The organism is Paenibacillus sp. FSL F4-0125 (assembly GCF_038008565.1).
Lineage (GTDB): Bacteria > Bacillota > Bacilli > Paenibacillales > Paenibacillaceae > Paenibacillus_AQ.
On sequence record NZ_JBBOZJ010000001.1, the window covers coordinates 5709478 to 5767148 of the forward strand.

A 57671-nucleotide genomic window follows, 5' to 3' on the forward strand; every position below is an offset into this window, starting at 1 on the left:
GTTGGAGAACAAATTCGCCAATGCGTCCTGCTACAGCATACTAAACTTACGAAAAAGCATATTTCCTTCAAAGCCAACGTGCAGGATTATGAGGTACCCGGGAATAAAGAGATGTTGAGCCAGGTCTGGCTAAATTTATTAGACAATGCGATCAAATTCACGCCCGAGCACGGTGAAATCGAAGTTACCATGAGGCGGTTGAAGGATCAGGTCGAAATTACGTTCCGTGATAATGGAGTAGGCATTAGTCCAAATGCACTCCCCAAGGTCTTCGACAAGTTCTATCAACAGGATACCTCTCACTCTACTGCCGGTAATGGCTTGGGGCTTACGATTGTCCAAAAAATCATTGAGCTGCATGATGGAATCATCACCTGCGACAGTGTTCCAATGCAAGGAACCACTTTCACTGTACTGCTCCCCGATTTTAAAAAGGTAAGAAAAGAAATGGGGGCTACCAATAAATGAGTGTAAAATTCAAAAAACTGAGCAGCTTTAATCGGGGAATTCTCTTTGAATTATTGATAGATGCGTATTCATTTGATCGAAGATATGAACTAAGCTCTATTTCTGATTGGCAGGATTGTGACAATTTTTTCTTTGACCATTTACAAATTGCTGATAAATATGCTTTTATCACAACTGTAAATGATGAACCCATCGGATTTGTGGTGTGGGACCCGAGAAACATGCCTGAGTATGCAGAAATCGGGCATAATTGCATTGCTTCGAAACATAAAGGCAATGGCTATGGTAAAATCCAGCTTCAAGAGGCGGTTAATAGAATCAGCCAGAATGATGTAAAAAAAATTATTGTGACCACAAATGATGATCTAAACCCTGCTCAACGGATGTATGAAAGTGTTGGATTCACAATGTATCAAAAAAGGAGAAATGAGAACGGCGCAGATTTTATTGAAGAATTCATAGATTATGTATATTTTTTATAAAATGTTAAGGTGTTCACGTATATCCTGCTCAAACATAAGAGGCTATCCCAAGCAGTCATTCTATGGCTTAAGGGGTGGTCTCTTCTTTCATTTCATAGCAAAAGTTAATTTTCAGTTTATCATTCTCCGTTACGATCATAGCAATGATAATGCAAAGGAGTCATTCTTATGTTGAAATTACTCAAGAATCTGGAACCCAAAGAATGGTTCTTATTCGGTATCAGCCTCATGTTCATTATCGCTCAAGTTTGGCTGGATTTAGAACTGCCTGACTACATGAGTGATATTACCCGGCTGATCCAGACACCAGGAAGCGAAATGAATGAGATCCTTGTGGCAGGAGGCTGGATGCTGCTCTGTGCTCTTGGCAGTCTGGCGACCTCGGTGGTTGTAGCAGGCATTGCTGCGAGAATAGCGGCCGACTTGTCTGCAAGATTGCGTTCCAATTTGTTCGATAAGGTGCAGTCCTTCTCCATGGAGGAGATCAGCAACTTCTCAACAGCAAGTCTAATTACCCGTTCCACGAATGACATCACGCAAGTACAAATGCTGATTGTGATCGGCTTACAACTGCTTGTGAAAGCTCCAATCCTTGCAGTGTGGGCGTTACTCAAGATTTCCGGCAAAAGCTGGCAGTGGACCCTTTCTACAGGTGTCGCGGTCGCACTGCTCGTAATTATTGTCGCGATCTGCATCGTGCTTGTCCTGCCTAAATTTAAGAAGCTGCAGCTGCTTACAGATAATCTGAATCGTGTATCCAGAGAGAATCTTAACGGTCTTCGTGTCATCCGGGCTTACAATGCCGAGCAATATCAGGAAAAGAAGTTCGCTGTAGCCAACAACGAGCTTACCAGTACCAATCTATTTGCCAACAATGTTATGACCATGTTGATGCCAAGTATTACTTTGATTATGAGCGGGTTAAGCCTCTCCATCTATTGGATCGGTGCCGTGCTCATTCAAGCAGCCGAGGGGACAGCCAAGATGGGCTTGTTCTCAGATATGATCGTATTCTCATCTTATGCCATGCAAGTGGTTATGGCCTTTATGATGCTGATTATGATCTTTATTCTACTGCCCCGTGCTCAAGTATCGGCTAAGCGTATCAATGAAGTGCTAGAAACAGTACCTAGCTTGAAGAATGGATCAGTAACTCAATTCCCTGTGAAGCGAGAAGATGAAATTGAATTCAGAGGGGTTAGCTTCAAATATCCAGATGCAGAGGAATATGTGTTGGAGAACATCAGCTTCACGGCGAAGCAGGGGGAGACGGTTGCTTTTATCGGATCTACAGGCTGCGGGAAAAGTACACTTGTTAACCTCATCCCCCGTTTCTATGATGCTACAGAAGGCGAAGTGCTGGTAAATGGCATCAATGTCAAAGAATACGACCAGCAAGCGCTGCGGAATAAAATGGGCTACGTCTCCCAGAAGGCTGTTTTGTTTGGAGGAACAGTGTCCTCCAATATTGCATTTGGTGAGAACGGCTCCGGTCAGGTCCTCAGTTCAGATATTGTAGATGCGGTGTACACTTCCCAATCCTCTGAATTTGTAGAAAAGCTAGAGGGGAACTATGAGGCCCATATCGCCCAAGGCGGATCAAATCTCTCTGGCGGACAGAAACAACGGCTGTCGATTGCCAGGGCGATTGCACGACGTCCAGAAATATTAATCTTTGACGATTCTTTCTCGGCGCTTGACTATAAGACCGACCGCAAATTACGCAGTGAGCTAAAAAAAGACGCGAATGACTCAACAATGCTGATCGTAGCTCAGCGTATCGGTACAATCAAAGACGCCGATAAAATCATTGTTCTGGAAGCCGGACAAATCGCCGGTATCGGAACTCATGACCAATTAATGCAAACCTGCAGCGTATATCAGGAAATTGCCTACTCACAGCTGACCAAGGAGGAGCTTGCCTAATGAAGATTAAGAATAAGAGTCAGAATACATGGAGCAAGCTGCTCCGTTACTGCCGCAAGTATGTTCCTGTGATCGTAATTGCGCTAATCTGCGCGGCGGCTGGAACGGTACTCACGTTATTCGGTCCGGATAAGCTCTCCGAGATCACCGACAAGATTACAGCCGGCCTCGTCAGCGGCATCGATATGGACGGCATTACTGCCATTGGCATTACCCTCGTCGTGATCTACGGCGTCGGTGCGTTGTTGTCACTCTCGCAAGGGTTGATCATGTCGAATATTACCCAAAAAGTCTCCAAGAAATTAAGAACCGACCTCGCTCATAAAATGAACAGACTTCCGATCTCTTACTACAACAAGTCGGCAACCGGGGACATTCTCTCCCGGGTTACCAACGATGTGGATACCATCGGTCAGGCCCTCAATCAGAGTATCGGTACTGTAGTGACCGCTGTCGCAATGTTCATCGGTTCCATTATCATGATGCTCCGGACCAATGTGATCATGACCATCACCGCTGTCGTTGCAACTATCATCGGCTTCGGTCTTATGGCGATCATCATGAAGAAATCGCAAAAGTATTTTGCCAGTCAGCAGGAATATTTGGGCAAAATCAACGGTCATGTTGAAGAAGTGTACACAGGGCATAACGTGGTAAAAGCATATAACGGGGAAGCGCAGATGCGCACTACCTTCCAGGAATTGAATCAAGGGCTGAAGAACAGCGCCTTCAAAGCGCAATTCCTCTCTGGACTGATGCCACCGCTTATGGGCTTCATTGGTAATCTAGGCTTTGTCGCCGTCTGTGTCGTGGGTGCTGTATTAGCCATGAATGGTACGATTTCATTCGGGGTCATTGTCGCCTTCATCATGTATGTACGGTACTTCACCCAGCCGTTGTCTCAGATCGCCCAAGCCGCACAGAATTTGCAATCGGCATCCGCCGCTGGAGGGCGTGTATTTGAATTCCTAGAGGCTGAAGAAATGGAAGACGAGAGTTTGAAAGAACGCACGCTGGCAACTGCTGAAGGCAAAGTACGTTTTGATCAAGTACAATTTGCATATGAGACTTCAGAGAAGCTGATTATCAAAAACTTCTCGGCAGACGTAAAGCCCGGGCAAAAAGTTGCCATAGTAGGACCTACCGGTGCAGGGAAGACCACTCTCGTTAATCTGCTCATCCGCTTCAACGAATTAACAGGCGGAGAAATTTACATTGATGATACGCCGATCAGCAGCCTTACGAGAGAGAACATTCATGATCTATTCTGTATGGTCCTGCAGGATACCTGGCTGTTTGAGGGTACCATCAAAGAGAACCTGATTTACAATCAGCAGAATATAACAGACGAGAAGCTTGAAGAAGCCTGCAAGGCTGTTGGCCTGCACCGCTTCATTCAAACCTTAAGTGATGGTTACAATACTATCCTTAATGATAAGGTCAATTTATCCGCCGGCCAAAAGCAGCAGCTGACCATCGCTCGCGCGATGCTAAAGGATGCGCCGATGCTCATTCTTGATGAAGCTACAAGCTCGGTGGATACCCGTACAGAGCTGCTGATTCAGCAGGCGATGGATAAGCTTATGGAAGGCAGAACCTCTTTCGTTATCGCACACCGACTCTCAACGATCAAGAATGCCGATGTGATTCTGGTCCTGAAGGACGGCGATATCTTGGAAAGCGGCAGCCACGCAGAATTGCTGGCTCAGAACGGATTCTATGCAGAGCTCTACAATAGCCAATTTGAACAGGCTTCTTAAAAACGACAAAAAACTGCAACTCAATCATGAGCTTGCAGTTTTTTATCGTCCGTTCCTTTTTTAGAAGCAGCTTATGCCTCCCGCTGCCGCATCCCCTCAAACAGCAAAATCGTTGCTGCCATCGCCGCATTTAGTGATTCAGCGCGGCCTGCCATCGGGATGATGATACTCTTGTCCACGAGTCGCGCAGTTTCCGGCGAAATGCCTTTGCCCTCACTGCCAATCAACAGCCACTGACTGCCGTGAAAATCATGCTGATAGCACGATTCTTCTCCCTGCAGCGAAGTACTTACCAGCAGTGCCCCGCGTTCCCGGGCCTGTGGCAAGATCTCACTTAGATCTCCCTCCACCACCGGGAGATGGAACATTGAGCCCATCGTGGAACGGATGGTCTTCGGATTGTACAGGTCGGCACAGCCTTGGCCGAGGATCACTCCGTCTGCTCCCGCAGCATCCGCACTACGGATGATGGTGCCGACATTGCCGGGGTCCTGGACACCGTCCAGGACAACCACCAGACTATCCTTCTTCGCTAGGATAGCCTCTACCGCCTGCTGTTCCTTCCGCACGATGGCGAACACCGGCTGCGGTGTATTAGTGCTGCTGCATTTCGAGATAATGGCCGCTGACACGCCAATCACATCCATGCCCTGAACGGACTGAAGAAGCCCCTTGAGTTCAGCGGGCATTCCTTTGTCGAGGTCATAGGCCAAACATTCCACATCTGCTTCAGCCAGCAGTGCTTCCTGTACCAGATGAACGCCTTCTACGATATATTTACGAGCCTTGTCACGGTGCTTTTTCTCCTGCAGCCCGGCCCACTCTTTAACCCGCGTATTTTGCGGAGACATGATTTCCATAAAGTCTTCCTTTCTTATGCCTTGCCATTTATTCTTGTTCTTATATCTTTGTTCTTTATCTTTATCTTTGTTCTTCTTCTCTTCTACTCCCCTATAAACCTGATGATTACGTTATGGAGAGGAAATTTGGAACTGTAGGAGCGTAAGCGTTCGCCCGAAAGCTTTACGTAGTAAAGCTCACTTCGAAAGCATAAGCAGTCTCGGGATTTTATCCGCAGCAAGCGGTTCAAATCAAAAAAATCTGGAGACAACAGCGACCGGAACTCCGACTTTCCTCGGAATAACGCTTATCATCAGAATCGCCTCACCTACTGATACGCGATTTCAAGCTTTGTCAGATTATCCTTATGCCCAACGATTACAAGAATATCCCCGTCGATCAAGCGATCCTCTGCGCGAGGGGAGATGTTCATCTCTTCACCTTGGCGAATAGCCATTACGTTACAGCCATATTTTGCGCGGATATCGAGCTCTTGTAGATTTTTTCCGATCATCGATCCGGATACCTTCATGTCCAAAATACTATAATCAGGCGACAGCTCGATATAATCCAATATATTAGGCGAAGCCAAATGATGCGCAACCCGCATTCCCATATCCCGTTCAGGATAAATCACCTTGTCCGCACCAATTTTACCTAATACTTTGCCGTGCAGTTCACTTTTGGCTTTTGCAATAATTGCTGGCACTCCAAGATCCTTCAGGATTAAAGTTGTCAGAATGCTAGCTTGGATGTCCTCACCAATGGCCACAACGACTACATCAAAATTGCGAATACCAAGTGCGCGTAACGCTTCCTCATCCGTAGAATCTGCAGATACAGCGTGCGTAACTATATTTGAAATCTCCTGTGTTCGCTGCTCGTCCGCATCAATCGCAAGTACATCAAACCCCATACCGCTGAGCGCTCTAGCAACACTGGATCCGAAACGTCCCATGCCAATGATGGCATATTGTTTTTTGGCCATGTCTATATGTACCTCCCGTAGCATTCTATATCTCAAATAGTATAGCATAAGCCAAGAAGAAACGTCATTGTCGTCCTTTATGGATGACAACCGTTTCTCGTAGCAAAAACTTGAATTTCCAACACCCATACAGGGTACATTAAAACGAAGTGAATATCACTACATTCCAAAAAGGAGGTACTTTTTCATGCCAGTTACCATTGACTTACGTCAGGCGATTATTCATAAAGTGCATGGTCAATCTGAAGAGGATTTGCGGCATATGATTGAAGGCTCGGTAGACGGACCGGAAGCAGCACTCCCGGGACTTGGCGCCGTGTTTGAAATGATATGGAAAGACTTGGACACCGCTAAACAAGATAATTTGGTCTCTATGCTGCATGATCACTTGGAGACAATTACCCCTGGCAATATCACTTCATAACTAGACGTAATTAGCCAAAAACCTCCGCCTTACCATAGTGAAACTCACCTATGGAGGCGGAGGTTTTTATTAACAATCAGGAAGTTATAGCTTCCTTACTATAGCAATGTTTTTGGAGCCATCTCCAGGAACGTAGCTGTCGGGTTCTTATCAATCGCTGTCCGCATAGCATATTCATTCTCGAACAACACTACAAAATTGCCCTTCTTATCTGTAACGAGCGTAGAGTTAATACGGAACTTACTCGCATCCGGTTTAGCATCATCTACGATCCAACGCGCGAACTGGTATGGCATACGCTGTAACTGAACATCTACACCATATTCACCCTTCATGCGGTACTCGAACACCTCAAACTGCAGCTGTCCAACTACGCCGAGCAGAATATCGTCAAAGTTAACCGTACGGAATACTTGAATCATACCCTCTTCAGTCAGCTGATCGACACCCTTTTGGAATTGCTTCGATTTCAAAGCATTTTTAATACTCACTTTAGCAAAAATCTCTGGTGAGAATGTTGGCAGCTCATCGAATTCCAAATCACCGGCCTGACTCAGTGTATCTCCAATTCTAAAAATACCTGGATCAAACAGCCCGATAATATCTCCCGGAAAAGCTTCCTCTACGATATCACGGTCTTGCGCCAAGAATTGTTGCGGCTGGGCCAGCTTAATGTCCTTACCTGCACGCACATGTTTTACGCTCATCCCACGTTCGAACTTCCCGGATACAATACGCAGGAAAGCAATCCGGTCACGGTGAGCCGGGTTCATATTGGCTTGGATTTTGAATACATAACCAGTGAATTTCTCATTCATTGGTTCTACCAAACCTGTAGTACTACGGCGTGGTTCAGGCTTCGGTGCCAGATCCAAGAAATTATCGAGGAAAGTCTGTACGCCGAAATTGTTGATCGCACTACCAAAGAACACAGGTGTGAGTTCACCACTTAGTACTTTTTCATAGTCAAAAGCGTCACCTGCTACATCCAGCAACTCCAGATCCTGACACAATTGATCATGCAGATATTCTCCAGCCATTTCACGAATGATTGGATCACGATATCCATCAACCTTCTGAACCTTGATTACGGAATGATCATCACCTTGGAACAGTTCTACCTGATTCTTCATCCGGTCATATACACCACATAATTCACGGCCACTGCCGATCGGCCAGTTCATTGGCACAGAGCGAATACCCAGTACCTGCTCCAGCTCTTCCATCAGATCAAACGGGCTGCGTCCTTCACGGTCTAGCTTATTAATAAAGGTAAAGATCGGAATCCCACGTTTCGCACAGACCTGAAACAGTTTCGTCGTTTGGGTTTCCACACCTTTTGCCACGTCGATAAGCATGACCGCACTATCCGCTGCAGTTAGTGTACGGTAGGTGTCCTCACTAAAGTCTTGGTGACCCGGAGTATCCAAAATATTCACACGGTGATTCAAGTAATCAAACTGCATAACAGAGGAAGTAACAGAGATCCCCCGCTGCTTCTCAATTTCCATCCAGTCACTCGTTGCATGCTTGTTCGCTTTACGGGCCTTAACGGTTCCCGCCAGACGGATAGCGCCACCGAATAACAGTAGTTTTTCCGTTAAAGTTGTTTTACCCGCATCCGGGTGGGAAATGATCGCAAAGGTTCTGCGTCTGTCCACTTCCTTTTGCAGCTTCTGATCTATCGCTTTGTTCATTACACATATCCCTTCATATATAAAATTCCTGCTTCTGCTTCGATTACACTGGGGTTATCTTCAAATCGGTGCTCTGCTCATTGTTCATACCCCTTCATTTCTAAATGAATAGCTATCTTAGGTCTAGCTCCAGTCCGCTTCAAGTGAAAGCATCCTCTAAAGTATATCAAAACAAGGCAGACATTATCTACTAAAAAGCTATTACAGCAAAATATCTCCCAAATCAGGTCTGTATCCTGTTCACCAGTTCCCATAGCTCAATAAGAAAAACGCCTGTCGGCGTCCTTGGAGGTAGCGTTACAAGCTGAGTACATCCGTTCCATACTCGTATCCATATGCACCTTCGTAAGGTTAAGCTTACGGACGGTACGGATCTTTATTTCACGATGAAATGAGCACATATATTAGGGATGAATCGTATTGCACTTATTCCCTAATAACAACCCCATTCCTGGGTGATTCAGGGCGGATAACAGCGCTAGCTCGTTTATGCTACCCGAGGCACATTTTATTCGGTTTTTCGCATACATTTGGCTCATTTACGTTACCGGCGGCACATTGTATTCGATTTTTCGCATACATATGGCTCATTTACGTTACTGGGAGCACATTTTATTCGGTTTTTCGCATACATTTGGCTCATTTACGTTACTGGGAGCACATTGTATTAGGTTTTTCGCATACAATCGGCTCGTTTATGTTACTGGAGGCACATTGTATTCGGTTTTTCGCATACAATCGACTCGTTTACATTACTGGCGGCACATTGTATTCGATTTTTCGCATACATTTGGCTCGTTTATGTTACCGGAGGCACATTGTATTCGATTTTTCGCATACATTTGTCCGTAAGCTCGACTAAAACATGCATTTCGGAGGATAAGGTCCGCTCGTTCCGTCCCAAAGAGGTGTGTATTAATTGGAAACAGGGTTCCCCATGGTCACACGTTGAATACAGACCCCTCCCTTGAATTCGTTTCACATTTCTCCGCAGTCTCTTATAGTAAATAGTTGTATTTCCTACACTTATTTGAAGTATTAGCATTTCCAATCGCCTTTAGTTGTATTTGATGCAATTAAAAAATCAATGTGCTAGCTTTTCAGCCTTATACGGAGAAAATAGTTGCAGAAAATACACCTAAAACACTAATCTCCACCCACAATGCGATTTTAATTGTACATAGTGCAGTTATTTATAAAAGTAGCTCATATCCCCAAGCACCGTCTGAAGTCAGATCTATTGGATCTCAGCATTACAAAAAATCTCCCTGCATCCTCTGCAGGGAGATAGCATTAACTCAAAGTTTAGTTATTCTTCAACCATACTACATTATCTTCTTCCTGACCGTTTACCGGCCACCAATGGAAGCCATCCTCAGCAAGCAGTTGATCCGCTTCAACCGGACCCCAAGTGCCAGCAGGATAAGACGATAGATCACTCGACTCTTCCTTCCAAGCCTTCGCAATACGATCCACGAACGACCATGCCGATGATACCTCATCCCAACGCGTGAAATAAGTTGAATCTCCGCGTGCCGCATCATGAAGCAAGCGCTCGTAAGCTTCCGGGGAATTGATTCCAACCAAGCAGCTTTGACAGAAGTCCATAGCGAGCGGTTGAATTTCAGACTCAGAACCCGGCTTCTTGGCATTAATCTTCACATAAATGCCTTCCATAGGGTTCACACGGATAACAAGCAGGTTAGGCTCCAGCGTATGCTTTTGGCCCAAATAAACATTGGTTGGCATGCCCTTGAACTCAACTACCACTTCCGTTGTCTTCACCGGTAGACGTTTACCTGTACGAATATAGAAAGGAACTCCAGCCCAGCGGAAGTTATCTACAAACACACGGGCAGCAAAATACGTCTCGGTACTCGATTCAGGATCAACCTTATCTTCCTGACGATAAGCAGGAAGGGTCTTTCCATTATGCAAGCCTTGAATATACTGTGCTCTCACGACGTTCTCACGAACCTCGTCAGATGTACCATAAGGACGAAGGGAACGAAGTACCTTCACCTTCTCGTCTCGAATATCTTCTGCAAGCAGACGGCTTGGTGGTTCCATTGCGATCATAGTCAGCAGTTGCAATATATGATTCTGGCCCATATCCCGTAACGCTCCAGCATGGTCATAATAACCACCACGCTCTTCAACACCTACGGTTTCGCCAAGTGTAATTTGAATATTGGCAATATGCTTATTATTCCAAAGCGGCTCGAAAAAAGCATTGGCAAAACGAATGACTTCAATATTTTGAACCATTTCTTTACCAAGATAATGATCGATCCGGTAGATCTCCTCTTCCTTGAACACCTCACGGATCTGCTCGTTCAGCTGCTCAGCTGACTCCAGATTATATCCAAAAGGCTTCTCGATGACGAGGCGATTCCAACCTGTGCTATCCAGCATGCCGCCAGCTTTAAGGTTGAACGAGACACTGCCGAACAATTCAGGTGCCAGCGCAAGATAGAACATCCGATTGCCCGGAATTCTAAACTTCTCTTCAAGCGCTTCTGTTTGAGTTCTTAATTCACGGAAGCCATCAATATCGTTGATGTCCAGAGATTTGTATTCAAAATGCTGTACAAACTCGTTCCATTCGTTCTCTTCTCCCGCTTTATAACGGCAGAATTCAAGGATGGATTCCTTCACATCACTTCTAAATTCTTCCTGAGTACGCGGGCGCCGCGCCACGCCAATTACCGCAAAATCATGTGCCAGCTTACCTTCACGGTACAAGCTGTAAATCGCCGGGAAAAGCTTACGCCGGGCTAAATCTCCGGTTGCCCCAAAGATAAAAAAGACAGCACCGGGTGTGTGCAGTGCATCAAGGGTTTGATTTTCAGCCATGGCTCCTCATCTTTCTGTATGTAATATAGTTTATTGACATTCTCAGCGTCGAGAAAACGACGTTATGTCATTTTAGCATATTCCTAAAAAGGATGCTATCAGATTCCTGACAAATACTCTCGGGATTTCGCAAATTTCAATTAAAATTTCTTATTACTAATTATATCTTCGCTTATAATAGAGGAATTTGTCAGTATTCAATGGTGATTAAAGGAAAACCAATCGTTAGGCGATTCGTCCCATTTTGATCTTCCTGATGCACTGCGATTTGCGCTGAAACCGAATGGTTACCGCTAACAACGGAGCGTTTCAAATCAGGAATCGAATATGTACGGCTGACTGTTGCTACATCCGTATAGCTCTCTTTCTCATCCACGGCTTTAAACTGCTCTTTAAGTAACCCTTCTGTTTGCGACAGTACGCCTTCTGGTCCTCCCTGTTGTTCAGCAACGCCTTGAAGGGATGCATTCCATTCTGCCTTGATATTACTCTGTTCTAGGATTGTACTAACTTCATCGGCAGCCCCCTGAAAGCTAGCTTTATCCTTTAAATCAGCTGTATCTAGCGTCACAATAACATAGCTATTTCCTTCACCAAGCTCGCTCCAAAATAAGGAAAGACGTGATTTATCTTGTTGTACCGCTGTTGAACGATAAGTCGTATGCCCTTCTTCATCACTTCCTGATGGCACATTCAATCCAAGATGCGTGCTAAGCTTAGCCACTTCTGCAGCAGGATCATCGTAACCGCTGATTGCCCCTTGCCATTTTAAAACGACACGTAGGGATGAACCGTAAACTGTTGTCTTTGTTCCAAGATCTATTAGACTCATCAGAGAAGAATTCAGTTCTGATGTTACTGATACATGTGAAATTACTTCGTCAGGATCGACTGAGTTCGCTTTAGCACTTTGAAGGTTTACCAGTAAAGCTACAGTGCAGCACAGGAATAATAATATACAAAGAGTCCCTTTTTTTGTTCTGTTGTTCAGCATAGCCTTCAGCATGATTCATTCTCCTTTTCGAACCTTTCTAGCAATCTACTAGACAGTATGTACGTATTAGGAGATTCTATACCTGATTTATCCCCACTAAGAAGGGCTTTGTTTCGATTTGTACTATGGTACTTCGCTGGGACCCCAAATATATACTTTCTTATCCTGTAAAAAAGGACTGAAGCAAATGGCTTCAGTCCTTTGGTTTCTATTCAGCTAGTCCATTTTTATATGCATAAATTGCTGCTTGGGTTCGATCTTCCACACCCAGCTTCGCGAGAATATTCGTTACATGAAATTTCACTGTTTTGATCCCAATAATTAGTTGATCAGCGATATCCTGATTCGATTTACCTTGCGCCAGCAGACGTAATACTTCCATCTCGCGCTCGGTAAGCTCTTTATAAGCAGGGGATTCACCCTTGGCATTGTTTCGAAACCGATTCATCATTTTTGAGGCGACTTGTGACTCGAGTACAGACTGCCCTCTTGCCGCAGCGCGTATGGCATCCGCAACTTCACTAGCTCGCGAGGTCTTTAATAGATAACTGAACGCACCCGCCTCAATCACCGGATACATTTTTTCATCATCCAGATAGCTTGTTAACACAATCACTTTGATTTCGGGATATTGCTTCATTAATTGTTTTGTCGTTTCAATCCCATCCATCCCGTCCATTACGAGATCCATCAGGACTACATCCGGATTGTACTCTTGTGCCAGGCGGATACCTTCTTCTCCGCTTCCAGCTTCACCTACGACTTCAATCCCGTCTTCAGTCCCAAGTACAGCAGCTAGTCCGATCCGTACCATTTCATGATCATCTACAAGTAATACCTTAATGGCTTCCTCCATCTCCATGGTCACTCTTTCCTCCTATTATTCATTGACTAACGGAACGGTTATTTCAATCCGCATTCCTTTACCCGGAGCGGTAATAAACTGAATGGAACCCCCGATTTCATTCATCCGCTCCTGCATGTTCGACAAACCGTAGGAAGTTTGTTTACTCTCATCCAATTCAAAACCAATCCCATCATCACGGAGCGTCAAACGAACCGTATCTCCTCGCCGATGCAGTCTGATTTCCATCTTCTCTGCTTTCGCATGACGAAGCGTATTGGAGATTGCCTCCTGCACAATTCGGAATAAGTGATTCTCTACCCCTTTTAACAATTGTACATCAGGATCCATCTCGAACACGATTTCAATCGGAACCTTAACCTTAAGCTCCTTGATCAACTCCTGCAGCCCCTGTGCTAATCCCTTACCTTCCAAATAAACAGGTCGCAAATGCAGCAATAGTGCTCTCATCTCTGATTGCGCTACAGCAGACATTTCTTCAATAAGTGCAATTTGCCTTTGCGCCTTGTCAAAATCCTTCTCCAGCGTCCGGCCTACAGCCGTGGCGGTCATAGAAATTGCGAACAGCTGCTGGGAGACAGCATCATGCAGTTCACGCGCAAGCCGCTGACGCTCCTCCATAATAGCAGATACTCTGGCCTGTTCCGCGAGCTTTGCGTTATTTGTAGACAAACGCTGTAGCGTTGTCACTTGGTTTTCCCATTTTCCGCTGATTCGGCCCAATTGTTCTCCGAGCCTTCCCAGCTCATCGTCACCCAAGTCAGGCATAGATAGCGTTAGGTTGCCCTTCTCCCACAATACGAGGGTTTCTCTCAAGCGTTCCAACTTTCGCTTTACACGAAAGCTCTGATAGAACCCAAAGCCAACTCCGAACCCCATGGGTAACAGAATTAGTGTGAATGCCGTGCGTAATCCAATCATCCAGCTTTCAAAGGGCTTCAAATAGCCATATGTATACATGGTGTACAATATCACAAGCAGCATGACAAAAGAGAACAGAGCCCCCTCACCCATACTGCGTGACATCATGTTTTTGTTCTTTTTTTCCATATGGGGACCCTCCCTTCTGTATCAAACTAATCAGGATAATCGCACATCCAAATCTCCCATCAAATAAGACACACTAAACTTCACCTTATATTCACTGCTATCATAGTTAGGGGATTTCCAATTCAGACGGTTCAGCATACCTGTATCGCGCCCATTACCGAATTCAATCGATCCAAAAAGCACAAAGGCTTCAATTTCCACACCATAATCATCCGACAATTGAATGTCCATATCACCAAAGATTCCTTGAAACAGCATAACTGTTTCTTTTTGCTCCGCCATAGCCAGCGAAAGATCAAGATCGGCTTCCCCGAGGATATGCCATGAGCTAAGACTGTGCATCACCCAAGGTGAGCGATCCCAGTCAAATCTAGACGAGAAGTTCTGCTTCTGCATAAACCCTTCCTTGCGCTGAACTCTTTTGGATTTAGTAAAAAACATTCCCAGAGAGATCAAACAAATCCCCAGTACGAGCACCAAATGATCCAGCAAAAGCAGTATAGCGCCAATTCCGAGCAGCTTATAACCCTGCTTCACCTTGCCTGACGTTGTACGGTAGACCCCTAGAAGCAGGAATAGAAGCGCGACAATGGAGAAAAAGCCGAGCCATCTACCAAAAATCATCATGCAGCCAACACCGATCAGTCCGATGGCAATCAAACGGTTTCGTTTATCCATTTCGCACCTCCCAAAAGTTTTGCTTAGCAAAACTTTCTTCTATAGTATCCGTGAATTAATAGTCACTCCGAGGAAAGTTTGGACTTTCGCTCGCTGTTGCTCCTGCAGTTCCAAACTTCCTCTCCCTGACTATTCACCGGATTAAAGTTTAAGTTTTGCTTCGAAAAACATACTCAGCAATATATTATAGCCAGCCGCTATAAAAGCCATATCGGTATGGAGATCCATACCGTATGGCTTCTTCTTGTCCAGCATATCATATCTACTTAAGTTTTAGGAACAGGATTTATTCTTCTTTTTTGTTTAAAGAAGGAGCCGCTGGTGTATCATTCAGCTTGCTTTTCAATGCAGCCAGTTGCTCATCCACTTTCAGTTGCTTCTCAACATCCACTGGTTTAGTGTAAGCCGCGGATGGGCTGTAAGGTGCACGCAGTACATCTGCTTCTGCTTCAAGCTGCATAATTTTTTCTTCCATCCGGTGGAATCCGAGTGACGCACTGCCACTTTCGATGGAATGTACACTGCTGATTTGCGACATTTGTTTCTTCGCTTTAGCCATTTGAGCACGGGATACGAGCTCGTTACGCTTGTTGCGCAGCTTGTAGAATTCATCCTTCATATCGTGCAGCTGTCCTACCAATTCCTTCGCTTGTACTTCAGCTTGAGCGTGAAGATCGCTGTATTCCGCTTGTTTTTGATCGAAGTAAATTTTTTCCTCCAACAGCTTGCGAGTCACTTCTTCTTGGCCATTTTTCAATGCCAGTTCAGCTTGTGCTCCACGTTGTGCGGACATTTTTGCTGCTTCTTCCACGCGTTGCTTCATGCGGCGTTCATTCGCCATTTGTTTAGCAACTGTAACTTCAGCTTCGTGAATTTCAGCCTCCATATCGCGCAGATATTGGTTAAGCATTACGATTGGGTCCTCTACCTTATCCAACAAGTCATTTACCGACGCCTTAGTCATATCTTTAATTCTTTGAAATACTCCCATGATTACAATTCCCCTTTCTCATATTTAGACAGTTTTTGTTTGAGTTCTTCTACTTCTTTTTGCAGAGCCTTCTTCTCGATATCCTTCATCATCGCATCCAAACCGGAATCCGGAGCGGAATATGCGTTATTCTTCTCAAAATTAGGATTGTAGTTAGGTTGGCGTCCATAAGATCCATGTCCGCCATGCGGTCCGTGTCCATGTTCGGGTCTACCGGAGTAAGGACCATCGAATGGACCACCAGGTGCACCAGGGCCTGGTCCGAAAGGATTATAATGCGTAGGCTCCTTCGGAATAACCAATGCTGCAATGAAATACACTGGAATCACGGCGCCTCCTGTAAACGGAATGCTGACCAGTAACAGAATCCGGAATAGCGTGGAATCAATACCGAGTGACTCAGATAATCCACCTGCAAGACCCGTCATCACTTTATCTCTAGTTGAACGATACAATCGACTCATAGCGCTACTCCTTTCCACCATTGTTCAGTTTCTCCTTTAAGCGAGCCATTTCTCTTTCGAGTACGGTTGCTACAGTCTCACCTGCTTGCACCGCATATTCCTGTCCCATGCGCCGCACATCGCGGAGGCTCTTCGCTTCTAATTCCCAATCTGACATCCGATCTTCCAGACGTCCGAACATTTTGGGAACATCACCACCGTTGCCATAAGCACTTGCTCTTTGATTCATGCGTTGCTGTAGTCTCAGCGACTCCATCCGTGCTGCATAATACTGACGTTTGCTGTACACCGTCTGATACTCTATTTTCAGCTCATTCAGTTGTCCTTCAAGTTCAAACAAGGATTGCTTACTTTGTTCAAGTAGCCCGCTGTACTGCTCCAACTTTTCCTCGTGGATAATTTTTTCTTGTAAAGCCAGCTTTGCCAGATGATCTTCGCCCGCTTTTAGTGCGAGTAGCGCCTGTTCCTCACGTTTGTTTCGCATGGCAGTCGCTTGATTCACTTGCTGCTGCAGTTGCTTCGTATGGGAAGCGTATTGCTGATACAATCTTTCAGCTTCACTGATTTCCTCACGAGTTGAATGTAGAAATTGATCAATCAGCTTCACAGGATCTTGGCTTTGCTCCAGACGTTCATTTAAATTAGCTACGGTAATATCCCTCATGCGACGAAAAACACTCATAATCTCCTGCTCCCTCCCTGCTTCTTATTTAAGTACAATCCTTCTTAATAAGTACCATTTCTTCTACCCTTTAAGGCATACACGCCCCATACGATCAACGCCACACCTAGCAGTGGTCCGATGATCCAGGAAAGCTTCGCGATCAAGGTCATGACACCAATGAACATTAATACCCAACCGATAATCTTGCGTCCGCTCTTAATCCCATAGTACCCGAGAACAACCAGCAATACTGGGAACAGTAGTCTGAAAATACCGTGAATCAGAGGAAGCGCTAAACCGAGCAGCATTACCGCACCAATCACAATCAGTACAACCGCCAATCCGTTTCCTTGTCTTCTTTGCATTATTTTCTCACCGCCTTTCGTTGTCCTTAACCTTATAGCCTTATTCTAGAGCAATTCGCAGACTTTCAAAACAGACCAACGACGGTTTTTGGTACTGGACCTTAGTCGAGGTAGCTGTGCGACTGCAGACCACTACAGGGCTAGCAAAGCACTTTTCCTCAATGAAATCGCGACTTTAATGAGAAAAAGCCCCAATTTCGGGGGCTAAGCTTCGAGTACATTCAGAATCAACGTATCGGCAAAAATATAGAAAAAACACTTCCTTTACTTAGCTCTGATTTCACCTTTATATATCCACCCTGCTCAGCAACAATTTTGCGGGCTAAATAAAGCCCAATGCCAACACCTTCAGTTCCATTGGAACCCGCTCCTCGATAAAACCGTTTAAAAATGTCATTGATCTCAGCGGAAGGAATTCCGATTCCACCATCGGCAACATCAATCCTTGCAAAAAGATCATACCGCTGAAGTGTAATCCTAATACTGCCGGGCCCAAGTGTATATTTCAGAGCATTATCGATGATGTTATAGATAGCCTCCCCCATCCATTTGGGGTCATGTTGCAACGCAATCCCCTGATCCGCTTCCAGTAAGATCTCTATATTCTTTTGTTCGGCTGCTGGAAATGCCTGTTTGATGGCTGACAGCACGGTATTCTCAAGATTAAGCTTCTCCGCATGAAGCTCTATAATACCGGATTCGAGCCGTGATAACTTGATCAGATTCTCCATGAGCCAAGATAACTTCTCAATCTGGCTTCCCATATGGCGAGTAAATTCACTGCGTTTTTCGGTAGGGAGCCCTTCATCCATCAGAAGACTGTTATACATCCCTAAATTAGCTAAAGGGGTCTTGAGTTGATGAGAAATATCAGAGATTAATGTTTTGACCTCCTGACTCTCTTCACGGTAACGCTGCTTCTGCGAAGACAACAGCTCAGATAGTTGAATGACATGATGCTGTAATTTGGAGAGTAGTGTATCCTCCTGCACCGGGAACATTTGAGTCATTTGTCCATTGATAAGCTCTTGAATCAATCCAGACAATGATGATAGCGTGTTTAGCATTTCTTTACGAAGTGCGAACACAAAACTTATAAACAGCAAAGCCATCACGCCAACAAACACCACGGATCCTATAACTACAGATCGCTCAGGCTTATAATAGATAAGCAAAGAGCCGAACAAAGCCACAATAACAGCAAAAAGGACGAAAGAGCTCCAAATAATTTTTGTAAAAGGGTTCTTCATCCTTAATCTCCCCATGTATAGCCAATGCCGAATACGGTTTTAATGTATTGACAATCTTTAGGATCATCCTCAATTTTGGCACGCAGCCTACGAATGTTTACGCTTAGCGTATTCTCATCCACGAAATTACCTTCTATATCCCATAGCTTCTCCAGCATTAACCTCCGGGTAAGAACCTGACCGCTATTCTCGGTTAAGATGGCAAGTAGGCGATACTCATTGGTGGTTAGTTTGATTTCCTGCCCATATTTGTAAACCTTCATTTTGGCTGAGTTAATTGTAATATCCTTATATTGAAACAGCTCCGAGCTTCCATCAGTACCTGTTCGTCGAAGTACAGCTTTCACACGTTGTAAAAGAACTACCATACTAAATGGCTTAGCGATATAATCGTCTGCACCTAGCCCAAATCCAGTGACCATATCCTGCTCAGTATCATTGGCTGTTAGAAAGATTACCGGAATAGAACTCGTTCGCCGAATTTCCTGGCACAGTGCAAGACCACTCCCATCTGGCAGATTAATGTCCAAAAGGACCAGACCGAGGGTCTGATCCTGAATTTTAGAAGCTGCTTGTTGATAAGAGTAGGCTTGAATAATATTAAAATTTTCTTTTTCAAGCATGAACTTTAGCCCCTCGTTTAAGAGACGGTCATCCTCTACAATTAGAATGGTTGTCATTGAAACTCACCTCTATACCTATCATTGTAACAAGCAGAGGAAGGCTACGCTGTAAATTAATTAGCTTAGCTCTATTCCATTTGCCGCAGACGTTCCACAATGCTGTCCTTTTTAATTTGCTTGTAAGCAATTAGCGGAACACTCAGGCAAACCGCAAAAACGAGTACAATTGCAATAGAAAGCGGGAGGGTTGGGAAGCTAAACACAGCATAAGTAGCTTCTTGGCTAAACAGGCTATAAGCACCGTAACTGATTAATGTGCCTATTGTTGAGATTAGCAACGTCGATAGGATCGCATAACCTGCCCCTTCATACAGCAACAGCTTTCTCATCTGCTTAGAGGTCATCCCGATACTCTCCATCACTGCGAATTCCAGCTTCCGAGCTACAACACCTGTATACATAATATTTACGTAATTCAAAATTCCAATCAGCGCTAGAATGAGCGCAATTCCGCCACCCATAATGTAAAAGGTTAGCTTAGCCGATTCCATGAACTTTTCCATATACAGCTTCGACTCCAGCTTCAGCTCACCATCTCCGCCGATGAGTCCTTCCAATTGATCGGTAATCTGCTTCCAGTCTTTTGGATCAGCATTAATATACACTTTACTTATAAGCGGGTTACTCATGAATTTCTTTATAGCAGTGTGGCTGATATAGACATTCGGAGCCACAAAATGTGAAGATCCCAGTGAGCTGAAATCACCAAGCCCTCCAATTTCGAAAGATTGTGTGGCCTCGCTTTTTATAGGACTGATTTGAAATGGATCTCCAACCTTAAGACCACCGAGACTAAAATTGTCCAGCAAGGCAATCTCACCTTTTTCAAAACGTTCCATATCTACAGTAAACCCTATTTTCTCCTCCAACTTTCTGACCTGATCTGAGTCTAACCCGGTAACACGGGTCGTTGAGAACATCCCTTGCCCCTTAGCCAATTGTTCATCAGCAGGGCGTTCTGTGTGATATGATTTCGCAAATTCATCTACATACTTTCCGAACACCTTAGGGTCATATTTCATCTCAGCCATTCCAATATAAGCCTTGAAGACCTCTTTTACTCCCTTCATATCCTGAATTTCCTTGATCATATCCTCTGAGATCTTGGCCTTCTCTTCCCCCTCAAATCCAAAGGACATCGTCTGATTCGACAGCGTGAAGTCATTATCCATATATTCCGATATAAAATGATCTGTACTCATACTAAGCACAAGTGTATTGATTACCAGAAAAGTCGTCAGCCCGAGAAATAAAGAGAGAAATACAACCATTGCCCGTTTCTTCACTCTGAAAATATTTCGCCAGGCCAGTCGATGCAGCTTAGAACCGCCAGTTCCACGCTTCTTCTTAGCTTTAACCATCGTCCCTGTATATCTTACTGCTTCTATTGGAGAGACTTTACCAGCGATGGAGGCAGGTTTAATAGCACTGAACATGGTGGTCAGCCAAGCAAACAACGCAGCTCCAATAAAGATTAATGGGTGAAATGAAATCTCCACACCCGTATCCAATTCAGCGGTACTCATAGCCAGTGGAACAAGTACGAAAGAAGTTACAGCTCCTGCAGCAAGTCCCAGTGGAATTGCTATAAGCGCTAACCTTGAGGCTTGAGCTCTGACTATTTTTTTAATCTGCCGCTGTGTTGTTCCTAGCGTTCTAAGCAGACCGTAGAACCTTGTATCCCGTGAGACAGAAATGTAAAGCACATTATAAATCAATAAATAACCGCTCAGCATAACAAATAGTATTATTCCGGCGTATCCAATCAAAGTCGCTGTTCTGTCCGAAGAGGTAGTAGACCTGTAAGAGACTGGTTCAAGCTTCTGACTTTCTCCCAAAGTGATATCCTGTTGCAAACGTGAGAGGAGTTCATCCGTATTTTTCTCATGAAAAAGAATAGTGGCATTTTTGGGATTCTTAAGATCTACACCATGAGCTGTAGCAAAAGACCCCGATACCAGTAGCGCTCCAGTATTTCCGGTACGGACATGACTGTAATCGGTAAACCATCCACTTAGTATGAAGGTGTTGCTCTCTTGCGATTTCACCCCATCGCGGGTAACGGAGTAAGTTAACGGCAAGCTCATACCAATCTTTGGAGCATCTATCCCCATCGACTGTAAAATCCATAAAGGAACAGCGATTTCATTTTCCTTCTCTGGATATGTCCCCTTTAGACCATCGATTACAGGCTTACGCATGTCCGTCCATTCAGTAGGGTCATACCAGAGGAGAGCTAAATTAAGATCTCCTATTTCTGGCGTATTGATCACATTACCTACTCTGGACTGAAGTCCGATGGTCTTAATATAGGAAAGTTCCTTTAACTTGTTTATTTGTTGTTCTGACGGGGAGGTTAAGTAGGCATTGGCCATCGTCCCGGTTATTTTTAATTCCTGCATTTCGAAGGTTTTGTAGTTGCTCAGCCCAATACTAAAAAAAGAAGTAATGAGCCAAGTGGTGAGAATTATCGCCAGAATCACAAAACGATTTCGGGTCCGATTGGCTTTCAGACTTCTACTCGTCAGCTTCTTAACAATTGGTTTATTGCTGTTTGGAAACATCATCACAATGCCCCTCCAGTAATTTTACCGTCCTCTATCCGGATGGTCCGGTCTGCAAGCTGAGCAATCTCTTCATTATGAGTAATCATTAGAATCGTCTGATTAAACTGTCTGCTCGTTACTTTGAGTAATCCAATGACCTCCTGGCTGGTGATGCTGTCCAAGTTCCCTGTAGGTTCATCGGCTAGGATAATGGAAGGTTTTGCAGCCAAGGCCCGTGCTATAGCTACTCTTTGCTGCTGACCCCCTGAAAGCTGACCGGGGAGGTTGTCCAACTTTTGCGAGAGTCCTAACGTATTCACAATATGATCCACGAATTCCTTATCTATCTTGTTTCCATCCAGCTCAATAGGCAACACAATATTCTCGTATACATTCAGAATCGGCACCAGATTATAGTTCTGAAATACAAATCCGATCTTTCTTCTTCTAAATACCGTCAACTCGTCATCCTTCATTCCGAAAATATTTTTACCATCTATGATCACCTGTCCATCAGTTGCTCGATCAAGTCCGCCAAGCATATGTAAGAGCGTTGATTTGCCACTTCCTGAAGTCCCGACAATCGCTATAAATTCACCGTTATTTACTTCCACGTTAATTCCATCCAATGCCTTAACCAAGTTAGTTCCCTTACCATAATGTTTCGTGAGATCAATCGCGCTAAGTACTGCCATATTCACATCTCCATTCCGCTTTGTTATTCTACAACCCATTATATCTAGCAGTTCTTACATTCTAGTGACACACTATAATATCCCCACAAAGTGGGGCTTTGCTTCGATGCAACCTCAGGTACTTTGTGAGGACCCCCAATATATGCTTTCTGAATGCAAAAAAAGACTTGCCCATAATGGACAAGTCTCGTTGAATTACTAATCTAACAATTTAAGCTTATTTAAAAGCAGGCAATGCGATATCCGCATAATTATCTTCAAGGAATTTCTTCACTTCAGGGCCGCTAATCCGTTTAGCTAGCTTCTGAATCGCATCAGAGTCCTTGTTGTCTTCACGCGCAACCAAGGTGATTGTGAATTCAGAATCGGCACCTTCAGTAATCAGTGCATCTTTCTTCGGTGTCAATCCAAGCGGGCTAGCATAAGCCGGAGTCATTGCCACTAGATCGCCATCATCCAGCATACGAGCCAACATCAATAAATCTACTTCTTCAAACTTAAAGTTTTTTGGATTTTCTGTAATGTCTGCTTGTGTAGCTTGAATACCTACGCCTTCTTTTAGCTTAATAAGATCAGCTGCAGCGAACATTTGTAAAGAACGACCAATATTCGATGGATCATTAGCCATTACTAGCGTTGCACCTTCAGGAAGATCAGCTACATTCTTGTAACGCTTGGAGTAACCACCGTAAATAGCGTCATATACAGGCTGTACCTCTACCAGATTTGAGCCTTTGCTCTCATTAAATTGCTTCATATAAGGAACGTGTTGAAAAAAGTTAGCATCTACCTCTTTATTCGCCAAAGCCTCATTAGGCTGTACATTGTCAGATAGCACAACGATTTCAAGATCAATGCCATCTTCCTTCAGAAGCGGCTTCACAATATCCAGAATTTCCGTCATTGGTGGAATCAAAGTAGCAATCTTTAATTTCGTTAGCTCATCGCTACCTTTTGCAGAATTGTTCTCTGCTGCTTTATTAGAGCCACAACCCGCTACGACCAATACCATTAACATAAGCACAACTATCATTGATTTTTTCATTACTACAACTAACCCCCAGTTTATATATTCAATCATTTTGTATTACAAAATTTGATGTACGGGTTGAACGATTAACGCTTATCTAACAGCCGTGAGATCGTACCTCCTGTGAATTGAACCAACTGAACCAATATAATCATCACGATAATCGCATAGACCATCACTTCAGTCTCAAAACGCTGATATCCATACCGGATCGCAAAATCACCAACCCCGCCCCCTCCGACAACCCCCATTACGGTTGAGTATGAGATAAAACTAATCGTAGAGGTAGTGAGTCCGAGTACTAGCCCCGAACGTGCCTCAACATACAGGAATTTAAAGATCAACCCTAGCTTCGAAGCTCCCATAGACAAGGCCGCCTCTATGACTCCTTTAGGAACCTCCAACAAAGACTGCTCCACCAGACGGGAGTAATAAGCAATGGCAACAATGGATAACGGAACCGTGGCTGCCATGGTTCCAATCGCAGTTCCAACTAGGAAACGAGTGACCGGAATGAGTGCAACGACAAGCAGCAGAAATGGAAACGAACGGATAATATTAACGATGCTGTTGAGCACCAGAGACAATGTTTTATTCTCGTAGAGCTGACCTTTTCGGCAAAAAAACAACAACGTCCCGAGCGGAAGGCCAAGCAGCAATGCGGCACCGACAGAAATACCGACCATGACAAAGGTTTCCCTGATCGATTCCCACATCTGTGCCTGATATTGAAGTACACTATCAAACATGTATTTCCCCCGCTTTACCCAGAATTTGATCCCGGTACGAGCCAGTACGAACTGCAGCAGGTCGGAAATCACCGTCTTCGCGAGAGAAGGAATCTACGATTCGACCATTTTCCATCACGGATACGTGAGTGCATATGCTTTTGACAACATCCATCTCATGCGTAACAATCACTACTGTAACCCCGAGGCTTGAATTAATATGCTTCAGGACGTCCAGAATATCCGCAGTTGTTCCTGGATCAAGGGAGGAGGTGGGTTCGTCACATAGCAATAGTCCTGGACTATTCGAAAGCGCCCGGGCGATCGCCACACGTTGTCGTTGTCCTCCGCTTAGCTGTGCAGGATATTGCGCTGCCTTATCTGCCAATCCGACAAAATCAAGACATTCCTTTACCCGTTTCATCCGTTCACGCTTCGGCACCCCTGCCAATTCCAGAGGAATCGAAATATTGCGGCTTACCGTGACGTTATTGACCAGATTAAATTGCTGAAAAATCATCCCAATCTTTTCCCTAGCTTTCCGTAGTTGTTTACTCGGCATTTCGGTTAAATTATGCCCTTCTACGGTAACTGTCCCTTGATCTGGCTTTTCCAGCAGATTAATCAATCGCAGCAGCGTGGATTTCCCTGCCCCGCTTTCACCAATGATACCGTGAATCGATCCTTTCTTCACATCAAGCGATACATCATCCACAGCCTGATACATACCGTCCTTCAGTTTGAATCCTTTACTCACCCCACTCAGCGATAGGATTGCAAACTCCCCCTTCCTTTCCATTTATTCTGAAACCCTCTAAGCCAAGGTTTGTACTATAATTATTTAAAAACTGTTTTACTAAAAATCTCTTTAAATAATAAGGCATTTTATGTTCTGTGTCACCATTTTTATTTAAATGATATATCAGTAAAAAAGGATTACTGTATAAAATCCCTTTGCACCAGGCTATTTTCACATGTTTAACTACCAAATAAATGACTAAACTTAATCCCTCTTCAGATCAGGATTCTCCTGTTACCTAACTCCTAAACCCCTGTTGCATCTATTTCAAGAACTAGGTCACCACGAAAAAAAGGATGCTTAAGCACAGTGGCTTAAGACATCCCTTAATTATTTTCGTATCCCTGATCTAAAACTTTCCGCCAAGCTCCTTGCGAATCTTCAAGAACACCTGATAGCTGCGCTCCGCGCATTCCGAAATCGCTATCGGATGAAACCCGGGTAAATCTGCATATAGTGTATCATGGAGCGGTTCAACCCATGTAGCCGGCAACACACTTGCTCCAAGCTTCGCTCCCATAATCGACCCCACTGTAGCTCCATTACAGTCTGTATCCATTCCTCCATATACGGAAGTAACGACCGCTTTTTCGAAATCATTCCCGCCATAGACCAGTGAAGCAGCTACAAGGGCAGCATTATTATTGGTATGCACCGCATCATAGTGGCTGAATGTATCCCAAATCTTACTCACCAACTCACGCTCACTCTTAGCCTTGTGCGCAATATCTATGCCTCGTAGTACATCACTTGCCAGACGACTAGTACTAGGGATCTCACTAAGACCAATCTCTAGGATACGCTCGTTATCTTTTTCAACAAAAGCCGCCGAAATCATCGCTGCATTAAACATCTCGCCATAGATCCCGTTCTTCACATGTGAAAAAGAAGCATCGCGCCAGCCTAGCTCCGCCGCAAGCTCAGGATGCCCTGCCGCGCCATATGCCAGTCCGTCTGCGCGTATAGCCGCGCCAATCCACTCCCGGTACGGATTTAAATGCATCCGCACTCTTTCCTGCCGCGCCAGCCAATCCGCAGGCTTCTCACCATGTAAATGAGATGTCTCCTGCGCAAAATTCATATACGACTGTGTCTCAGCCGTACATACCTGAGCATATGTCAGATGTTTATGCCAGAGCTTTCCGATATCCCAAGAATCCCAATCCAGTCCTTTCTGCTCCAGCAGCATAAGGCCCAGAACCGTGTAACGAATATCGTCATCGCTTTCCATAAACTTAATTGTCTCTTGGGTACTAGCATAAGTCCAATCACTTAAACCAAGACCATATTCTTCCTCTGCCCGTGAATGACCAGGTGTATAGCCGGTAATTGGCCATGCATCCGCACCTCGGAACCACAGCTCAATATTCTCCCAGCCCGGGCGTCCATCTTTACCGTAGAGGTAGTCCCAATACTCCAGTGGTTTTCCGAGTGCACAGCCAACACTTCTACCCAGCCAAGCACCATAGAATTTGTCTCTCCACTCCGCCTCGCTCCATTCTGGTTGCAGCTTACGTGGACCTTCTGGACGTAGGCGACGAATCTCTTCCAGTGAAGACGGCTCTTCATAAGGAAAGTCCTCAGCAACCGTGAGCTCCATCAACTCGTTGTATACTTGCATCAGCTTAATTTCATCGGCACCTGCAGCAGCTAGTTTATCCGCGAAGCCCTCAATCTTGCAGCCTTCTTCTCCACGCTGAACCAATTCAAACTGAACCGTCTCCTGAAGTCTCTCCCATCCTGCCATAGGTTAGTTCCCTTCAGCCGCAAGCAGCTCTTGATCTAGCTTTTCAAGTGAATCAAAGATCAGTTTCATAAATGCTTCCCGGTCTACTCCCACCAGAACTTCTACATTTGCTGGACGATCTGTTTTCTTTCTTTTGTCTGCAACCGTCATTCCACGTGTTAGCTTGCCTTCTGTCTCCACCGTTACATACAGATGCTCGGATTCAAACAGTTCAGGGTGCAAGAGCCAAGCTACTGCGCATGGATCATGCAGCGCACTGCCAACATAGCCCATTTTCTTTCCGTAAATCGAATAGAAATCTAGCAGCTCTCCGACCATAGTGGACACTGGCCCACGCTCTTTCAATGCTACGATCTCATCTTCGAAAATCGCTGCCTTATCGGTCACATCCAAACCACTCATCGTAATCGGTATACCCGATTCAAACACGATACGAGCGGCTTCAGGATCTACATAGATATTAAATTCCGCAGTAGAGGTTACATTTCCATAAGAAATTCCTCCGCCCATTAATGAGATCTTCTCAATTCTGTCTTTAATCTCCGGATATGCTGTAATTAATAGCGCAATATTCGTTAAAGGAGCCATCGGTACGAGCGTAATTTTCTCCTCCGAAGAACGGATAATATTCAGCATAAATTCCACAGCGCCTTCTTCTACAGGGCGGAATTTACTTGGCGGCAATAGTGGGCCGTCCATGCCGGATTCACCATGCGCTTCCTCACCTGTAACAAGCTTGCCGAAAAGCGGACCCGCAGCCCCTTTGGCTACAGGAATATCCGCATTCACGAAACTGATCACTTTAAGTGCGTTTTCTGTGATTTTATCGAGGATCTGGTTTCCTCCAACCGTTGTAATCCCGCGCAGATCCAGCTTCTCCGAATTTGCTATTGCAAGCAGGATTGCGATAGCGTCATCATGCCCTGGATCGCAGTCAATAATAATAGGTGTTCGCATAGTCATTCACTCCTTAGTTGTATAAATCCTCGTTACTCCTATCGCTATTTCACTAGCGGGCTCTTTAGCTTTTTGTTCTTCTTCCGTGTCTCAGATACAGCATAGATCACTAGTCCAATTACCGTTGCTACATAAGGAAGCGTCGCGATAAGTTCTGCAGGAATCTTCAGGACCTGTAGCGCATTCGACAAGGCGTCTGCCGTACCAAATAATAGAGAGGTTAGCGCCGTGCCTACTGTCGTACTTCTACCCATAGACTCTGCGGCAATCGCAATCCAGCCCCGACCAGCGATCATATCGCGAGTGAACAGTGACAGGTAACCCATCGACATGTAAGCCCCACCCAAACCAGCAAAAAATCCACTAAGCAGCAAAGCCATATACTGTATTTTCACAACACTTACGCCTACAGATTGAGCAGCATGTGGATTTTCACCCACTGAACGAATGCGCAGACCAAGCGGTGTCCGGTTTAAGAGATAGTAGACAACAAACACAGCAATAATAGATACATACGTCAAAATGTGATGACCTGATAGAATAGGCCCAAGCACCGGAATATCCTTCAGCAAAGGAATCTCTATACTAGGTAGCACTTTACTTGCCAGAGAAGTAGAAGAACCCTTGTCTCCACTAAGCAGATAAAGAATAAACACGGTTCCTCCCGAAGCGAACATATTAATAGCTACTCCGCCGAGAATGATATGTGTTTTGAATTTCAGTGTGAAAAAAGCTAATATTCCAGCGATCAATGTTCCGGACATCACAGCCCCAAGTAAACCTACCCACGCGCTATGCGTGTAGCTGCTTACAATGACACCAGCTAATGCCGCGACAAGCATGATGCCTTCCATACCGATGTTGATGATACCCGCTCTATTAGAGATTAACGCTCCAAGCGCAGCGAATAGAATCGGTGTTGTCACTCGAAGGACAGAGAAAGCAAAGTCAGTCGTAAAAATCACATCAAACAAACTGTTCATGCTTCCTTCGCCTCCTTCAAGAGCATCCGATTTTTCCAGAACTTCAGGAATTGCTCAGCCGAAATCAGAAGAATGATAATCGCCTGTATGATAGAAATCATCTCAGAAGGTACATCAGACAGACGTGCCATCATATCGGCTCCGATCCGGATATACGCAAGGAACAATGCAGCACCGATTACGGATAGCGGATTATTCTTGGCTAACATCGCTACAAGAGCACCGTCTAGGCCATAGCCTGGTAACGAAGTCCATTGGAATCGGTTATACATCCCTAGCACTTCTACGGAACCACCCATTCCCGCAATAAAACCAGCAATCAAGTGAACCAGTATAATAACCTTCGCGGTCTTCATGCCTGAATAACGTGCAAAGTTCCGGTTGATGCCTGTCATACGCAGCTCGTATCCCCATTTAGTCTTGTATAGAAATAGATGCGCTGCAATAATAAGCACGATAACGATGATCAGTCCGGTATGAATACGAGTGCCAGGTACCATCTTACTCAGCAGTGCCGTTTTCTCGAATTTGTAGGATACATTGGCGAACGCTTTTGCATCACGTAAATGATAGTTCAGTAGATATAAACCTACTCCAAACAAAATATTATTGAACATTAAGGATGTAACCAGCTCATTGGCATTCCATTTGGCTTTGAGGATCCCAGGGATTGCAGAGAGCAGCGCCCCTACAATAGAACCCGCAGCAATAGCTACGATCGGATGAAGCCACCCGTCCAGCGTTAAATGAATAGCCAACACGGAGGTTACAACACCGGAGAAATAGAAAATCCCTTCAGCTCCCAAATTGAACATATTTGCCCGGAACAACAAAGAAACTGCTAGCCCAGTGAACATGAGCGGAATGGCCATCTCAATCACATTACCGATATGACCTTTACTGGATAGCGGCTCAAATAGGAATATCCCAATCGTCTTCACCGGCTGATTGCTGACCAATGAGATGATCAGAAAAGCAATAGCGAGTGCAATTACGATTACTGCCGATGTTCGAATGTATTCAAAATATTTTACTTTAAACATGATTTACGGCCCTCCTGATGTGCTCCTCGTCCTGTCGATGAATCCCTAGCATATAAAGCCCTAATTCTTCTTCACTAACCTTAGAAGGCTCCTCGAAAAAGGCAACAATCTTTCCTTCATACATCACTAGTAGACTATCGCTGATCTCTAAGATCTCATTTAAATCTGCTGACACAAGCAAAATCGCACAATCGTCTGAGCGTAGCTCCAAAAGCTTCTGATGTATGAACTGCGCTGCACCTATATCCACACCCCGTGTCGGCTGCTCTGCAATAAGCAGTTGCGGTTCAGTAGAACACTCTCTAGCTACGACAACTTTCTGCATGTTACCACCTGATAACATACCTATTGGCTGAGAAGGTCCAGAACAGCGGACTTTAAATTCCTCTACAAGTGATACGGCTAGCTTAGCAATTCGTGATCCATTCAAAAAAGGACCTTTATTCATTTCCTTTGTACGATACTGAGTGGACAGCAGATTATCCGCTATGCTCGCATCACTAGCTATCCCTTGATGCATCCGATCCTCTGGGATATAAGAAACACCCAACTTACGAATATCCAAAATATCCGATTCTCGAATATCCTTTCCCTTCACTAGCACAGAACCCTGGCTTGAAACCCCTCTTAAGCTCCCTGTAAGAGCCTCAATGAGCTGTGTCTGCCCGTTTCCTTCTACACCAGCAATCCCGACGATCTGTCCTCCGCGTACCGCAAAATTAATATCTGATAGCAACGCTTTGCCGTGTGCATCATTTACACCTAGACCTTGCACAGTGAGCACCGCCTCACCAATAGACAGAATCTCCTTGTCATATTTCAACACGACGTCTCTACCCACCATGAGTCGGGAAATTTCTTGCTCCGTGACATCCTTCGTTTGGAAGACACCTTCACTACGTCCACTACGCATAATCGTAATTCTGTCGCAGATCGCTTTCACTTCTTTCAACTTGTGTGAAATAAACACAATCGTATGTCCCTGCTCTCTTAACTGCTTAAGCTCACGGAACAATTCTTCTGTTTCCTGTGGGGTTAACACCGCGGTCGGCTCATCCAGAACTAGGATTTTCGCACCACGCAGCAGCGCCTTCAGGATCTCAACCTTTTGCTTCATTCCAACCGTAAGATCCTCCACTTTTGCTTTTGGATCCACTGCCAGATTGTATTTTTTCGCAGTCTCTTCGGTCATGCGCACGGCTTCAGCATAATTGATGCCGACTCCCTTACGGGGCTCCATGCCCAGCACCATGTTCTCTGCTACCGTAAAAGAAGGAACCAGCATAAAATGCTGATGAACCATACCGATCCCTCTATCAATGGCATCCTGAGCCGATTGCAGCTTCACTTTTTCGCCCTTGATATAGATCTCACCTTCACTAGGCTCTTCCATGCCGAACATGATCTTCATTAAAGTTGATTTACCCGCGCCGTTCTCGCCCGCAATCGCGTGAATTTCTCCCTCACGTAAAGAAAAATGCACGTCTTTATTTGCAACGACGCCATTGGGATACACCTTCGTAATTCCCCGCATTTCCAACAGAGCTTTGTTCATCGGTCTCAACGCCTTTCCACTTGGAGGTCTGCAAAAATATACAGCTGGAATTCTTCTAATAGAAGAATCTCCAACTGTAGGTTTATCACTTTATAGCTATACTTAAGGCTTAACTGCGTTACGAATGGCTTCTACTTCTGAGGTTTCCATTCCCATCGCGTTATCTACTGTAATTTCTTTATTGATCAGCTTTTGCTTCACTTCTTCAACTTTAGCCTGAAGATCGGCTGGGAAGACATTTTTATATATCTCATTCTCTGCAATGCCTACACCATCATCTACGAAGCTCAATACATCACGTTTACCCATTTCAAGCGTGCCCTCTTGTAATTTCTTCACGGCACCTAGAATAGCACTATCAATCTTTTTAATAGAAGAAGTAACGATCAAGTTTGCTTTTTCGCTATCTGTTTCATTAAGTAACATCGCCTGATCAGAGTCTACGCCAATAGCGTATTTCTTCTTCTCTTTAGCTGCATCAAAGATCCCAAGACCTGTACCCCCAGCTACGTTAAAAATAACATCCACACCGGAGTTATATTGAATCAGTGAAAGCTCCTTACCTTTAGCCGGGTTAACAAAATCACCAGCATACGATACAGCTACCTTCACATCAGGATCAACATATTGAGCGCCCTCAATGTAGCCAACCAAGAAAGCGTTAATCCCTGGAATATCCATACCGCCTACAAATCCGATCACATTCTCAGGATTAGCATTAGGCATATCTGATTGTGTAGCTAGCGCCGCTACAGCACCTGCCAGAAAAGAGACTTCATTAGTCGCATAAGACATGTTGTACATGTTCTCTGGTGCTTCATCTATATCGGTATCATAGTTAATGAATTTTTTGTCTGGATATAATTCAGCCGTTGCATTAAACATCTCTGTAATTTCCGATCCGCCAGAAATAATAACATCCCAATCCTCAGCGGCGATATCGTTAAACGTAGGCTCCCATTTCGTTTTATCGACACCCATTTCTACAACCTTTGTTTCTGCACCCAGTTCATCCTTAACCTTTTGCAAACCGCTATTCGCAGAGTCAAAGAAAGATTTATCTCCAAGCGTTCCTGGAATCAGAAGTACAACTTTGAGTTTATCTCCTGAACTTGTTTCTCCACCTTCAGCCGCATTAGAACCTGCATTCGCAGAAGATCCATTACTCGACGTATTATTTCCACAGGCTGTGACCATTACCATTACTACTAGCAGCAACAAAGAAAGAACTTTCTTTTTCATTTTTCTATTCCACCCCTATATATAGTTGGTTAGTAATTTGAGAGGTTCTCCATCTTAGTCTGTTGTATATTTCACGATTTAGATGGAAACTCTCATTTTTCATGTAACATTGTCAAAATTTTAATGATTTTAACGAATACACTCAAAAATAGAGAGAAAATTATAATTTTTACGAATTATCCGACTAATTTCCGAACGAGATGGCCAGTCAGGTTGCTAATTTTCGGATTTGTTGATACGATCATAACAAATATTAATGAAAATAATTATATGATTTCGGTCATATTTTTGTACGATTCGGCTAAAACATAATTATTGGAGGATCATCATGGATCGTGTTCTATATATTGTAAATGCAGCGCATGAGGTCAATACCTATATTCCACCACACCAGCATGAATGCTATGAACTAGTCTATTATTTAAACGGTTTAGGAACTACGAATGTGGGTTCGCGAAGTTATCATTTTCGTTCTTCTTCATTCGCACTAATACCACCCAATCATAAACATGACGAGAATCATCGCGAAGATGCTACTATACTATTTGTAGGCTTCCATTCAAATCACCCAAATATGGAGAATTTGCAAGGCGTATATGAAGATGATAAAGACCATACTGTTCTACAGATCTTACTTAGAATGAAAGCAGAGTTTACGCGCAAACAAGATGGATTCTCTGAACTATTGAACCTTCAAATGAGCGAAATCACTGTTCATCTGATACGGCTTCTTAGCGCCTCTGGGTTTCAATCGCCAACGGAAGACAGAGTCCAATATGTTCTAAACTATATGAATGAGCATTACCGCCATAAGCTATCGGTCGCAACACTCTCTGAGATGTCTGGATACAGCTATGATCGTTTCCGCCATTTATTTAAAGAGCGATTCGGTTCTTCACCTCTTCGCTATCTACTATTGAAACGTCTGGATTATGCAAAGTCTCTCTTGCAACATACCCAAATGCATATCTCAGAAGTATCCGCTGCTGCTGGGTTTGTCAATGATGCTCAATTCTGCAATATGTTTAAACGTGAAGTTGGTCTCACGCCGCGGACATTCCGACTAAGCAGTCAATAAAATTACAATTCAATTCACTCCGCTTCACATAAAAAAGCCGTTGAATTAGAAGTGTCTCTAATACAACGGCTTAAGAATAAAAGTTCATAGACAAAGAAAAAAGGTTTGTAAAGTTGCTTATACAAGCGACTTTACAAACCTTTTTGATATACCGGCGAGAGGACTCGAACCTCCACGGTTTCCCTCTCGATTTTGAGTCGAGCGCGTCTGCCATTCCGCCACGCCGGCACATATGAAATTAATGGAGGCGCCACCCAGATTTGAACTGGGGATAAAGCTTTTGCAGAGCTTTGCCTTACCACTTGGCTATGGCGCCATATGAAAACATTGGAGCGGACGACGGGAATCGAACCCGCGACCCTCGCCTTGGCAAGGCGATGCTCTACCGCTGAGCCACGTCCGCATAAAATGGCTGGGGATATAGGATTTGAACCTATGCATGACGGAGTCAAAGTCCGTTGCCTTACCGCTTGGCTAATCCCCAATAACATTTTAAAGTAAAATGGGGCGACTGATGGGTCTCGAACCCACGAATGCCGGAACCACAATCCGGTGCGTTAACCCCTTCGCCACAGTCGCCATATTAAACTCAATTTGTTGCTGTTCTTCTTAAAGTAAATGGGGCGACCGATGGGACTTGAACCCACGAATGCCGGATCCACAAACCGGTGCGTTAACCCCTTCGCCACGACCGCCATATTAAACTTTAGAGAAAGACTCTGGATAAAGATTGGCAGGGGCAGCAGGAATTGAACCCACACCAACGGTTTTGGAGACCGTTGTTCTACCTTTAAACTATGCCCCTAAAAAAATGGTGGGGGATGATGGATTCGAACCACCGAACACGTACGTGAGCAGATTTACAGTCTGATGCGTTTGGCCACTTCGCTAATCCCCCAAAGATGGTGCCGGCGAGAGGACTTGAACCCCCAACCTACTGATTACAAGTCAGTTGCTCTACCAATTGAGCTACACCGGCATATTAAGTTGTATACTATATGGTGGCTCGAGACGGATTCGAACCGCCGACACGAGGATTTTCAGTCCTCTGCTCTACCGACTGAGCTATCGAGCCAAGAAAATGGCGGAACCGACGAGATTCGAACTCGCGATCTCCTGCGTGACAGGCAGGCATGTTAGGCCAACTACACCACGGTTCCAAAAGATATAATTACTTGATGAAAATTGGTTGCGGGGGCAGGATTTGAACCTGCGGCCTTCGGGTTATGAGCCCGACGAGCTACCGGGCTGCTCCACCCCGCGTCGTTCTTAAATAAATATGGTGGAGGCTGAGGGGATCGAACCCCCGACCCTCTGCTTGTAAGGCAGACGCTCTCCCAGCTGAGCTAAGCCTCCGTAAACAACAATTGTTATTGTACCAAAGTCCACTATGTAAAATCAAGTGAAAATTTGGTGACCCGTATGGGATTCGAACCCATGTTACCTCCGTGAAAGGGAGGTGTCTTAACCCCTTGACCAACGGGCCATACTAAGTAAAATTTGTGGCGGAGAGAGAGGGATTCGAACCCTCGAGACGCTTGTGGCGCCTACACGATTTCCAATCGTGCTCCTTCGGCCAAACTCGGACACCTCTCCATATGGCTCCCCGAACAGGACTCGAACCTGTGACAACTCGATTAACAGTCGAGTGCTCTACCAACTGAGCTATCAGGGAATATTCATACCAGGCTTAATCGCCTGAAAACTGAATCCGAATTGAATTTGCGTTCTAAGTATAGGATAAGCCCTCGACCGATTAGTATTGGTCAGCTCCATGCATTACTGCACTTCCACCTCCAACCTATCTACCTCGTCGTCTTCAAGGGGTCTTACTAATTGGGAAATCTCATCTTGAGGGGGGCTTCACGCTTAGATGCTTTCAGCGCTTATCCCGTCCGTACGTAGCTACCCAGCCATGCTCCTGGCGGAACAACTGGTGCACCAGCGGTACGTCCATCCCGGTCCTCTCGTACTAAGGACAGCTCCTCTCAAATTTCCTGCGCCCACGACAGATAGGGACCGAACTGTCTCACGACGTTCTGAACCCAGCTCGCGTACCGCTTTAATGGGCGAACAGCCCAACCCTTGGGACCTACTTCAGCCCCAGGATGCGATGAGCCGACATCGAGGTGCCAAACCTCCCCGTCGATGTGGACTCTTGGGGGAGATAAGCCTGTTATCCCCAGGGTAGCTTTTATCCGTTGAGCGATGGCCCTTCCATGCGGTACCACCGGATCACTAAGTCCGACTTTCGTCCCTGCTCGACTTGTAGGTCTCGCAGTCAAGCTCCCTTATGCCTTTGCACTCTTCGAATGATTTCCAACCATTCTGAGGGAACCTTGGAACGCCTCCGTTACTCTTTAGGAGGCGACCGCCCCAGTCAAACTGCCCGCCTGACACGGTCCCCGTACCCGATTAGGGCACTAGGTTAGAACCTAGATACGATCAGGGTGGTATCCCAACGGCGCCTCCACCGAAGCTTGCGCTCCGATTTCTACGGCTCCCACCTATCCTGTACAGATCGTACCCAAATTCAATATCAAGCTGCAGTAAAGCTCCATGGGGTCTTTCCGTCTTGTCGCGGGTAACCTGCATCTTCACAGGTATTAAAATTTCACCGGATCTCTCGTTGAGACAGCGCCCAAGTCGTTACGCCATTCGTGCGGGTCAGAATTTACCTGACAAGGAATTTCGCTACCTTAGGACCGTTATAGTTACGGCCGCCGTTTACTGGGGCTTCGGTTCATAGCTTCGGGTTACCCCTAACCACTCCCCTTAACCTTCCAGCACCGGGCAGGCGTCAGCCCGTATACTTCGCCTTGCGGCTTCGCACAGACCTGTGTTTTTGCTAAACAGTCGCTTGGGCCTTTTCACTGCGGCCCCCTCGTGCTATTCACACTACCGGGGCACCCCTTCTCCCGAAGTTACGGGGTCATTTTGCCGAGTTCCTTAACGAGAGTTCTTCCGCGCGCCTTAGAATTCTCTTCTCGCCTACCTGTGTCGGTTTGCGGTACGGGCACCTTCTCCTGGCTAGAGGCTTTTCTTGGCAGTGTGAGATCATGACCTTCGCTACTATAATTTTCGCTCCCCATCACAGCCCAGCCTTAACGATGTGCGGATTTGCCTACACATCAGCCTCACTGCTTAGACGGACATATCCATCAGTCCGCGTCACTACCCTCCTGCGTCACCCCATCGCTCATAGCGGATTACGGTGGTACAGTAATTTCAAACTGTTGTCCTTCGACTACGCCTTTCGGCCTCGCCTTAGGTCCCGACTTACCCTGAGCGGACGAGCCTTCCTCAGGAAACCTTGGGCTTTCGGCGGATCAGATTCTCACTGATCTTTTCGTTACTCATACCGGCATTCTCACTTGTATGCTGTCCAGCGCTCCTTACGGTACACCTTCAACCCACATACAACGCTCCCCTACCCCAGATACATACGTATCTAGCCATAGCTTCGGTGGTGTGTTTAGCCCCGTTACATTTTCGGCGCAGAGTCACTCGACCAGTGAGCTATTACGCACTCTTTCAATGGTGGCTGCTTCTAAGCCAACATCCTGGTTGTCTGTGCAACTCCACATCCTTTCCCACTTAACACACACTTGGGGACCTTAGCTGATGGTCTGGGCTGTTTCCCTTTTGACAATGGATCTTAGCACTCACTGTCTGACTCCCGGCAATAAGTATATGGCATTCGGAGTTTGACTGAGCTTGGTAATCCTTGCGGACCCCGCACCCAATCAGTGCTCTACCTCCACTACTCTTATACCGAGGCTAGCCCTAAAGCTATTTCGGGGAGAACCAGCTATCTCCGAGTTCGATTGGAATTTCTCCGCTACCCCCACCTCATCCCCGCACTTTTCAACGTGCGTGGGTTCGGGCCTCCAGTGCGTGTTACCGCACCTTCACCCTGGACAGGGGTAGATCACACGGTTTCGGGTCTACGTCCACATACTCAATCGCCCTATTCAGACTCGCTTTCGCTGCGGCTCCGTCTTCTCGACTTAACCTTGCATGTTAAACGTAACTCGCCGGTTCATTCTACAAAAGGCACGCCATCACCCATAAATAGGGCTCTGACTTTTTGTAAGCACACGGTTTCAGGTTCTATTTCACTCCCCTTCCGGGGTGCTTTTCACCTTTCCCTCACGGTACTGTTTCACTATCGGTCGCCAGGTAGTATTTAGCCTTAGCAGATGGTCCTGCTGGATTCATACGGGGTTTCACGTGCCCCGCACTACTCGGGATCCGTCTCGGAGAGAACACAGTTTAGGTTACAGGGCTTTTACCTCTATCGCGGGCCTTTCCAGACCTCTTCGCCTACCATATTCCTTTGTAACTCCATGTGAGACGTCCCACAACCCCTAAGAGCAAGCTCTTAGGTTTAGGCTGTTCCGCGTTCGCTCGCCGCTACTGACGGAATCACTATTGTTTTCTCTTCCTCAGGGTACTTAGATGTTTCAGTTCCCCTGGTCTGCCTCTACATACCCTATGTATTCAGGTATGAGTAACTGCGAATTACCACAGCTGGGTTTCCCCATTCGGACACCCCCGGATCAAAGCTTGCTTACAGCTCCCCGAGGCAGTTTCGTTGTTCGCCACGTCCTTCGTCGGCTCCTGGCGCCTAGGCATCCTCCGTGTGCTCTTATTAGCTTAACCTTGATTTTTCCGCAGGAAAATATCATACGATATCTCTCTTGGAATCATCTCACTAATAACATTTACTTGTTTGCACAAGTTGCTAAAAGATGTTCTAAAACGCAAATTCGTTTCGGTATCCAGTTTTCAAGGATCAAGTCTTACTTGAGAGCTTAAACTCTCAAAACTGAGCAACGAGTGAGTAACAGGCCTAAACCTGAGATTGTGGAAGTTAAACTTCCGATTTGAATGTCTTCACTTCCGAAGACGATTCTCCATAGAAAGGAGGTGATCCAGCCGCACCTTCCGATACGGCTACCTTGTTACGACTTCACCCCAATCATCTACCCCACCTTCGGCGGCTGGCTCCCTTGCGGGTTACCCCACCGACTTCGGGTGTTGTAAACTCTCGTGGTGTGACGGGCGGTGTGTACAAGACCCGGGAACGTATTCACCGCGGCATGCTGATCCGCGATTACTAGCAATTCCGACTTCATGCAGGCGAGTTGCAGCCTGCAATCCGAACTGAGACCGGCTTTGATGGGATTGGCTCCACCTCGCGGCTTCGCTTCCCGTTGTACCGGCCATTGTAGTACGTGTGTAGCCCAGGTCATAAGGGGCATGATGATTTGACGTCATCCCCACCTTCCTCCGGTTTGTCACCGGCAGTCACTCTAGAGTGCCCAACATTACTTGCTGGCAACTAAAGTTAAGGGTTGCGCTCGTTGCGGGACTTAACCCAACATCTCACGACACGAGCTGACGACAACCATGCACCACCTGTCTCCTCTGTCCCGAAGGCCGCTGCTATCTCTAGCAGATTCAGAGGGATGTCAAGACCTGGTAAGGTTCTTCGCGTTGCTTCGAATTAAACCACATACTCCACTGCTTGTGCGGGTCCCCGTCAATTCCTTTGAGTTTCAGTCTTGCGACCGTACTCCCCAGGCGGAGTGCTTACTGTGTTAACTTCGGCACCAAGGGTATCGAAACCCCTAACACCTAGCACTCATCGTTTACGGCGTGGACTACCAGGGTATCTAATCCTGTTTGCTCCCCACGCTTTCGCGCCTCAGCGTCAGTTACAGCCCAGAAAGTCGCCTTCGCCACTGGTGTTCCTCCACATATCTACGCATTTCACCGCTACACGTGGAATTCCACTTTCCTCTTCTGTACTCAAGTCACCCAGTTTCCAGTGCGACCTTAGGTTGAGCCCAAGGTTTAAACACCAGACTTAAATGACCGCCTGCGCGCGCTTTACGCCCAATAATTCCGGACAACGCTTGCCCCCTACGTATTACCGCGGCTGCTGGCACGTAGTTAGCCGGGGCTTTCTTCTCAGGTACCGTCACTCCGGTAGCAGTTACTCTACCGGACGTTCTTCCCTGGCAACAGAGCTTTACGATCCGAAAACCTTCATCACTCACGCGGCGTTGCTCCGTCAGACTTTCGTCCATTGCGGAAGATTCCCTACTGCTGCCTCCCGTAGGAGTCTGGGCCGTGTCTCAGTCCCAGTGTGGCCGTTCACCCTCTCAGGTCGGCTACGCATCGTCGCCTTGGTGGGCCGTTACCCCACCAACTAGCTAATGCGCCGCAGGCCCATCCCTCAGTGACAGATTGCTCCGTCTTTCATTCTTCCTTCAGGAGAAAAAAGAAATTATCCGGTATTAGCTACCGTTTCCGGTAGTTATCCCAGTCTAAGGGGCAGGTTGCCTACGTGTTACTCACCCGTCCGCCGCTAAGTTATTTTGAAAGCAAGCTTTCAAAATAACTCCGCTCGACTTGCATGTATTAGGCACGCCGCCAGCGTTCGTCCTGAGCCAGGATCAAACTCTCCAATTAGTATTGAAAAGAGCGATATGCTCATTTTGAAACATCTGACGAGAAAATTAATTCTCACGATGAAATCCCAAAAGCGTAAAATACGCTGTGAAACTCATCAGTTTTGGATTTCACTTTCGTGATTTCCTACTCACTCGTTGTTCAGTTTTCAAAGATCAAGTTCTTCATTTCGTCGTTGTTGTTGTTCAGCAGCGACCTTTATAATATATCACAGCGTCCTCGTTTTAGTCAACCTTTTTTTTAATTTCTTTTTTTCGGTTGTCTTTCGAATGTTTTCGAAAGCACATCTCTGTGTCAGAGGGACGAGTTATAATTTAACACATGAACAAGGAATGAGTCAACCATAAATTTATTAGAATAAATATGAGCCCATCCTAATAGTGAGCAAACAAAAAAGAGAGTGCTTAGCCTCTCCCTATCCCTACTTACTTTTTATCTATAGATTACCGTGAAACCCTGCATCTAGTTCTTCTCTATAAGGTATATCGGATCGCATGACCCTCTCCCCCGTATCCAGCAGTCCATAAAGTAATCTCACGGATTAACGAACGAGAAACAAGCTTTCGTAATACCAATGGCAACTCAGCCTCTAATTGACATAGTCCAGAATGCTGAAGCAATTCTTTTATGCTCCACGCTTCCTTGCGGCTATTCAAAATATTAAAGAGCAACGCACAACAATCCGTCATTTTGGACATAATTCCAAATTCACATGCTAGAAGAACAAGCTCAACTCTTTGCTCTAAGGTCTCCGTGCTTATAGTTAGTTCCTCATATAATTTATGGACCGAAGTATTCAAGCTTTTAACTTGCTCCCAAACAGCCGGCTCTGGAAATAAACCAGCTTCACTCACTTCTATTCTTGCCCAATGATATAAAGCCATCAATACACAGTTATACGCATCCATAATGCAGCCGGCTTCTATATACCTTTTAGATTTCACATACAAATGCAAGAATCGCGCAAACTCCATGAACTCGACTCGTTCCTTTAGAGGGCCTTCGAATTGCAAAATTTCCCGACGCATATCCCCTAATATTCCTTTGGGATCCCAGATCACTTCCCCAATCATCAAACTAGTAAGGAGCTCGTTATTATCGCCCGCCATGACAGCCCGCTCCAAAGCGGAAAGGCCAATATGGACTGACTGTGTCCGTTTGTCACCGGCAATGGTGTGGCGAACAATATGTTCTAAATCCTGTTCCTCGTGCAAAACTAACACAACCATATCAAAATCGTGAAGTAGCGCGCTTTGAAAGGGAGTACTTCCTTCCTGCCGCAAAGCGACAGCTCCCAAAACATTCTCTTCAAACGTTTCTCCACTCAACAAAGTTACATTGGACAATGACAATTCCATGCTTCCCTCCATTAAATTTGGCGAATTTGCGTCCAGTCAGTTATAATTCAGTTATAATTATTATTCTACATATGAAAGACAGTTCCTTCTGGACAACCCAACTATATTTAGTTAGGAGCAAACACTCATGAAGTTTAAAACGGCTAAGATCAACGCTTTTCGCACATGGGGATTACTGCTCACAATGCTCGGAATGGGACTTATGGTTTTGGGTACAGCAGGCATCGTATTCTGGGGATCAACCGGAAAAGTATTCGCTGGAATCGGACTTGTAATCGGTTTAATTTCCATGATGGCAAGTCTTGCGATCTATTTCTGGGCTGGCATGCTGTCAACGAGCGCAGTTCAGCTAGAGTGCCCAGAATGTCACAAGCTAACCAAGATGCTCGGCAAAACAGACCGTTGTATGTTCTGCCACACCATCCTTACTATGGATCCGGCAGAGGCCAATATTACAGCAGAACAGCTTGAGCAGCAGCAGCTTAACCACTAAACACATCTTACAAAAGTTCACTACTAGCGAAGTATATGTACTCTATTAATGTTCACCAAACATTACCTAGAACAAAAAAGGGCCCCATTTGGGGCCCTTTTCGTTATTATCTAAGATAAAGAATTATTTATGGATTCCTTGTAATGCTTCCCATGCGGATGGGTTACTAAAGCTGCGATTCCATGACCCAATGCCTCCAAGTCCCATGGACTTAGCAAGCTCAACTCTTGATTTTAAGCTCACCTCATCTTCTATCCATATTTTCTTAAGAGCGCCATCTTCCTTGTACTCTACGTAATTCTGCCCAGCATCCTTATCAAATGTCGGGGTTAGCTTCTTCTCTTTAATAATTTTTTCAACGGCATTCATACTAACCGATTTAGAGCTTACCTTTGTCTTGCCATCTACTTGAGCCTCAGTCCAGATGCGGGTGTACAATGGGATCCCCAGAATCACCTTCTCAGGCGGCACATTGTCCTCCTCTATGATCCGGCTTATTGAATTCTCTACCCAAGGTAAGGAGGCAACAGAGCCCGCGATAGGGCTAGCCGCCCAATGTTCATCATATGCCATCACTATCAGATAATCGACTAGTGTCCCAAGAGCCTTGCGATCAAGGAACGCAGACCACATCTCACTATTAGATTTAGGTGTCACGTCTATGGAGACGATTAGGTTCTTAGCCTGAGCCATTGGCTTTAACTCTCTCATAAATTGAGTGACATTCTCTCCGTCTTTCGTATACACGTTCTCAAAATCGATATTAATGCCATCCAAATTGTATAAATCCGAATATTCTAAGATCTGAACGATTGCATTCATCCGTTTCTCATAGGTAGACAATGCCTCAGTAGTCATGTCTGGATCGAAGCTATTGCTGAGCAGCCCCCATACCTCTAGCCCGCGCTCATGCGCCCACTGCACGTATGCACTGTCGGCCTGACTGCGCACATTGCCATCACCATCGATAATACTGAACCAGGTTGGGCTAGCCACATTGACGCCTGGTAGCTCACCGAAGGTTTGTGGGTTAGGTTTGCGTTGGTAAACAGCCTCCCAATACAAATTCACTGATTTCCCTTTCCAGTTACGTTCAGCGCGTGTTGGCGCGGATTTTTTTGGTTCCACTGTCTTTTGACCATCCGGAATAATGTCACTTGCCTTGGCATAACCTGCATACCCGCTGCTTAATTGTACAAACAGCCAGTTCTTATTTCCCTCATTCCAAATATTCACGACTGCCCCAGGAGACATATCCGCAACGATAGGTGCGTGAATAGATGCCTCATTTCGAAGAGCTACTGACTTGCCTCCTTGTTCACCTTTAACTTTCCCAAGCGAGACAGTCTCTCCTGCCGTCATAAGTAGTATTGCGCCAGTAGTTGTATCCTCCTGAATTTCAAACCCATACAGATCTTCTAATACATCCGCGGGAAGGTAGGTTACTTTCTCCTTCACTTCAGGCGCTAACCGCAGCTGCAATGGACGATTGTTCAGACTGGCATCAGTTTTATTCTCCTGCATGTATAACAGCTCGCTATCCGTTGATAAAATGACCGATTTCGTCTTCTCTTCATAACGAATGGACGGATCCACATACTCTTGCAACAACGGTAATGGGAACAACATGCTATCCCCAGTCCCGCTGGCAGAATAACCTGTGTGCTCTCCTTTTACAAATATGGGATGCTCTTGAGCTTTCCAGTCCACATCTATGTGCTGACGATTTGGCAATACATAAAATACTATCCAGTAAGCTGCAGCTGCAATAATTAAAAGTCCAAACAAGCGTCTAAAAAAACCTCCGCGCTTTTTAACGCGTCTATGTCCCTGTCTTATGTCCAAAATATATCCTCCAGATAATGAAATGATTTTTAATAGAGTCTAACATTACGATTATAACATCCACTTGGTTTCGTATAACCAGTATAAAAAAGTTATTATTCCTATAAAATGTTATATCCAAGAAGAAATGACGTTGTCGTCCTTTATAGATGACAACCGTTTCTCGTAGAGAAATAAAGGATAATGCATAGCGTGAAACTTATATGTTCTTATATGTTCTTATATTTTCAAAAAATAAAAAACGTGAGTCCTCCGCTTTCGGATTTCTCACGTTTATTGTGGTAACTTGGCAATATTGCCTTGACACATTCTATTCTAGTCCTAATGCTGCTTCTCTCTACAACATTCGCAAATTCCATGCAGCTCCATACGCAATCCTGTAATCTTAAAGCCTGTAGCTTGCTCAGCATGCAGCTCTACATCCCTAAGTGAAGGATAACTGAAATCCTCAATCTTACCGCATTGCTGACATATAACATGATAATGATCAGACACATTAGCATCAAAACGACTGGAGCTATCCCCATAAGTCAACTCACGAACCATGCCTGCTTCCATAAACATCTTGAGATTATTATATACGGTTGCTACGCTCATGCTCGGAAATTTAGGCTCTAATGCCCGATATATATCGTCAGCTGTAGGATGATTCATTGCTTCCATCAAATACGTAAGAATCGCATGACGCTGGGGCGTTATACGGACACCTGTTGTTTTTAATTGTTCCAATGCATGTTGTACGCCACTCCCCATGACTGTCACCGCCTTTTAAATTTAAAAATAAAAGAAATATTTCTTATAATTGTAAGACTGGGTTTTCAATCTTGTCAACGGAGTCGATACATTATATTCATTATTATATAAGAAAAATTACTTTTTTCAATAACCTCTAACATTTAAGTTGCTGTTTCCCTCAACCTGAACTTTGAATTCACCTGTGCCCACTTCACCAGATATCTTCTTCTTATCAATGGTTAAGCTAGGTAAATCCGAAGTGATATCACCATATCCACTAGAGCCATTCAACTTATAGTTCCCTAAAAGCGGTAAATACAAATGGATATCGCCAACTGCGCTATAAATATCCCAGTCTCCTCCGACTTCCTGTGAACGAACATCTATGATTCCATTCAGGGATTCTGCATGCAGCTTCGATCTGGCTCCATCAATCTCTAAATTACCATTTTTGCTGGAAATATCAATCTCGGCTTCATTCCCGATTGCACCGATATTGCCAACTGCCGTTGATAATTTCAAAGCCCCTGTAACGTTCCAAGCATTCATGTTGCCACCGCTCGTCGATAAATCAACACTGCCCTGGACAGATCTGGCCCGCACAGCTCCATTCAGTGTTTTCCCCTTCACATTGCCAAAGACACGATGAAGAATAAGTTCTCCATTTCCTGTTTCAAGTGAAATATCTTCAATCGCTTCTATGTTCTGTAGGGTGATCCCGCCATTCATTGTACGAACATCAAGGTTAAACCGACGATCTTCCGGCAAGGTAATGTCTAGATCCATTCGCGGCTGACGTTTGCCGGATTCTCCATACGCCTTACTATTCGAAGTGATTTTTATGGTTGGTCCTTCAACAACATCCACAAAGGATTGTTCCGAAATGGCTTCAGCCATCGGCCCCTCCAATTGATCTACCCAGATTGTAGTAGTAATTTGAATGTTATCTACCGGAGCACGATGCAATAAAACATCACCATTAATACCATCTATGGATATTTTGGCCGTATTTAATTCGACGGGAACTATAATCGGAGCCTTCTGAAATTTGCTGCCCTTAGCCTCGCCATAGTCCACTGCTGCTGCAGTAAAGTTAAGACTGACATTTTTCCAGAGATATAAATAATGCTCTTGTTCTGCAACGATAAACACACTAACAGCAAGCACTATAGCAGATAAAAGACCGCGTAAGTCCAATCTGATTCTTGTTCCCTTTTGTACTGAGCCTGAACGACCGGAGAAGAAATACATGATCAAGAACTCAATCCCCCATAATACTGGGATGACTGGCCACCACTTCAAGAGCAGAAGCATATAATCGGTTCCGTCTCTCCAATCCAGAAACAACGGGATGGCAATAGCAATCAGCAAGACCGATGCCGTATACCTTCCTACACGCCGGTTATGAGGCTCATTTTTTTTGCGCCAAACGATTCCTCTAACAATCTCTCTCGTTCCTATATATAGACCACCACATAATAAAACGGCAGCTACGGTCACTTCGGAATAATGCTCAATAAAGAACTGCAGCCAAGCTGGCTTTTGGCGAAACAGAATAAGTAATGCTCCCCCTAAGAGAAGCAGAAATCCAAAGGATATGCCAGGTTCAGTGACGATACTGCGACGCTTTGGAGATGTAGTTACTGTTGCCGCCGGATCTTCAAGCTCTTGATCTTCAGGGTAACGAATAATCTTGTCCGCTGATTGAAGCACATCATAGACATTGTAGAAATATATCGCCGGAATAATTAGTGCAAGTAAAATAAGTAACGGTACATTAATCTGCATTCCAATGGATGAAAAATACAGTAACGCCGAAATATCCAATAGAATCAAGAAGATAAAGGTTATTCCTTTGCGGAGAAGCCCAAAGTACAAATGTCCTGTTCCTGGGATGAGAGCTGCCAATAGTCCAGCGATAAATTTGCGTTTGCGGGGACGCCGTTTCGGACGCGGAGGAATGATCTTCTTCTGTATCTCATTCTCCGTATTCTCTAGGTCGACAGAACCCTCCTGCTCTTCCTGCGCCGCGAACGTTGCAGAGTCATTCGTCATATTCTGGACTCCTCCTTTCGTAAATACTTGTCTGTGCATACGTTTCTTCAAAGTAAACCACTCCGGTAAAAGTCAATCAATTCCACGCCGGGGGCAACCTCCTGCGACCCAGTAGGCACAAATCCATGCTTTCTGTACAAAGAAACGGCAGGCAAGTTTAGTTTTCCCGTAGATACGATGAATTGCTCCATCCCTGAAAAATGTTCGAATACATATTCCAAGAGTCTGCTAGCAATACCTCTACGAAAAAAGTCCGGACCTACCATCATTCGTGTAATCGTGAGTTTGCCTGGGGATTCCTCCTCTATAGCAATCGCACCCATCAGCTCTTCCTCTTCATCGAAGCAGCCATAAAAGTCCTCTTTAGAGTGGCTGAGCATCTCTCTCGTCTCCATAAGTGGGGGGATCTCACGAAACCCTATTAACTCCGCTTCCAGTCGGTAGGCCTTGTGCTGGAGGCTCCATAGTTCATTAACGGTATTATCATCCTGCAGATTAAGCTTAATAATTGTATTCATCCCTACCAGTCCCCTTATATGCCGCGAAAGGCCTGCCGTTGCCGACAAGCCCTTTGCTTATTACATAAGTATATTACCCCGAATATAAACGCCCTCGGCGTCCTTTTATGGACGGCAAGCGTTTCTCGTAAAATATAAGGATAAAGTATAGTCTTAAACTTATACTTTCTTATATTTCTGATAAAGGCTTAGTTGCCCAATACCTCGATCAGAAGTTTATTCGCTAGACCTGGATTAGCCTTGCCTTTACTTTCCTTCATTACTTGTCCTACAAGGAAGCCAATGGCTTTCTGTTTTCCTGCTTTATAGTCCTCAACAGATTGCGGGTTAGCAGCTACGACAGCTTCCACAATTCCTTTAATGGCACCTTCATCACTGATTTGTACCAGACCCTTTTCCTCAACGATTGCCGCAGGCAACTTACCGCTCTCTAGCATTTCTTTAAATACCGTTTTAGCGATCTTACTGCTGATGGTTCCGCCTGCAATAAGACCGATCATTTCCCCGAGCCCTTGCGGCGTAATCTTGACCTGAGACAATTCCAGGTTATTACTATTCAAATAAGCCAGCAGATCACCCATGATCCAGTTTGCAACAGCCTTGGCATCCTGCGTATAAGCAAGGCAACCTTCGAAAAAGTCCGCTAACGGTTTAGAGGACGTAATCACACCAGCATCATAAGCTGTAAGGCCCAGTTCTTCACTATAGCGAGCTTGTCTTGCGTCCGGCAGTTCCGGGATCGTCGAGCGAATGGATTCTTTCCAGGCATCGTCAATATGCAGTACGATCAAATCCGGATCTGGGAAATAACGATAATCGTGTGCTTCTTCTTTACCACGCATAGATAAAGTTTTTCCTTGCGCTTCATCCCAGCGACGAGTCTCTTGCACAACTACTCCACCATCATCCAGGATCTCAGCCTGACGATATTGTTCATACTCCAGTCCACGCAGCACACCACGGAAGGAGTTCATGTTCTTAAGCTCTGCTCTAATGCCGAATTCCTCTTGTCCTTCTGGGCGTAGACTGATGTTCGCGTCGCAGCGCATCGAGCCTTCTTCCATCTTTACATCAGACACATCACAATACTGCATGATCGCACGGATTTTCTCCAGATAAGCACGGGCTTCTTCTGGGGAGCGTAAGTCTGGCTCGGATACGATTTCGATAAGCGGTGTTCCCACCCGGTTAAAATCGACAAGAGACGCAAACCCACCATCTACGTGTGTCAGCTTACCTGCATCCTCTTCCAAATGAAGTCGAGTAATACCAATCCGTTTTGTTTCTCCATTCACTTCAATGTCGATCCAGCCGTTCAAACCGATAGGCTGATCGAACTGCGAAATCTGATAGGCTTTCGGAGAATCCGGGTAAAAATAGTTCTTACGGTCGAATTTACTAACATCACCGATGGTACAATTCAGCGCCATCGCTGCTTTCATAGCGTAATTTACCGCTTGTTTGTTGAGTACTGGCAATACGCCGGGGTGACCCAGGCAGACGGGACAGGTATGCGTGTTAGGCGGGGCTCCAAATTCAGTGGAGCATCCGCAAAAGATTTTGGAGTTGGTATGAAGCTCTACGTGAACCTCTAAGCCGATGACCGTTTCGTATTTAGACATAAGTAATTCCATTCCCTCCTTTACTACAACTGTGGACGCTGCTTGTGATGATCTGTATTTTGTTCAAAAGCATGAGCAACACGCAGAATCGTGCTCTCGTCAAATTCTTTACCAATAATTTGTAGACCAACCGGCATACCTTCTGCAAAGCCGCATGGAACGCTAACGGCAGGAATGCCTGCCAAGCTCACAGGAATCGTGAGAATATCGTTCAGATACATGGTCAGCGGATCTTCAGTCTGTGAACCTAATTTGAATGCTGTCGTAGGCGCTGTTGGGCCGATAACCACATCATATTTTTTAAAGATGTCATCAAAATCCTGTTTAATCAGAGTACGCACTTTTTGTGCTTTTAAGTAATAAGCATCATAATACCCGGAGCTCAGCGCATAAGTCCCTAGCATAATACGGCGTTTCACCTCAGGACCAAAGCCGCGACTGCGGGAGTTTTGGTACAGATCGAGCAATCCTCCACCTTCATCTACACGTACGCCATAACGCACACCGTCAAACCGTGCAAGGTTAGATGAAGCTTCCGAGGAAGATAGCAAATAATAAGCCGCTACTGCGTATTCCGTATGTGGTAATGAAACTTCCTCCCAGACAGCACCCATTCCTTCCAGCACCTTAAGCGCGGACAAGACCGTCTCACGAACAGAAGCATCGACACCAGCTCCCAAGTATTCCTTAGGTACAGCAATACGAAGACCGGAAACATCACCAGTCAGTGAACTCAAATAATCAGGAATTTCTACCTTAGCTGAAGTAGAGTCCTGTGCATCATAACCAGCAATAGCTTGAAGCACATATGCAGAATCTTCTACATTACGTGTAAGCGGGCCAATCTGATCAAGAGAGGAGGCAAAAGCCACCAGTCCGTAACGCGATACAAGACCGTATGTAGGTTTGAGACCTACGACACCGCAATAAGAAGCAGGCTGACGGATGGAACCCCCAGTATCCGAACCTAGTGAGAAGAACACTTCACCTGCAGCTACAGCTGCAGCAGATCCACCACTAGAACCTCCAGGAACACGTTCAAGATCCCAAGGGTTACGCACAGGTCCAAAGCTGGAGTTCTCGTTAGATCCGCCCATCGCGAATTCATCCATATTCAATTTACCGATCGTTACAGCATCTGCCTGTTGCAGTTTAGATGCTACAGTTGCGTTATAAATCGGCTGAAAATTATTCAAAAATTTGCTGGCACAAGTCGTGCGCAATCCTTTAGTTACAATATTGTCCTTGATTCCGGCAGGAAGACCAAACAGCAGCCCACGTGCTGCTCCAGATGCCAGTTTGTCGTCCAAAGCGCGTGCAGTGCTACGAGCGCCCTCCTCGTTCAAGGTCAAAAATGCATTTACTTTCTTATCCCGTTCAGAGATAATTGCTAGCGATTCTTCAGTCAGTTCACTGACTGATACTTCTTTAGCAGTCAACATACGATGTACTTCTGGCAATCGATTTTGAAACAGGCTCAAGATTCTTCCCCCTTTCTAATTATGTAGTTATTCCAAAACAGCTGGAACCTTGAAATGTCCGTCTTCATCATCCGGCGCGTTAAGAAGTGCTTCCTCTTGCGTTAAGCTTTCCTTCACAACATCATCCCGCATCACATTACTGACCTGCAGTACATGCGTGGTCGGCTTCACATTCTCCGTATCTAGCTCATTCAACTTCTCAGCATATTGTAAAATAGCATTCATTTGTTCTGTAAAGGTTGCCTCTTCTTCCGGGCTCAATTGCAGACGAGCCAGCTTGGCCACATGCTGCACATCTTTAACGGTAATGCTCATAAGTTAAATCCCTCCTGTTTAAAGGGCTAAAGCGCCCGGATAACGTTTTTAATTATATTGTAGAAACTTGGACAATTCAATGATGGGCTGTAAAACAAACGCTCCTTTATCCAAGTGAAGGGGATTCCAACACTTTTTAAAGGAGCGTTTCATTCATTAACGTATAGGGATTGTCATTTCAAGCTGTAGAATATATTCGATTGCCGGGTAACCGTGACTGTCCAGTAAATTCCGTTTTTCGCTTCCCTCCCCAATATATTTGTAGAGATAAGGTTTGACAGTTAGTGCTTTCACATCCCTTGGCAACGGCACAATATTAACATCCTCTTTAAGACTATAATGGATTGCATCATCTACCTTCTTCGAATCTGACCAACCATTGCTACCATTCACATATTTCAACAAGTTGCCTTTATCATCGTAGAATTCATAATGGATTGCCAGGTTGTTTGTATCTGTTAGGTAAGTATCAGGAATATCACCCACGGCTTGAGTACTCATTTGTATTTGTGTGGTTGCCGGAGTCTGAGTAATCTTTTCCACAATGGTCGTTACATGATTATAGGCTCGACTGATTCCGGGCTGCTGAACATTATTATGACTTTTATCCTTCTTTACAGGGATTTCAATTTGAAAATCATCCTCCATTCCGGACAGCCGGCCTTTCACTGTCATTTGGAACTGATCCGGTAAAGTAGTTCCCCCCTCATCATAGGATTTCTCTGAGAATTGCAAAATTAACGATTGCTCATCAGTCCCCGGAGAAATAATAATCCCAATATTGTGTTTAAAAGAGTTCTCTACTTCTTCTCCAGCGTTTAGAGGTTGTCCATCAATGAATACCCGAAGATCCTGAACAGATTCACTGAATGCTCCCTCTTCACCTTCACGTGTCAGCGCTACAGAAAGCCGTGTACCATCATATATAACTTCACTAGCACGGATAGTAACACCTTGAACTTCGTCGCTATTATTAATTGAGGTCGTAAAGCCTTGGCGACTCGCTGCTTGAAGCCCCATATCACCAGCAAACTCAAAAATACTATTTACTAACGGGATACGTTCGAGCGACCTAGCGAGAGCAGGAGAAGCAAAGCCGCTTCCAAGCACGATAACTCCTAAAACCAGAGCTACCCCAAATCCAATCGCTGTCCGCTTCAAAATATTAAATCTGTACATAGGCTTCGTTATTTCATCCAACATCGCATACGTTTCCTCTTGGCGTTGGCGAATCACAGCGGGTAGCTCATTTGCCGGGAGAAGATTCATATTTTTCAAAAGCAACTCAAGCTGTTCCGATGTTCTCTTCTTCATGTGTTTCTTCCCTTCTAAATATCATTAGAATCCATTCAATAAGCTTTTTCTTGCCCTATAGAGACGCGATTTAACAGCCGTTTCGGAAATATTCAGAAGATCTGCAATCTGCCGAATAGGCATATCCTGAAAATAATGCAGCGAAATCACGGTCTGCAGCGGAGTATCTAGCCGCTCCACTGCTTCTCGCAACTCGATTTTTTCGTATTCTGCATCGGAGGAATGGCATTCCAGAGCCGTAATGGTATCTCCAACTTCCACGATATTGGTCTGTTTGCGCTGAAGCTTGTGACATTCATTTATAAGAATTCGAATCATCCATGTCTTGAAAAATTCCGGCTGTCGTAAGCCTTGGATAGACCGATAAGCCTTTAATGTGGCTTCCTGCATGGCATCTGCGCAATCCTGATCCCTGCCCAAAATAGATCGGGCCATGCCATACATTTCAGGTTCAATCTGCCGGCACAGCTGAATAAAAGCTTCCTTATCGCCTTTTCTCGCTTTTTGAACAGCGGTTATCATCTTCACTAGAGGTTCTCCTTTATATAGGTTAAAGCGCCTATACCGCAGATCTGCATTCTCGTATTCGGCTCTCAATAATTTAGATACATAAAATTGGCAGTTGGTTGTACCCCGAAAAAATAAAAATGAGCGTTCGAAAATTATAAAGAAGGAATTAATAAAAGTTTTTGAAAGTGATGTGTCCTTTCAGGGGGGTTATGATGAGGGGGAATTCTCTTTATGACATAAGTAAAAACGCCTTCGGGGTCCATATAAGGACGGTAAGCGTTTAAGGGAGAAATATAGGACATAAGGTATGGTGTGAAACTTACACTTTCTTATATCAAAACAAAAAAGCCGGCTTGCGCCGGCCTTCCTTAAATCCAAGCTCTAAGATTCACTTGTTTAATGAAATCTGCTTGGGACATGCTTTCAGTTGACGTTGTTTCCGTCTCTTCTGTATCCATATCTTCACCGTTCATCAAATGATGGAACAGCTTCTCATTGTACGTGGACAAAGCATAATCAATTAACGCTTCATGCGTTGCTCTTTCAGCCTCAGCTACTAATAAATGTTCTTCCGCCTCAATGTCTTCAGCCGGAACATAAAAGTTCCTGTTGGCTTCCGGTACACGTATAACATAGTCAAACGCATTATCGGGATTGCGGTCGTAAGCAATTAGGTAGCCGTATTCCCCGATAGGAAGACTCTGCTCAAAAGCGTCCGCAACAATGACAATCTTTTCTCCTAAACGCAGCATCGCCCTACCTCCTGACCCCAAAATCTATCATGATTTTGCTTGTTTCAACAGTCTACTAAAAAAAGATAGAACTGTCTAGCAGCAGTCCGGGTGATCCTGAAAATTCTACCAAGCAATAACGCCTTCGGCGTCCCCTAAGGACGATATGCGTTTATGCGAGAAATAGAAGGAAAATGTATAGTGTGAAACTTATACTTTCTTATATTTTTAAATATACTATATTCGATACCCCACAGCTTAATAATCAGTCGGGAAAGTTGTTCTTCCTTGTCAAAAATGAGGCCACAGCAAGGCAAATCATGATCAATATACTCGCAGACAGATATGGACCTGCTCTAAAACCTTCTCCATCTGTTAGAATTCCTGCTGACAGTCCGGAAAGCCCGGCGGGTGTCCAGTCAAACCATGTAGGCAATAAACTTAAACCTAGTGAAAATCCAGCCATTAACGCCAATGCTAGAAATGCGGCTACTGGAGGTCTTAAAAAGGCACTAAACAACAAAGTAGTCGAGACAACACATAATAGCCACAAACCATACACTCCAGAAGCTACGATAACATTGCCCCATGATAGTGAGCCAATTAGCTGTTCCGTGTAATATCCAGCACCCGCTGCACCCAGTCCAAGAGCAACAACAAGCAAGGTCAATTGGGCTGCCCATTTAGCGAACACAATTGCTGCCGGAGAAACGGGTCTTACTAGAATTAACTCCATAGTTCCGCTATAACGCTCACCCGCTAAAGTGTTCATAGAGCCAAGCGCCAACACGAGCATCCCAATCGTTCCATACTGTCCTAGAGCTTGCGCCATCACAATTGCGGCACTCGGTATTTCATAACCTTCCAACAGACCCGGGGGCACATCACCTGAGGCTTTTAATATTTCTGGCAAATAATAAGTACTTAAGGGCTGCATAATACCTAAGATGATGAACACGACAGGTATCCAGATTAGCTTATAATTACGAGCCATCTCGAGCATTTCTTTTCGATAAAGGATCCATGTGCTGCTCATACGCCCACCACCTTCATAAATAAATCCTCTAATGTGGAAGAACCTGCTTCAAATTGCAGCAATGGAACTTCGAGCTGCGCCGCTTCGTGCAAAATCGTCCGGCGGGCCATTTCTACATCGTTCACATTAAAGACGGCATGATCTCCGAACAACTGAGACTCCAGTACAAATGGCTTGGAGGCAAGAGATTCCAGCCACTGAATGGCTTCTTTGTGCTTCTCGGTACGTAAACGAATAACAGGAAGACTGTATTGTGAACGAAGCTGCGATAAAGCCCCCTGCTCAGCGATGAGTCCATGATTCATTAAAATAATATCATCACAAATCTCTTCTGCATCATGCAGCACATGTGTGGAGAAGACTACCGTTGTCTCTTCACGTATTTCTCGTAGCAATTCCATTACTTCCCTGCGGCCAATCGGATCAAGTGCAGATACAGGCTCATCAAGTAAAAGAAGTCGAGGGCGATGCACCAGCGCCTGTGCGAGACCCAGCCGCTGCTTCATCCCACCGGAATAGCCACCAATCTTGCGACGAGCATCGTCTTTGAGGCCTACACGCTTAAGCGATTCTAATGCGCTGGTTGTCGCTTCTTTAGTGCCCATCCCACTAAGCTTTGCAGCAAATACTACATATTCCTGTCCAGTCATCCACCCGTAAAAGGCCGGTGACTGCGGAACATACCCTAATCCCTTGCGATATTCTGCTCCAGGACGGCTCCCCTCAAAAGAAATTATTCCAGAGGTAGGTTCTAAAAGTCCAGCCAGCATACGTAGTGTGGTCGTCTTTCCAGCACCATTAGGCCCCAGCAAAGCTACACACCGTCCTTTTTCAATCTCAAAACTTATATCCTTTACGGAAATAAACGCCCCATAGCTTTTACGTAAATTTGTAACTTGAAGGAGTGACATTAGACATCTTTCCTTCCTATCGTAAAGTAAGCTATGCTGCCTAGCATATTTCCAAAAATAATAATGATGATCCACATCCATTTTGGGCCACGCACGCTATCGGCTTTGGCTAATGAAATCAAACCGATAATTGCCAGTAAAGCCTGTAAAATGATCAACGGCATAATTAAACCCCAATTTACATCTTCCATGAAGTACCACTCCTTTAGTGTTATGAAAGGAACGAGCTCACATCCTAGACTCTTACAATTTTTTTCTCCTACGTCTTTCCGGTAGAATGACAACAAGTAAATAGACCAGAGCGGGAGACGGTACTGTAGTAATAGCCCATAGTCCCCAGAACCAAGCTTTTCTTCCGCGTCGTCTTGCGTCCCGGAACAAAAACGTGCCTTGCAGCATTAATAGGACAGCTATCAATAACCATAACCATAGAGGTACATCTTGCAGTTCATTCATTCTTGTGCACCTTCTCTATTCCTCCTGATCCTCGCTATCCCTAGAGCACTGAGTCCCGCAATAGGAATGATCGCTTGAATAATCCAGTAAATCTTCGGAGCAGAACCAAGAATGGATAGAAATACGCTGATCAGAATCAACGATATCCCCCAGAATATCAGCAGCTCTTTACGTTCCATGCTCTTTCTATGCACAGAGGCATCAACCATTAACCTCTCCAGTTCCTGTAATGAAGGTGGTGTGATGTCATTATATTGTGCATCTAACCGGTCAAGCTCATCTGCAAGCTTATGCAAATACAACTCAGGCTCCTTATCTTTATCCTTCTCCATCCTCATTCAGCTCCTTTCGTAGTTGGTTAAGACCAAGCGATACACGCGACTTGACTGTGCCTGAAGGAATTCGCATGATTTCGCCGATTTCGTCATAGCTATAGCCATAATAATGCTTCAGTAACACAGCTACCCTTTGTGCAGAAGGCAATCTGGAGAGGGCATCCAGCACTCCACTCCATTCCTCCCCCCTGCTCTCAAACCGCCATCGAATCGAACGTATCCCCTGTTCCTGTTGCTCGCGCTGCTTCCACTCCGCCTCAAGCTTCCAGCGTCGCTTTCGATCAATGAATATTCTGGTAGCTATTGTGATTAACCATGAGGAAAACGAAGAGGTTCCGTTATAGGTGTTGATTTTTTCCATACATCTGACCATAGTGTCCTGTACAAGATCCTCTGCCAGCAACGGGTCCATAGTCACCTTGATTAAATATTTAAATAAAAAAGTATAGTGTTCTTGCAGCAGTGAAGACAGTGCTGAAGCATCTCCCTGCTGTGCCCGTCTGATTCTCTCCAGCGACTGATCGCTCATCTGCCCCTCCATTCAAGATTTCGTTCCTATATTTGTAGTACGAATATGTATTGTGAATCGTTCACTTTGCTTAATAATTATTTTTTGAGATCCCACAACTTGCGCCGCCAGGGCTGAATGATCCCATCCCTTGCCGGAAAACGCCAAAAAAGCGACGCACTTCTGCACTCGCCCCTTGAATTCACTTGTACTTCCATGTAATCCACACTGCCCTCTCGGAGCAAGGATTCACCATAATTAACTTTGGAATCATACCAACCGCAGTCCAACGGGTAGTATATATTCTTCTCCATTCTACTTCCCTCCATGCTTTTAAGCCTATATGAAGACAAAAAAAAGAACGCAAACCGGGATTAATTCCGCAGTCTGCGTGCTTCGCGAGGTAAATGTTACATTTAATTAACCTCATTGTAGTCCTTTTGTAGTCTTTTGTCTATCATAACTTCCTCGGTTTTTGTCGGTTCTACTAGAACCAACGTCTATTGAGGAACATAAGGGTTGCGAATCTTTTCAAAGCCAATAGTTGTCCGTGGGCCATGCCCTGGATAAACCTTCACTTCATCATCCATTTTGTATAGCTTACCGCGAATAGAATCAAACAGATCTCGTTCCCTACCACCGGGTAAATCTGTGCGTCCAACCCCCATTTTAAACAGTACATCACCGGAGAACAGATCATTTCCACAAAGGAAACTTACACTGCCTGGAGAGTGACCAGGTGTATGGTACACACGGAAGGTGTGTCCGATGAACTGCAGAACTTGTCCTTCTGCCAGATCATATTCCGCAGGATCTGTAGTTAAAGGAGATGACACCTCCGGCCACATTAGTGAACCGTTCAGCTTGGGGCTGCTTAGCCATTCACTTTCAAGTGGATGTAAATAAACAGGGCATTTCTTAGCTTTACGAATTTCGTCTACACCGCCCATATGGTCAAAATGCGCATGTGTCAACAAAATAGCTTCGATTTCCATCCCTTCGATACTCCGCACTAATGCAGCTGGATTCATACCGGGATCTATAATGATACCCTTCGCAGGATCCGCACCTGTCAGCAAGTAGGCATTCGTCTGAAGCGGACCTAGATTAAATGAAC

The 57671-nt window shown here is 45.0% G+C and carries 52 protein-coding genes, 16 tRNA genes and 2 rRNA genes (2 of these 70 only partly in view); 7 read left to right on the top strand and 63 right to left on the bottom strand.

The window, feature by feature from the left end:
* The 4 genes from NST74_RS25285 to NST74_RS25300 form a co-directional block, all read left to right on the top strand.
* On the top strand, positions 1–468 hold the final stretch of the coding sequence (locus NST74_RS25285) for a sensor histidine kinase (RefSeq protein WP_341115082.1). Its footprint begins 612 nt before the window's first position; only the last 468 of its 1080 coding nucleotides appear in the window; its start codon lies beyond the left edge, outside the window; the stop codon is at positions 466–468.
* A complete protein-coding gene (locus NST74_RS25290) occupies positions 465–950 on the top strand; it encodes a GNAT family N-acetyltransferase (protein WP_341115083.1) in 486 nt (161 codons plus the stop codon). The genes NST74_RS25285 and NST74_RS25290 overlap by 4 nt, the downstream gene beginning before the upstream one ends.
* Positions 951–1118: 168 nt before the next feature.
* The gene (locus NST74_RS25295) at positions 1119–2876 is read left to right on the top strand and encodes an ABC transporter ATP-binding protein (RefSeq protein ID WP_341115084.1); all 1758 of its coding nucleotides are present in this window, start codon (positions 1119–1121) and stop codon (positions 2874–2876) included.
* On the top strand, positions 2876–4636 hold the full coding sequence (locus NST74_RS25300; RefSeq protein WP_341115085.1) for an ABC transporter ATP-binding protein: 1761 nt from the start codon (positions 2876–2878) through the stop codon (positions 4634–4636). Before NST74_RS25295 ends, NST74_RS25300 begins: the two co-directional genes overlap by 1 nt.
* A 71-nt stretch (positions 4637–4707) precedes the next feature.
* Here the strand turns inward: NST74_RS25300 and NST74_RS25305 are convergent, their stop codons facing one another.
* Together NST74_RS25305 and NST74_RS25310 are read right to left on the bottom strand one after the other, a co-directional pair.
* Positions 4708–5496, bottom strand: coding sequence for a TrmH family RNA methyltransferase (locus tag NST74_RS25305; RefSeq protein ID WP_341115087.1), 789 nt, complete (start codon positions 5494–5496; stop codon positions 4708–4710).
* A gap of 308 nt (positions 5497–5804) precedes the next feature.
* Positions 5805–6464 (bottom strand): potassium channel family protein, encoded by a 660-nt coding sequence (locus NST74_RS25310; RefSeq protein ID WP_042191745.1) that lies wholly within the window; start codon positions 6462–6464, stop codon positions 5805–5807.
* 187 nt (positions 6465–6651) lie between these two features.
* On the opposite strand from NST74_RS25310, the gene NST74_RS25315 reads away from it, so the two are divergent.
* Complete coding sequence (locus NST74_RS25315) at positions 6652–6888, top strand: small acid-soluble spore protein SspI (protein ID WP_042130985.1); 237 nt, start codon at positions 6652–6654, stop codon at positions 6886–6888.
* A gap of 98 nt (positions 6889–6986) precedes the next feature.
* Here NST74_RS25315 and NST74_RS25320 read toward each other — a convergent pair whose 3' ends face one another.
* From NST74_RS25320 to NST74_RS25435, 24 genes are all read right to left on the bottom strand, one after another.
* On the bottom strand, positions 6987–8585 hold the full coding sequence (locus NST74_RS25320; RefSeq protein ID WP_341115089.1) for a peptide chain release factor 3: 1599 nt from the start codon (positions 8583–8585) through the stop codon (positions 6987–6989).
* Positions 8586–9890: 1305 nt separating this feature from the next.
* The gene (gene zwf, locus NST74_RS25325) at positions 9891–11441 is read right to left on the bottom strand and encodes a glucose-6-phosphate dehydrogenase (RefSeq protein WP_341115090.1); all 1551 of its coding nucleotides are present in this window, start codon (positions 11439–11441) and stop codon (positions 9891–9893) included.
* Between the two features lie 190 nt (positions 11442–11631).
* A complete protein-coding gene (locus tag NST74_RS25330) occupies positions 11632–12447 on the bottom strand; it encodes a YwmB family TATA-box binding protein (protein WP_341115091.1) in 816 nt (271 codons plus the stop codon).
* Positions 12448–12643: 196 nt separating this feature from the next.
* Complete coding sequence (locus NST74_RS25335; protein ID WP_036685532.1) at positions 12644–13297, bottom strand: response regulator; 654 nt, start codon at positions 13295–13297, stop codon at positions 12644–12646.
* 18 nt (positions 13298–13315) lie between these two features.
* Positions 13316–14350: a sensor histidine kinase gene (locus NST74_RS25340; RefSeq protein WP_042130991.1), complete on the bottom strand. Its 1035-nt coding sequence runs from the start codon at positions 14348–14350 to the stop codon at positions 13316–13318.
* A gap of 30 nt (positions 14351–14380) precedes the next feature.
* Positions 14381–15028, bottom strand: a complete 648-nt coding sequence (gene liaF / locus NST74_RS25345) for a cell wall-active antibiotics response protein LiaF (protein ID WP_042130992.1) — start codon at positions 15026–15028, stop codon at positions 14381–14383.
* 286 nt (positions 15029–15314) lie between these two features.
* A complete protein-coding gene (locus tag NST74_RS25350; RefSeq protein WP_042130993.1) occupies positions 15315–16019 on the bottom strand; it encodes a PspA/IM30 family protein in 705 nt (234 codons plus the stop codon).
* A gap of 2 nt (positions 16020–16021) precedes the next feature.
* Positions 16022–16504: a PspC domain-containing protein gene (locus NST74_RS25355; RefSeq protein WP_341115093.1), complete on the bottom strand. Its 483-nt coding sequence runs from the start codon at positions 16502–16504 to the stop codon at positions 16022–16024.
* Positions 16488–17165 carry a PspA/IM30 family protein gene (locus NST74_RS25360; protein ID WP_042130994.1) on the bottom strand — a complete coding sequence of 226 codons (678 nt, stop codon included), beginning with the start codon at positions 17163–17165 and terminating at the stop codon, positions 16488–16490. Before NST74_RS25360 ends, NST74_RS25355 begins: the two co-directional genes overlap by 17 nt.
* Before the next feature lie 44 nt (positions 17166–17209).
* Complete coding sequence (locus NST74_RS25365; protein WP_042130995.1) at positions 17210–17512, bottom strand: LiaF transmembrane domain-containing protein; 303 nt, start codon at positions 17510–17512, stop codon at positions 17210–17212.
* A gap of 227 nt (positions 17513–17739) precedes the next feature.
* Entirely contained in the window at positions 17740–18762 is a 1023-nt protein-coding gene (locus NST74_RS25370; RefSeq protein WP_341115094.1) for a sensor histidine kinase, read from the bottom strand.
* A 2-nt stretch (positions 18763–18764) separates the two neighbouring features.
* Positions 18765–19442 (bottom strand): response regulator transcription factor, encoded by a 678-nt coding sequence (locus NST74_RS25375; protein WP_341115095.1) that lies wholly within the window; start codon positions 19440–19442, stop codon positions 18765–18767.
* A gap of 71 nt (positions 19443–19513) precedes the next feature.
* Entirely contained in the window at positions 19514–22012 is a 2499-nt protein-coding gene (locus tag NST74_RS25380; protein WP_341115096.1) for an ABC transporter permease, read from the bottom strand.
* Positions 22012–22686: an ABC transporter ATP-binding protein gene (locus NST74_RS25385; RefSeq protein ID WP_341115097.1), complete on the bottom strand. Its 675-nt coding sequence runs from the start codon at positions 22684–22686 to the stop codon at positions 22012–22014. The genes NST74_RS25380 and NST74_RS25385 overlap by 1 nt, the downstream gene beginning before the upstream one ends.
* Before the next feature lie 217 nt (positions 22687–22903).
* Positions 22904–23731, bottom strand: a complete 828-nt coding sequence (locus NST74_RS25390) for a MetQ/NlpA family ABC transporter substrate-binding protein (RefSeq protein WP_339288101.1) — start codon at positions 23729–23731, stop codon at positions 22904–22906.
* 71 nt (positions 23732–23802) lie between these two features.
* Complete coding sequence (locus tag NST74_RS25395) at positions 23803–24465, bottom strand: methionine ABC transporter permease (protein WP_341115098.1); 663 nt, start codon at positions 24463–24465, stop codon at positions 23803–23805.
* The gene (locus tag NST74_RS25400; RefSeq protein WP_339291469.1) at positions 24458–25219 is read right to left on the bottom strand and encodes a methionine ABC transporter ATP-binding protein; all 762 of its coding nucleotides are present in this window, start codon (positions 25217–25219) and stop codon (positions 24458–24460) included. The genes NST74_RS25395 and NST74_RS25400 overlap by 8 nt, the downstream gene beginning before the upstream one ends.
* Positions 25194–25418 (bottom strand): hypothetical protein, encoded by a 225-nt coding sequence (locus tag NST74_RS25405; RefSeq protein WP_341116033.1) that lies wholly within the window; start codon positions 25416–25418, stop codon positions 25194–25196. Before NST74_RS25405 ends, NST74_RS25400 begins: the two co-directional genes overlap by 26 nt.
* Positions 25419–25592: 174 nt before the next feature.
* Entirely contained in the window at positions 25593–26990 is a 1398-nt protein-coding gene (locus NST74_RS25410) for an ADP-ribosylglycohydrolase family protein (protein WP_341115099.1), read from the bottom strand.
* 3 nt (positions 26991–26993) lie between these two features.
* Positions 26994–27947 (bottom strand): nucleoside hydrolase, encoded by a 954-nt coding sequence (locus tag NST74_RS25415; protein WP_339288108.1) that lies wholly within the window; start codon positions 27945–27947, stop codon positions 26994–26996.
* A gap of 44 nt (positions 27948–27991) precedes the next feature.
* A complete protein-coding gene (locus tag NST74_RS25420; RefSeq protein ID WP_341115100.1) occupies positions 27992–28930 on the bottom strand; it encodes an ABC transporter permease in 939 nt (312 codons plus the stop codon).
* Positions 28927–29973 (bottom strand): ABC transporter permease, encoded by a 1047-nt coding sequence (locus tag NST74_RS25425; protein WP_042131006.1) that lies wholly within the window; start codon positions 29971–29973, stop codon positions 28927–28929. Before NST74_RS25425 ends, NST74_RS25420 begins: the two co-directional genes overlap by 4 nt.
* Positions 29966–31528 (bottom strand): ABC transporter ATP-binding protein, encoded by a 1563-nt coding sequence (locus tag NST74_RS25430; protein ID WP_076120926.1) that lies wholly within the window; start codon positions 31526–31528, stop codon positions 29966–29968. Before NST74_RS25430 ends, NST74_RS25425 begins: the two co-directional genes overlap by 8 nt.
* 102 nt (positions 31529–31630) lie before the next feature.
* A complete protein-coding gene (locus NST74_RS25435; RefSeq protein ID WP_341115102.1) occupies positions 31631–32770 on the bottom strand; it encodes a BMP family ABC transporter substrate-binding protein in 1140 nt (379 codons plus the stop codon).
* A 328-nt stretch (positions 32771–33098) separates the two neighbouring features.
* On the opposite strand from NST74_RS25435, the gene NST74_RS25440 reads away from it, so the two are divergent.
* Complete coding sequence (locus tag NST74_RS25440) at positions 33099–33848, top strand: AraC family transcriptional regulator (RefSeq protein WP_339288111.1); 750 nt, start codon at positions 33099–33101, stop codon at positions 33846–33848.
* A 149-nt stretch (positions 33849–33997) separates the two neighbouring features.
* Here the strand turns inward: NST74_RS25440 and NST74_RS25445 are convergent.
* From NST74_RS25445 to NST74_RS25535, 19 genes are all read right to left on the bottom strand, one after another.
* Positions 33998–34076, bottom strand: a tRNA-Leu gene (locus tag NST74_RS25445).
* 14 nt (positions 34077–34090) lie between these two features.
* Positions 34091–34164 (bottom strand) — tRNA-Cys (locus NST74_RS25450).
* A 12-nt stretch (positions 34165–34176) separates the two neighbouring features.
* Positions 34177–34251 (bottom strand) — tRNA-Gly (locus tag NST74_RS25455).
* A gap of 6 nt (positions 34252–34257) precedes the next feature.
* Positions 34258–34332: transfer RNA gene (locus NST74_RS25460), tRNA-Gln, on the bottom strand.
* 19 nt (positions 34333–34351) lie between these two features.
* Positions 34352–34427 (bottom strand) — tRNA-His (locus NST74_RS25465).
* A gap of 40 nt (positions 34428–34467) precedes the next feature.
* A tRNA-His gene (locus NST74_RS25470) sits at positions 34468–34543 on the bottom strand.
* Between the two features lie 36 nt (positions 34544–34579).
* A tRNA-Trp gene (locus tag NST74_RS25475) sits at positions 34580–34653 on the bottom strand.
* Positions 34654–34660: 7 nt separating this feature from the next.
* Positions 34661–34746, bottom strand: a tRNA-Tyr gene (locus NST74_RS25480).
* Positions 34747–34751: 5 nt separating this feature from the next.
* A tRNA-Thr gene (locus NST74_RS25485) sits at positions 34752–34827 on the bottom strand.
* A 20-nt stretch (positions 34828–34847) separates the two neighbouring features.
* Positions 34848–34923, bottom strand: a tRNA-Phe gene (locus NST74_RS25490).
* Between the two features lie 7 nt (positions 34924–34930).
* Positions 34931–35008, bottom strand: a tRNA-Asp gene (locus NST74_RS25495).
* A 26-nt stretch (positions 35009–35034) separates the two neighbouring features.
* Positions 35035–35111 (bottom strand) — tRNA-Met (locus tag NST74_RS25500).
* A gap of 17 nt (positions 35112–35128) precedes the next feature.
* Positions 35129–35204 (bottom strand) — tRNA-Val (locus NST74_RS25505).
* Between the two features lie 55 nt (positions 35205–35259).
* A tRNA-Glu gene (locus NST74_RS25510) sits at positions 35260–35334 on the bottom strand.
* A 17-nt stretch (positions 35335–35351) separates the two neighbouring features.
* Positions 35352–35444, bottom strand: a tRNA-Ser gene (locus NST74_RS25515).
* Positions 35445–35447: 3 nt separating this feature from the next.
* Positions 35448–35523, bottom strand: a tRNA-Asn gene (locus NST74_RS25520).
* Positions 35524–35584: 61 nt separating this feature from the next.
* Positions 35585–38513 (bottom strand): 23S ribosomal RNA (locus NST74_RS25525).
* A 260-nt stretch (positions 38514–38773) separates the two neighbouring features.
* A 16S ribosomal RNA gene (locus NST74_RS25530) occupies positions 38774–40331 on the bottom strand.
* Together the 16S and 23S rRNA genes with 16 tRNA genes alongside form the textbook arrangement of a ribosomal RNA operon.
* Before the next feature lie 473 nt (positions 40332–40804).
* Positions 40805–41689 (bottom strand): nucleotidyltransferase-like protein, encoded by an 885-nt coding sequence (locus NST74_RS25535; protein ID WP_052414741.1) that lies wholly within the window; start codon positions 41687–41689, stop codon positions 40805–40807.
* A gap of 127 nt (positions 41690–41816) precedes the next feature.
* Here NST74_RS25535 and NST74_RS25540 point away from each other — a divergent pair, with 127 nt between their 5' ends.
* Complete coding sequence (locus NST74_RS25540) at positions 41817–42182, top strand: DUF2614 family zinc ribbon-containing protein (RefSeq protein WP_341115104.1); 366 nt, start codon at positions 41817–41819, stop codon at positions 42180–42182.
* Between the two features lie 123 nt (positions 42183–42305).
* On the opposite strand, the gene NST74_RS25545 is transcribed toward NST74_RS25540, so the two are convergent.
* The 18 genes from NST74_RS25545 to NST74_RS25630 all read right to left on the bottom strand — a co-directional run.
* Positions 42306–44021 carry a glycosyl hydrolase family 18 protein gene (locus NST74_RS25545; protein ID WP_445668216.1) on the bottom strand — a complete coding sequence of 572 codons (1716 nt, stop codon included), beginning with the start codon at positions 44019–44021 and terminating at the stop codon, positions 42306–42308.
* A 327-nt stretch (positions 44022–44348) separates the two neighbouring features.
* Entirely contained in the window at positions 44349–44780 is a 432-nt protein-coding gene (locus NST74_RS25550) for a Fur family transcriptional regulator (protein ID WP_042131011.1), read from the bottom strand.
* Between the two features lie 126 nt (positions 44781–44906).
* Positions 44907–46817, bottom strand: coding sequence for a DUF4097 family beta strand repeat-containing protein (locus tag NST74_RS25555; protein ID WP_341115106.1), 1911 nt, complete (start codon positions 46815–46817; stop codon positions 44907–44909).
* Between the two features lie 47 nt (positions 46818–46864).
* Positions 46865–47335, bottom strand: a complete 471-nt coding sequence (locus tag NST74_RS25560; RefSeq protein WP_341115107.1) for a GNAT family N-acetyltransferase — start codon at positions 47333–47335, stop codon at positions 46865–46867.
* Positions 47336–47523: 188 nt separating this feature from the next.
* Positions 47524–48969 (bottom strand): Asp-tRNA(Asn)/Glu-tRNA(Gln) amidotransferase subunit GatB, encoded by a 1446-nt coding sequence (gene gatB, locus NST74_RS25565; RefSeq protein ID WP_042131013.1) that lies wholly within the window; start codon positions 48967–48969, stop codon positions 47524–47526.
* An 11-nt stretch (positions 48970–48980) separates the two neighbouring features.
* Positions 48981–50438 (bottom strand): Asp-tRNA(Asn)/Glu-tRNA(Gln) amidotransferase subunit GatA, encoded by a 1458-nt coding sequence (gatA, locus tag NST74_RS25570; protein WP_341115108.1) that lies wholly within the window; start codon positions 50436–50438, stop codon positions 48981–48983.
* Positions 50439–50465: 27 nt separating this feature from the next.
* Positions 50466–50753, bottom strand: a complete 288-nt coding sequence (gene gatC / locus NST74_RS25575) for an Asp-tRNA(Asn)/Glu-tRNA(Gln) amidotransferase subunit GatC (RefSeq protein WP_042131015.1) — start codon at positions 50751–50753, stop codon at positions 50466–50468.
* A gap of 156 nt (positions 50754–50909) precedes the next feature.
* Positions 50910–52067 (bottom strand): DUF4179 domain-containing protein, encoded by a 1158-nt coding sequence (locus NST74_RS25580; protein WP_341115110.1) that lies wholly within the window; start codon positions 52065–52067, stop codon positions 50910–50912.
* Positions 52068–52091: 24 nt separating this feature from the next.
* The gene (locus NST74_RS25585) at positions 52092–52595 is read right to left on the bottom strand and encodes a sigma-70 family RNA polymerase sigma factor (protein WP_445254075.1); all 504 of its coding nucleotides are present in this window, start codon (positions 52593–52595) and stop codon (positions 52092–52094) included.
* Between the two features lie 350 nt (positions 52596–52945).
* A complete protein-coding gene (locus NST74_RS25590) occupies positions 52946–53329 on the bottom strand; it encodes a hypothetical protein (protein ID WP_042131017.1) in 384 nt (127 codons plus the stop codon).
* A 244-nt stretch (positions 53330–53573) separates the two neighbouring features.
* The gene (locus tag NST74_RS25595) at positions 53574–54344 is read right to left on the bottom strand and encodes an ABC transporter permease subunit (protein ID WP_042131018.1); all 771 of its coding nucleotides are present in this window, start codon (positions 54342–54344) and stop codon (positions 53574–53576) included.
* Positions 54341–55255 carry an ABC transporter ATP-binding protein gene (locus NST74_RS25600; RefSeq protein WP_341115113.1) on the bottom strand — a complete coding sequence of 305 codons (915 nt, stop codon included), beginning with the start codon at positions 55253–55255 and terminating at the stop codon, positions 54341–54343. The genes NST74_RS25595 and NST74_RS25600 overlap by 4 nt, the downstream gene beginning before the upstream one ends.
* Positions 55255–55446 (bottom strand): PLDc N-terminal domain-containing protein, encoded by a 192-nt coding sequence (locus NST74_RS25605; RefSeq protein ID WP_042131020.1) that lies wholly within the window; start codon positions 55444–55446, stop codon positions 55255–55257. The genes NST74_RS25600 and NST74_RS25605 overlap by 1 nt, the downstream gene beginning before the upstream one ends.
* Before the next feature lie 52 nt (positions 55447–55498).
* The gene (locus NST74_RS25610; RefSeq protein WP_042131021.1) at positions 55499–55711 is read right to left on the bottom strand and encodes a hypothetical protein; all 213 of its coding nucleotides are present in this window, start codon (positions 55709–55711) and stop codon (positions 55499–55501) included.
* Positions 55708–56043 (bottom strand): YxlC family protein, encoded by a 336-nt coding sequence (locus NST74_RS25615; RefSeq protein WP_341115116.1) that lies wholly within the window; start codon positions 56041–56043, stop codon positions 55708–55710. Before NST74_RS25615 ends, NST74_RS25610 begins: the two co-directional genes overlap by 4 nt.
* On the bottom strand, positions 56030–56575 hold the full coding sequence (sigY, locus tag NST74_RS25620; RefSeq protein ID WP_341115118.1) for an RNA polymerase sigma factor SigY: 546 nt from the start codon (positions 56573–56575) through the stop codon (positions 56030–56032). Before sigY ends, NST74_RS25615 begins: the two co-directional genes overlap by 14 nt.
* A gap of 77 nt (positions 56576–56652) precedes the next feature.
* Positions 56653–56868 carry a hypothetical protein gene (locus NST74_RS25625; RefSeq protein WP_341115121.1) on the bottom strand — a complete coding sequence of 72 codons (216 nt, stop codon included), beginning with the start codon at positions 56866–56868 and terminating at the stop codon, positions 56653–56655.
* 186 nt (positions 56869–57054) lie between these two features.
* Positions 57055–57671: the 3' portion of an MBL fold metallo-hydrolase gene (locus tag NST74_RS25630; RefSeq protein WP_341115123.1), read on the bottom strand. It continues 13 nt past the right edge of the window; the window shows 617 of its 630 coding nt (coding positions 14–630); its start codon lies off the right edge, out of view; the stop codon is at positions 57055–57057.

What these genes read in the sequence shown, in the direction of transcription:
- NST74_RS25290 (WP_341115083.1), top strand. Translation starts at nt 465, where the DNA reads ATGAGTGTAAAATTCAAAAAACTGAGCAGCTTTAATCGGGGAATTCTC.
- NST74_RS25295 (WP_341115084.1), top strand. Translation starts at nt 1,119, where the DNA reads ATGTTGAAATTACTCAAGAATCTGGAACCCAAAGAATGGTTCTTATTC.
- NST74_RS25300 (WP_341115085.1), top strand. Translation starts at nt 2,876, where the DNA reads ATGAAGATTAAGAATAAGAGTCAGAATACATGGAGCAAGCTGCTCCGT.
- NST74_RS25305 (WP_341115087.1), bottom strand. Translation starts at nt 5,496, where the DNA reads ATGGAAATCATGTCTCCGCAAAATACGCGGGTTAAAGAGTGGGCCGGG.
- NST74_RS25310 (WP_042191745.1), bottom strand. Translation starts at nt 6,464, where the DNA reads ATGGCCAAAAAACAATATGCCATCATTGGCATGGGACGTTTCGGATCC.
- NST74_RS25315 (WP_042130985.1), top strand. Translation starts at nt 6,652, where the DNA reads ATGCCAGTTACCATTGACTTACGTCAGGCGATTATTCATAAAGTGCAT.
- NST74_RS25320 (WP_341115089.1), bottom strand. Translation starts at nt 8,585, where the DNA reads ATGAACAAAGCGATAGATCAGAAGCTGCAAAAGGAAGTGGACAGACGC.
- zwf (WP_341115090.1), bottom strand. Translation starts at nt 11,441, where the DNA reads ATGGCTGAAAATCAAACCCTTGATGCACTGCACACACCCGGTGCTGTC.
- NST74_RS25330 (WP_341115091.1), bottom strand. Translation starts at nt 12,447, where the DNA reads ATGCTGAAGGCTATGCTGAACAACAGAACAAAAAAAGGGACTCTTTGT.
- NST74_RS25335 (WP_036685532.1), bottom strand. Translation starts at nt 13,297, where the DNA reads ATGGAGATGGAGGAAGCCATTAAGGTATTACTTGTAGATGATCATGAA.
- NST74_RS25340 (WP_042130991.1), bottom strand. Translation starts at nt 14,350, where the DNA reads ATGGAAAAAAAGAACAAAAACATGATGTCACGCAGTATGGGTGAGGGG.
- liaF (WP_042130992.1), bottom strand. Translation starts at nt 15,028, where the DNA reads ATGGATAAACGAAACCGTTTGATTGCCATCGGACTGATCGGTGTTGGC.
- NST74_RS25350 (WP_042130993.1), bottom strand. Translation starts at nt 16,019, where the DNA reads ATGGGAGTATTTCAAAGAATTAAAGATATGACTAAGGCGTCGGTAAAT.
- NST74_RS25355 (WP_341115093.1), bottom strand. Translation starts at nt 16,504, where the DNA reads ATGGTGGAAAGGAGTAGCGCTATGAGTCGATTGTATCGTTCAACTAGA.
- NST74_RS25360 (WP_042130994.1), bottom strand. Translation starts at nt 17,165, where the DNA reads ATGAGTGTTTTTCGTCGCATGAGGGATATTACCGTAGCTAATTTAAAT.
- NST74_RS25365 (WP_042130995.1), bottom strand. Translation starts at nt 17,512, where the DNA reads ATGCAAAGAAGACAAGGAAACGGATTGGCGGTTGTACTGATTGTGATT.
- NST74_RS25370 (WP_341115094.1), bottom strand. Translation starts at nt 18,762, where the DNA reads ATGAAGAACCCTTTTACAAAAATTATTTGGAGCTCTTTCGTCCTTTTT.
- NST74_RS25375 (WP_341115095.1), bottom strand. Translation starts at nt 19,442, where the DNA reads ATGACAACCATTCTAATTGTAGAGGATGACCGTCTCTTAAACGAGGGG.
- NST74_RS25380 (WP_341115096.1), bottom strand. Translation starts at nt 22,012, where the DNA reads ATGATGTTTCCAAACAGCAATAAACCAATTGTTAAGAAGCTGACGAGT.
- NST74_RS25385 (WP_341115097.1), bottom strand. Translation starts at nt 22,686, where the DNA reads ATGGCAGTACTTAGCGCGATTGATCTCACGAAACATTATGGTAAGGGA.
- NST74_RS25390 (WP_339288101.1), bottom strand. Translation starts at nt 23,731, where the DNA reads ATGAAAAAATCAATGATAGTTGTGCTTATGTTAATGGTATTGGTCGTA.
- NST74_RS25395 (WP_341115098.1), bottom strand. Translation starts at nt 24,465, where the DNA reads ATGTTTGATAGTGTACTTCAATATCAGGCACAGATGTGGGAATCGATC.
- NST74_RS25410 (WP_341115099.1), bottom strand. Translation starts at nt 26,990, where the DNA reads ATGGCAGGATGGGAGAGACTTCAGGAGACGGTTCAGTTTGAATTGGTT.
- NST74_RS25415 (WP_339288108.1), bottom strand. Translation starts at nt 27,947, where the DNA reads ATGCGAACACCTATTATTATTGACTGCGATCCAGGGCATGATGACGCT.
- NST74_RS25420 (WP_341115100.1), bottom strand. Translation starts at nt 28,930, where the DNA reads ATGAACAGTTTGTTTGATGTGATTTTTACGACTGACTTTGCTTTCTCT.
- NST74_RS25425 (WP_042131006.1), bottom strand. Translation starts at nt 29,973, where the DNA reads ATGTTTAAAGTAAAATATTTTGAATACATTCGAACATCGGCAGTAATC.
- NST74_RS25430 (WP_076120926.1), bottom strand. Translation starts at nt 31,528, where the DNA reads ATGAACAAAGCTCTGTTGGAAATGCGGGGAATTACGAAGGTGTATCCC.
- NST74_RS25435 (WP_341115102.1), bottom strand. Translation starts at nt 32,770, where the DNA reads ATGAAAAAGAAAGTTCTTTCTTTGTTGCTGCTAGTAGTAATGGTAATG.
- NST74_RS25440 (WP_339288111.1), top strand. Translation starts at nt 33,099, where the DNA reads ATGGATCGTGTTCTATATATTGTAAATGCAGCGCATGAGGTCAATACC.
- NST74_RS25535 (WP_052414741.1), bottom strand. Translation starts at nt 41,689, where the DNA reads ATGGAATTGTCATTGTCCAATGTAACTTTGTTGAGTGGAGAAACGTTT.
- NST74_RS25540 (WP_341115104.1), top strand. Translation starts at nt 41,817, where the DNA reads ATGAAGTTTAAAACGGCTAAGATCAACGCTTTTCGCACATGGGGATTA.
- NST74_RS25550 (WP_042131011.1), bottom strand. Translation starts at nt 44,780, where the DNA reads ATGGGGAGTGGCGTACAACATGCATTGGAACAATTAAAAACAACAGGT.
- NST74_RS25555 (WP_341115106.1), bottom strand. Translation starts at nt 46,817, where the DNA reads ATGACGAATGACTCTGCAACGTTCGCGGCGCAGGAAGAGCAGGAGGGT.
- NST74_RS25560 (WP_341115107.1), bottom strand. Translation starts at nt 47,335, where the DNA reads ATGAATACAATTATTAAGCTTAATCTGCAGGATGATAATACCGTTAAT.
- gatB (WP_042131013.1), bottom strand. Translation starts at nt 48,969, where the DNA reads ATGGAATTACTTATGTCTAAATACGAAACGGTCATCGGCTTAGAGGTT.
- gatC (WP_042131015.1), bottom strand. Translation starts at nt 50,753, where the DNA reads ATGAGCATTACCGTTAAAGATGTGCAGCATGTGGCCAAGCTGGCTCGT.
- NST74_RS25580 (WP_341115110.1), bottom strand. Translation starts at nt 52,067, where the DNA reads ATGAAGAAGAGAACATCGGAACAGCTTGAGTTGCTTTTGAAAAATATG.
- NST74_RS25590 (WP_042131017.1), bottom strand. Translation starts at nt 53,329, where the DNA reads ATGCTGCGTTTAGGAGAAAAGATTGTCATTGTTGCGGACGCTTTTGAG.
- NST74_RS25595 (WP_042131018.1), bottom strand. Translation starts at nt 54,344, where the DNA reads ATGAGCAGCACATGGATCCTTTATCGAAAAGAAATGCTCGAGATGGCT.
- NST74_RS25600 (WP_341115113.1), bottom strand. Translation starts at nt 55,255, where the DNA reads ATGTCACTCCTTCAAGTTACAAATTTACGTAAAAGCTATGGGGCGTTT.
- NST74_RS25605 (WP_042131020.1), bottom strand. Translation starts at nt 55,446, where the DNA reads ATGGAAGATGTAAATTGGGGTTTAATTATGCCGTTGATCATTTTACAG.
- NST74_RS25610 (WP_042131021.1), bottom strand. Translation starts at nt 55,711, where the DNA reads ATGAATGAACTGCAAGATGTACCTCTATGGTTATGGTTATTGATAGCT.
- NST74_RS25615 (WP_341115116.1), bottom strand. Translation starts at nt 56,043, where the DNA reads ATGGAGAAGGATAAAGATAAGGAGCCTGAGTTGTATTTGCATAAGCTT.
- sigY (WP_341115118.1), bottom strand. Translation starts at nt 56,575, where the DNA reads ATGAGCGATCAGTCGCTGGAGAGAATCAGACGGGCACAGCAGGGAGAT.
- NST74_RS25625 (WP_341115121.1), bottom strand. Translation starts at nt 56,868, where the DNA reads ATGGAGAAGAATATATACTACCCGTTGGACTGCGGTTGGTATGATTCC.